The 57,671-nt window shown below is 65.9% G+C and carries 49 protein-coding genes and 1 pseudogene (1 of these 50 running past the window's edge); 25 read left to right on the top strand and 25 right to left on the bottom strand.

Features of this window, described 5'->3' with window-relative positions; all coding sequences use genetic code 11:
* The 3 genes from HLH48_RS14430 to HLH48_RS14420 form a co-directional block, all read left to right on the top strand.
* Positions 1-1,582 carry the 3' portion of a phosphoenolpyruvate carboxylase gene (locus tag HLH48_RS14430; protein WP_182998189.1) on the top strand. It extends 1,223 nt beyond the left edge of the window, so the window shows 1,582 of its 2,805 coding nt (coding positions 1,224-2,805); its start codon lies off the left edge, out of view; the stop codon is at positions 1,580-1,582.
* Positions 1,583-1,713: 131 nt separating this feature from the next.
* Complete coding sequence (locus tag HLH48_RS14425) at positions 1,714-2,448, top strand: MBL fold metallo-hydrolase (protein WP_246387348.1); 735 nt, start codon at positions 1,714-1,716, stop codon at positions 2,446-2,448.
* Positions 2,449-2,464: 16 nt separating this feature from the next.
* On the top strand, positions 2,465-4,117 hold the full coding sequence (locus tag HLH48_RS14420) for a S10 family peptidase (protein WP_182998188.1): 1,653 nt from the start codon (positions 2,465-2,467) through the stop codon (positions 4,115-4,117).
* A gap of 48 nt (positions 4,118-4,165) precedes the next feature.
* Here the strand turns inward: HLH48_RS14420 and HLH48_RS14415 are convergent, their stop codons facing one another.
* From HLH48_RS14415 to adhP, 6 genes are all read right to left on the bottom strand, one after another.
* Positions 4,166-4,663, bottom strand: coding sequence for an HD domain-containing protein (locus HLH48_RS14415; RefSeq protein WP_182998187.1), 498 nt, complete (start codon positions 4,661-4,663; stop codon positions 4,166-4,168).
* A 115-nt stretch (positions 4,664-4,778) separates the two neighbouring features.
* Positions 4,779-5,288: a RidA family protein gene (locus HLH48_RS14410; protein ID WP_182998186.1), complete on the bottom strand. Its 510-nt coding sequence runs from the start codon at positions 5,286-5,288 to the stop codon at positions 4,779-4,781.
* A 7-nt stretch (positions 5,289-5,295) separates the two neighbouring features.
* Complete coding sequence (locus tag HLH48_RS14405; protein ID WP_182998185.1) at positions 5,296-5,715, bottom strand: c-type cytochrome; 420 nt, start codon at positions 5,713-5,715, stop codon at positions 5,296-5,298.
* Entirely contained in the window at positions 5,715-7,316 is a 1,602-nt protein-coding gene (locus tag HLH48_RS14400; protein WP_182998184.1) for a flavin monoamine oxidase family protein, read from the bottom strand. The genes HLH48_RS14405 and HLH48_RS14400 overlap by 1 nt, the downstream gene beginning before the upstream one ends.
* A gap of 283 nt (positions 7,317-7,599) precedes the next feature.
* Positions 7,600-9,024, bottom strand: a complete 1,425-nt coding sequence (locus HLH48_RS14395; RefSeq protein ID WP_182998183.1) for a M20 family metallopeptidase — start codon at positions 9,022-9,024, stop codon at positions 7,600-7,602.
* Between the two features lie 70 nt (positions 9,025-9,094).
* A complete protein-coding gene (gene adhP / locus HLH48_RS14390; RefSeq protein WP_182998182.1) occupies positions 9,095-10,123 on the bottom strand; it encodes an alcohol dehydrogenase AdhP in 1,029 nt (342 codons plus the stop codon).
* Positions 10,124-10,394: 271 nt separating this feature from the next.
* Between adhP and HLH48_RS14385 the strand changes: the two genes are divergently transcribed.
* Genes HLH48_RS14385 through HLH48_RS14375 form a run of 3 tightly spaced genes read left to right on the top strand, consistent with a single transcriptional unit; the run spans position 10,395 to position 13,799 of the window.
* Positions 10,395-12,044 (top strand): phospholipase C, encoded by a 1,650-nt coding sequence (locus HLH48_RS14385; RefSeq protein ID WP_182998181.1) that lies wholly within the window; start codon positions 10,395-10,397, stop codon positions 12,042-12,044.
* 53 nt (positions 12,045-12,097) lie between these two features.
* Positions 12,098-13,504, top strand: a complete 1,407-nt coding sequence (locus HLH48_RS14380) for a cytochrome-c peroxidase (protein ID WP_264813151.1) — start codon at positions 12,098-12,100, stop codon at positions 13,502-13,504.
* Complete coding sequence (locus HLH48_RS14375) at positions 13,446-13,799, top strand: RidA family protein (RefSeq protein WP_182998180.1); 354 nt, start codon at positions 13,446-13,448, stop codon at positions 13,797-13,799. The genes HLH48_RS14380 and HLH48_RS14375 overlap by 59 nt, the downstream gene beginning before the upstream one ends.
* A 30-nt stretch (positions 13,800-13,829) precedes the next feature.
* On the opposite strand, the gene HLH48_RS14370 is transcribed toward HLH48_RS14375, so the two are convergent.
* The 5 genes from HLH48_RS14370 to HLH48_RS14350 all read right to left on the bottom strand — a co-directional run bounded on the left by HLH48_RS14370 (position 13,830) and on the right by HLH48_RS14350 (position 19,386).
* A complete protein-coding gene (locus HLH48_RS14370; protein WP_182998179.1) occupies positions 13,830-14,924 on the bottom strand; it encodes a branched-chain amino acid aminotransferase in 1,095 nt (364 codons plus the stop codon).
* Between the two features lie 119 nt (positions 14,925-15,043).
* Entirely contained in the window at positions 15,044-15,895 is an 852-nt protein-coding gene (gene bla / locus HLH48_RS14365; RefSeq protein ID WP_182998178.1) for a class A beta-lactamase, read from the bottom strand.
* 111 nt (positions 15,896-16,006) lie between these two features.
* Complete coding sequence (locus HLH48_RS14360; RefSeq protein ID WP_182998177.1) at positions 16,007-17,452, bottom strand: NAD-dependent succinate-semialdehyde dehydrogenase; 1,446 nt, start codon at positions 17,450-17,452, stop codon at positions 16,007-16,009.
* A 76-nt stretch (positions 17,453-17,528) separates the two neighbouring features.
* Positions 17,529-18,269 (bottom strand): SDR family NAD(P)-dependent oxidoreductase, encoded by a 741-nt coding sequence (locus tag HLH48_RS14355; RefSeq protein WP_264813152.1) that lies wholly within the window; start codon positions 18,267-18,269, stop codon positions 17,529-17,531.
* A gap of 97 nt (positions 18,270-18,366) precedes the next feature.
* Positions 18,367-19,386, bottom strand: a complete 1,020-nt coding sequence (locus HLH48_RS14350; protein ID WP_182998176.1) for an MYG1 family protein — start codon at positions 19,384-19,386, stop codon at positions 18,367-18,369.
* Between the two features lie 128 nt (positions 19,387-19,514).
* On the opposite strand from HLH48_RS14350, the gene HLH48_RS14345 reads away from it, so the two are divergent.
* Positions 19,515-20,993 carry a sulfotransferase family protein gene (locus HLH48_RS14345; RefSeq protein ID WP_182998175.1) on the top strand — a complete coding sequence of 493 codons (1,479 nt, stop codon included), beginning with the start codon at positions 19,515-19,517 and terminating at the stop codon, positions 20,991-20,993.
* Here HLH48_RS14345 and HLH48_RS14340 read toward each other — a convergent pair.
* The 3 genes from HLH48_RS14340 to HLH48_RS14330 form a co-directional block, all read right to left on the bottom strand.
* Positions 20,894-21,586, bottom strand: coding sequence for a phosphatase PAP2 family protein (locus HLH48_RS14340; protein ID WP_264813153.1), 693 nt, complete (start codon positions 21,584-21,586; stop codon positions 20,894-20,896). The two genes, HLH48_RS14345 and HLH48_RS14340, sit on opposite strands and share 100 nt — an antisense overlap.
* Positions 21,580-22,302, bottom strand: a complete 723-nt coding sequence (locus tag HLH48_RS14335) for an NUDIX domain-containing protein (RefSeq protein WP_182998174.1) — start codon at positions 22,300-22,302, stop codon at positions 21,580-21,582. Before HLH48_RS14335 ends, HLH48_RS14340 begins: the two co-directional genes overlap by 7 nt.
* 110 nt (positions 22,303-22,412) lie before the next feature.
* Positions 22,413-22,745, bottom strand: a complete 333-nt coding sequence (locus HLH48_RS14330) for a hypothetical protein (protein ID WP_182998173.1) — start codon at positions 22,743-22,745, stop codon at positions 22,413-22,415.
* A 200-nt stretch (positions 22,746-22,945) separates the two neighbouring features.
* Here HLH48_RS14330 and HLH48_RS14325 point away from each other — a divergent pair, with 200 nt between their 5' ends.
* Genes HLH48_RS14325 through HLH48_RS14315 form a run of 3 tightly spaced genes read left to right on the top strand, consistent with a single transcriptional unit; the run spans position 22,946 to position 27,282 of the window.
* On the top strand, positions 22,946-24,256 hold the full coding sequence (locus HLH48_RS14325) for an MFS transporter (RefSeq protein WP_182998172.1): 1,311 nt from the start codon (positions 22,946-22,948) through the stop codon (positions 24,254-24,256).
* A gap of 34 nt (positions 24,257-24,290) precedes the next feature.
* A complete protein-coding gene (gene ade / locus HLH48_RS14320) occupies positions 24,291-26,000 on the top strand; it encodes an adenine deaminase (protein ID WP_182998171.1) in 1,710 nt (569 codons plus the stop codon).
* 37 nt (positions 26,001-26,037) lie between these two features.
* On the top strand, positions 26,038-27,282 hold the full coding sequence (locus tag HLH48_RS14315; protein WP_182998170.1) for an MFS transporter: 1,245 nt from the start codon (positions 26,038-26,040) through the stop codon (positions 27,280-27,282).
* Here the strand turns inward: HLH48_RS14315 and attM are convergent.
* Positions 27,254-28,045 carry an AttM family quorum-quenching N-acyl homoserine lactonase gene (gene attM, locus HLH48_RS14310; RefSeq protein WP_182998169.1) on the bottom strand — a complete coding sequence of 264 codons (792 nt, stop codon included), beginning with the start codon at positions 28,043-28,045 and terminating at the stop codon, positions 27,254-27,256. The genes HLH48_RS14315 and attM overlap by 29 nt on opposite strands.
* A gap of 142 nt (positions 28,046-28,187) precedes the next feature.
* Between attM and HLH48_RS14305 the strand changes: the two genes are divergently transcribed.
* Entirely contained in the window at positions 28,188-29,096 is a 909-nt protein-coding gene (locus HLH48_RS14305) for a LysR family transcriptional regulator (protein WP_182998168.1), read from the top strand.
* 22 nt (positions 29,097-29,118) lie between these two features.
* Here HLH48_RS14305 and HLH48_RS14300 read toward each other — a convergent pair whose 3' ends face one another.
* The 6 genes from HLH48_RS14300 to HLH48_RS14275 all read right to left on the bottom strand — a co-directional run bounded on the left by HLH48_RS14300 (position 29,119) and on the right by HLH48_RS14275 (position 35,398).
* Positions 29,119-30,339, bottom strand: a complete 1,221-nt coding sequence (locus HLH48_RS14300) for an MFS transporter (protein WP_182998167.1) — start codon at positions 30,337-30,339, stop codon at positions 29,119-29,121.
* A 27-nt stretch (positions 30,340-30,366) separates the two neighbouring features.
* Positions 30,367-30,762: a GlcG/HbpS family heme-binding protein gene (locus HLH48_RS14295; protein ID WP_182998166.1), complete on the bottom strand. Its 396-nt coding sequence runs from the start codon at positions 30,760-30,762 to the stop codon at positions 30,367-30,369.
* Positions 30,763-30,915: 153 nt separating this feature from the next.
* Entirely contained in the window at positions 30,916-31,608 is a 693-nt protein-coding gene (locus tag HLH48_RS14290; protein ID WP_182998165.1) for an IclR family transcriptional regulator, read from the bottom strand.
* A gap of 27 nt (positions 31,609-31,635) precedes the next feature.
* Positions 31,636-33,228, bottom strand: a complete 1,593-nt coding sequence (locus tag HLH48_RS14285; protein WP_182998164.1) for an APC family permease — start codon at positions 33,226-33,228, stop codon at positions 31,636-31,638.
* Positions 33,229-33,388: 160 nt separating this feature from the next.
* Entirely contained in the window at positions 33,389-33,907 is a 519-nt protein-coding gene (locus HLH48_RS14280) for a GlcG/HbpS family heme-binding protein (protein WP_246387347.1), read from the bottom strand.
* A gap of 36 nt (positions 33,908-33,943) precedes the next feature.
* Entirely contained in the window at positions 33,944-35,398 is a 1,455-nt protein-coding gene (locus HLH48_RS14275; RefSeq protein ID WP_343065422.1) for a carbohydrate porin, read from the bottom strand.
* Between the two features lie 852 nt (positions 35,399-36,250).
* Between HLH48_RS14275 and HLH48_RS14270 the strand changes: the two genes are divergently transcribed.
* The 5 genes from HLH48_RS14270 to HLH48_RS14250 all read left to right on the top strand — a co-directional run bounded on the left by HLH48_RS14270 (position 36,251) and on the right by HLH48_RS14250 (position 41,217).
* The gene (locus HLH48_RS14270; RefSeq protein ID WP_182998162.1) at positions 36,251-36,775 is read left to right on the top strand and encodes a sugar dehydrogenase complex small subunit; all 525 of its coding nucleotides are present in this window, start codon (positions 36,251-36,253) and stop codon (positions 36,773-36,775) included.
* A gap of 12 nt (positions 36,776-36,787) precedes the next feature.
* Positions 36,788-38,236 carry a cytochrome c gene (locus HLH48_RS14265; RefSeq protein ID WP_182998161.1) on the top strand — a complete coding sequence of 483 codons (1,449 nt, stop codon included), beginning with the start codon at positions 36,788-36,790 and terminating at the stop codon, positions 38,234-38,236.
* A 28-nt stretch (positions 38,237-38,264) separates the two neighbouring features.
* Positions 38,265-39,899: a GMC family oxidoreductase gene (locus HLH48_RS14260; protein ID WP_182998160.1), complete on the top strand. Its 1,635-nt coding sequence runs from the start codon at positions 38,265-38,267 to the stop codon at positions 39,897-39,899.
* 164 nt (positions 39,900-40,063) lie between these two features.
* Complete coding sequence (locus tag HLH48_RS14255) at positions 40,064-41,011, top strand: SPFH domain-containing protein (protein ID WP_182998159.1); 948 nt, start codon at positions 40,064-40,066, stop codon at positions 41,009-41,011.
* Positions 41,008-41,217, top strand: a complete 210-nt coding sequence (locus HLH48_RS14250; RefSeq protein WP_182998158.1) for a toxin-antitoxin system HicB family antitoxin — start codon at positions 41,008-41,010, stop codon at positions 41,215-41,217. The genes HLH48_RS14255 and HLH48_RS14250 overlap by 4 nt, the downstream gene beginning before the upstream one ends.
* Positions 41,218-41,237: 20 nt before the next feature.
* Here HLH48_RS14250 and nagA read toward each other — a convergent pair whose 3' ends face one another.
* Together nagA and gluP are read right to left on the bottom strand one after the other, a co-directional pair.
* A complete protein-coding gene (gene nagA / locus HLH48_RS14245) occupies positions 41,238-42,356 on the bottom strand; it encodes an N-acetylglucosamine-6-phosphate deacetylase (RefSeq protein WP_182998157.1) in 1,119 nt (372 codons plus the stop codon).
* Between the two features lie 20 nt (positions 42,357-42,376).
* Positions 42,377-43,513 (bottom strand): glucose/galactose MFS transporter, encoded by a 1,137-nt coding sequence (gluP, locus tag HLH48_RS14240; protein ID WP_264813231.1) that lies wholly within the window; start codon positions 43,511-43,513, stop codon positions 42,377-42,379.
* On the opposite strand from gluP, the gene HLH48_RS14235 reads away from it, so the two are divergent.
* The 3 genes from HLH48_RS14235 (at position 43,470) to HLH48_RS14225 (ending at position 47,510) form a co-directional block, all read left to right on the top strand.
* Positions 43,470-45,383 (top strand): alpha-galactosidase, encoded by a 1,914-nt coding sequence (locus HLH48_RS14235; protein ID WP_246387346.1) that lies wholly within the window; start codon positions 43,470-43,472, stop codon positions 45,381-45,383. The two genes, gluP and HLH48_RS14235, sit on opposite strands and share 44 nt — an antisense overlap.
* Entirely contained in the window at positions 45,383-47,236 is a 1,854-nt protein-coding gene (locus HLH48_RS14230) for a beta-galactosidase (RefSeq protein WP_182998155.1), read from the top strand. Before HLH48_RS14235 ends, HLH48_RS14230 begins: the two co-directional genes overlap by 1 nt.
* A 79-nt stretch (positions 47,237-47,315) precedes the next feature.
* Positions 47,316-47,510 (top strand): hypothetical protein, encoded by a 195-nt coding sequence (locus HLH48_RS14225; RefSeq protein ID WP_182998154.1) that lies wholly within the window; start codon positions 47,316-47,318, stop codon positions 47,508-47,510.
* A 14-nt stretch (positions 47,511-47,524) separates the two neighbouring features.
* Here HLH48_RS14225 and HLH48_RS14220 read toward each other — a convergent pair whose 3' ends face one another.
* Together HLH48_RS14220 and HLH48_RS14215 are read right to left on the bottom strand one after the other, a co-directional pair.
* Positions 47,525-48,103 (bottom strand): DUF2459 domain-containing protein, encoded by a 579-nt coding sequence (locus HLH48_RS14220; RefSeq protein ID WP_264813232.1) that lies wholly within the window; start codon positions 48,101-48,103, stop codon positions 47,525-47,527.
* A 97-nt stretch (positions 48,104-48,200) separates the two neighbouring features.
* On the bottom strand, positions 48,201-48,770 hold the full coding sequence (locus HLH48_RS14215) for an NADPH-dependent FMN reductase (protein ID WP_182998152.1): 570 nt from the start codon (positions 48,768-48,770) through the stop codon (positions 48,201-48,203).
* Positions 48,771-48,989: 219 nt separating this feature from the next.
* Here HLH48_RS14215 and HLH48_RS14210 point away from each other — a divergent pair, with 219 nt between their 5' ends.
* The 6 genes and pseudogenes from HLH48_RS14210 (at position 48,990) to HLH48_RS14185 (ending at position 57,477) form a co-directional block, all read left to right on the top strand.
* Complete coding sequence (locus tag HLH48_RS14210; protein ID WP_182998151.1) at positions 48,990-51,068, top strand: AsmA family protein; 2,079 nt, start codon at positions 48,990-48,992, stop codon at positions 51,066-51,068.
* A 514-nt stretch (positions 51,069-51,582) separates the two neighbouring features.
* Positions 51,583-52,206 carry a hypothetical protein gene (locus tag HLH48_RS14205; RefSeq protein WP_182998150.1) on the top strand — a complete coding sequence of 208 codons (624 nt, stop codon included), beginning with the start codon at positions 51,583-51,585 and terminating at the stop codon, positions 52,204-52,206.
* 34 nt (positions 52,207-52,240) lie between these two features.
* On the top strand, positions 52,241-52,681 hold the full coding sequence (locus HLH48_RS14200) for a hypothetical protein (RefSeq protein ID WP_182998149.1): 441 nt from the start codon (positions 52,241-52,243) through the stop codon (positions 52,679-52,681).
* 207 nt (positions 52,682-52,888) lie between these two features.
* A pseudogene (locus HLH48_RS14195) lies at positions 52,889-53,385 on the top strand (IS5/IS1182 family transposase); the annotation flags it as partial.
* A 387-nt stretch (positions 53,386-53,772) separates the two neighbouring features.
* The gene (locus HLH48_RS14190; protein ID WP_182998148.1) at positions 53,773-54,213 is read left to right on the top strand and encodes a hypothetical protein; all 441 of its coding nucleotides are present in this window, start codon (positions 53,773-53,775) and stop codon (positions 54,211-54,213) included.
* Positions 54,214-54,228: 15 nt separating this feature from the next.
* Positions 54,229-57,477 carry a hypothetical protein gene (locus tag HLH48_RS14185; protein ID WP_182998147.1) on the top strand — a complete coding sequence of 1,083 codons (3,249 nt, stop codon included), beginning with the start codon at positions 54,229-54,231 and terminating at the stop codon, positions 57,475-57,477.
* Positions 57,478-57,671: the final 194 nt, after the last annotated feature.

The raw sequence follows: 57,671 nt of genomic DNA, 5'->3' as shown, positions 1-57,671 counted from the left end.
CCGCCTGATGATGACGGTGCGCCAGATCGTCCGCCACATCGACAGCGAAAGCCCGGTCCGCTTCCTGATCGCCGAGACCGAGAGCGGCTATACGCTGCTCGCCGCCCTCTGGCTGGCCCGCATTTTCGGCATCGCCGACAATGTCGAGATCTCGCCGCTGTTCGAAACGCAGGAGGCGCTGGAAAACGGCGCCCATATCGTCGAGGAAGCGCTGCGTTCCCCCCACTGGCGCGACTATCTGCGCCGCACCGGGCGGATGAGCCTGCAATTCGGCTATTCCGATTCCGGCCGCTATGTCGGCCAGCTCGCCGCCACCTACCTGATCGAGCGCCTGCGGCTGAAGATCTGCGACCTGCTGCGCCGGTGGGACCTGACGGATGTCGAGGTCATCCTGTTCGACACCCATGGCGAGAGCATCGGCCGCGGCGCCCACCCGTTCCGCCTGGCCGACCGGCTCGACTATCTGTCGCCGCCGCAGGCCCGCGCCATCTTCGCCGACGCAGGGCTGAACATCCGCGAGGAAACCGCCTTCCAGGGCGGCGACGGCTACCTGCTGTTCGGCACGCGCGCGCTGGCCGACGCCACCGTCAGCATCATCGCCGAACACGCCTTCGCCCACCCCCCCCGCGACCGCGACCCGGTCTATGACGAGCCCGATTTCTCCGCCGATTTCTTCTCGACCATCGGCGCGGGCATGGCCGCCCTGGTCGAGGACCCGGGCTATGCCGCCCTGCTGGGCGCCTTCGGCCCGTCGCTGATCGACAAGACCGGCTCGCGCCCCTCGGCCCGGCAGAGCGATTCCGGCGCCGCCACCACGCGCATCAGCCATCCCAGCCAGTTGCGCGCCATCCCCAACAACGCGATCCTGCAACAGCTCGGCTGGTGCGCCAACACCATCCAGGGCCTGGGCACCGCCGCCGCCCGCCATCCGGAAACGTTCGAGGAATTTCTCGGCCGCAGCCCGCGCTTTCGCCGCGCGCTCGATTTCGCGGCCCACGCCCTGGCCCATTCCGACGACATGGTCCTGCGCGCGGTCATCTACATGCTCGACCCCGACATGTGGCTCAACCGCGCGACGGCGGAAACCGACCCGGCGCGGCGCGACGCCTACCTGGCCCTGATGCAGGGGCTGGAGCGGCTGAATTTCTGGGCCAGCACCCAGGCCATGTTCCGCCGCATCCAGTCCGACCATCTGGCCCTGCGCCGCGCCTGGGCGCAGGCACCGGCCATGAGCACCGAGGAAAAGCTGCTGCACGCCATCCGCATCGCCATGATCGAGCAGATCTGGCTGCTCTCGACACGCATCCCCTATTTCTCGCCGCGCAACGCGTTCTCGCGCGAGGTCCTGACGACGCGCGTGCTGTGCCTGGAAATCCCCGACGCCCTGCGCGAAATGGATCACGTCTTCCCCTCGGTCACCAGCGGCGGGCTGGAGCTGGATTACCACGAGTCCCACAGCCCCCGCTCCGAGGGCGCCTATGTCCGCGAGCATGCCGAAATCTTCGCGCCCATGCTGCGCCTGTTCAATCTGCTGCGCGAAACCAGCGTCGCGGTGATGCACCATGTCGGAGCCTTCGGCTGAACACGCCCTCCGAAACCCGCCCACGCCCCGCCTGGCAGGTCCGCGAGGCACCGCCGCCCACCGGCCGCCCGCTCCCGGCGGCGGAGCACCTGCCGGGGCTGCGGCGTGTCGTCGCCCCCAATCCCGGCCCCATGACCGGGCACGGCACCAATAGCTGGCTGGTCGACCACCCCGGCGGCACGGCGGTCATCGACCCCGGCTCGGACAACCCCGCCCATCTCGGCGCTCTCCTCGCCGCCGCCGGCGGGCGGATCACCCACATCCTGCTGACCCACACCCACCCCGACCACGTGACCGGCGCCCGCCCCCTGGGCCGGATGGCCGGCGCGCCGGTCTGCGGCTTCCGCCACAGCGCGCTCGCGTCCTTCACGCCGGACATCGCGCTCGACGACGGCGCGGCGGTCGCCGGCCTCACGGCGCTGCACACGCCGGGCCACGCGACCGACCATCTGTGCTTCCTGGCAGAGGGCGGCGTCATCTTCACCGGCGACCACATCATGGGCTGGTCGACGACCATGGTCCCGCCCGCGCCCCACGGCTCGGTGCGCCAGTTCCTCGACGGGCTGGAGCGGATCGGCGCCCTGGCCCCGACCCTGCTGCTCCCGGCCCACGGCCCCCCGATCCCGCAACCCGCTTCCTGCATCCAGGGCCTGATCGCCCACCGCCGGTCGCGCGAGGCCACGATCCTGGCCGCCCTGCGCCCCACCCCCGCGACGACCGAGGAGATGATGCACCGCGTCTACCGCGCCATCCCGGCCGCGCTTCGCCGCCCGGCGGAACTGAATCTGCTGGCGCACCTCGAAAAATTGCGTGAAGACGGTCGCGCCATTCACGACCGCGACGGCTGGCGCGCCGACGCCCCCTGACAGACCGGAGGACCCGTTGACCACTCGCCTTTCCCTGCTGCTTTCCGCGTCGCTCATCTGCCTGGGCCTGTCGCCGGCCCGCGCCGCCGCCGAGCATGCCGACACGGCGCATCCCGACGCCGCTCACGCCACCCACCCGCTGCCGTCCATCGAACGCACCAGCACCGGCACGATCACGATCGACGGCAAATCCATCGCCTACCAGGCCGTCGCCGGTACCCTGCTGGTCCATCCCCATGGCTGGGACGATTCCGACGAGACGGTGCAGCACCAGACCCCGGGCAGCGAGGCCCACGCCATCGACGGCAACCCCGACGCCACGGCGGCGATGTTCTATGTCGCCTATTTCCGCAAGGACAGCCGGCCGGAAAGTCGCCCGATCACCTTCATCTATAACGGCGGACCGGGCTCCTCCACGGTGTGGCTGCACATGGGCGCCTTCGGCCCGCGCCGGGTGGTGACGAGCGACGACACCCACACCCCCGCCAGCCCCTACCGGCTGATCGACAATCCGCAGAGCCTGCTGGACGTCACCGACCTCGTCTTCATCGACGCGCCGGGCACCGGCTTCGGCCGCATCAACGGCAAGGACAAGGAAAAGCTGTTCTGGGGCGTGGACGCCGACGGCCAGGCCTTCACCAGCTTCGTCACCCGGTTCCTGGCGAAATATGGCCGCTACAATTCGCCGAAATACCTGTTCGGCGAAAGCTACGGCACCATGCGCTCGGCCGTCCTGGTCAACGATCTGCAAAATCAGGAAAACATCGATTTCAACGGCGTGATCCTGCTGTCGCAGATCCTCAGCTACGACAACAGCGTGGACGAACCGGCCCAGAACCCCGGCATGGACGAGCCGTTCGTGCTCGCCCTGCCCACCTATGCCGCAACGGCGTGGTATCATCACAAGCTGCCCCAGCAGCCGGCGGACCTGAAACCCTTCCTGGCCGAGGTCGAGCATTTCGCCAGCACCGACTACCTGTCGGCATTGCAGCAGGGCGCGGCGCTGCCCGAAGCCGACCGGGCACGGATCGTCGAGCGGCTGCACGCCTATACCGGCCTGCCCGCCGACTATATCCGCCGCGCCGACCTGCGCATCGACGGCGGCGAGTTCTCCAAGACCCTGCAATCCGACGACGGCATGACGACCGGGCGCCTCGACACCCGCTTCTCCGGCCCCACGCTGGACCCGCTGAGCCAGGAAGCCGGATACGACCCGCAATCGGCCGCCATCAGCTCGGCCTATGTGTCATTGTTCAACGACTATGTGCGCAAGACGCTGAATTACGGCGACGGCCTGACCTACCGTCCGGAAATCGACATCCAGCACTGGAATTTCCACCACGCGCAGGGCGGCCCCGACAGTCCGGAATCGGACGGCCCGGCCAATGTGATGCCCGACCTCGCCCAGGCCATGAAGACCAACCCGACGCTGAAAATCATGCTCAATGCCGGCTATTTCGACCTGGCGACCCCATATTACGAGGGGATCTACGAAATGCGCCACCTGCCGATCCCGGCCGCCTTGCAGAAGAACATCGAATTTCGCCAGTACCAGTCCGGCCACATGGTCTACGCCAACATCCCGGCACTGGCCCAGTTGCACGACAACATCGCCGACTTCATCCGCCGCACAGACAACCAGTCTGTAGCCGGAACGACCACACCGTAACGGGGCGAATGATATTGACGCCGGGCCGGCCCGCACGGCCTGGCGACATCAGTCCATGGCCATGGCGGCCATGATGTACAGGCCGGCGTCGCCCTTGCCGAGCCCGCGCAGGATTTCGCGCTTTCCATGCAGGTAGAGGCCGCGCCGCCTGGTTTCATGGCGCAGGATCTGCGTGGTATTGTCGATCAGGCTGGCGATGCAGATCGTCTGCGCCTCGTCCGACGCCCGCGCCAGTTGCGCATGATCCACCGGCCCCGGCAGATCGTCGGCCAGGCAGTGCGGCGACATCGTCACCATATCCACCAGCGACGCCACATCCGCCCCGAAGATCGTGCTGAGTTCACCCAGGGTCACCGGCGTATCCTCAAGCACGTCATGCAGCCATGCCGCCGCCACGACTTCCGGCCGCGCTCCGGTGCCGGCGACCAGTTCGGCAACGCGCATCGGATGCACGATAAACGGCTCGTTGGTGTAGCGCAGGCGCCGGCCGGTCGCGGCATGGATCGATGTCGCGAAAATCGCCGCGCGCTTCACCAGATCCGTCACCTGCCGGTCCTTCCCCTCGCCTATGCACCGTGCTTAATGCACGGACATAGCCTCGGGTTCCCCGCGCGGACCGGCCATGCGGGTTGCCGAGGGGCTTCCCCCTCGGCGAGGCATCTCAGTGGGTGCGGACCGCAACCACTTCGATTTCCACCAGCCAGCCGGGATTGGCTAGGTGGGCAACCTCGAACGCCGCGCGCGTCGGCAGCCTGGGCTGGGCCGGCGTGCCGTAGAACTCGGTGTAGGCCTTCATCATCCCCGCGAAATCGATCTTGCCCAGCTTGGGGTCGGCGACCATGTAGATATGCATGTTGACGACATCGCCCATGGTCAGCTTCAGCTTGGCCAGTTCGCCCTGGATGCGCGTCAGCGCGCCACGCACCTGGGTTTCCGTGTCGCCATAGGCCGCCAGCGTCTTCGGATCGGCGCTCTTGTCGATCGGCGGGGCGCCCAGGCCGCTCAGATAGATGGTCGAGGCCCCCGGCGGCACCTCGATCGCGGTGGCGATCGGAAAATGATCGGCCGGGTCGCTATGGCGGATCACGTCCTTCGCCCGCGCGGCCGACACCGCCCCGCCAGCCAGGGCGGCCGCCAGCACGGCAACGCCGCATGTCCTGAAAATCGTCATATGCCTGTCATTCCTCTTCGGAGCGGATGGTCGGATGCTGAGCCGCAACGTCCGACGGCTTCACCATGTCGGTATAATGATTGCCGAAATGGGTGCGGATATAATTCACCACGTCGGCGACCTGCTGGTCGGTCAGCATGCCGGAAAACCACGGCATGCCGCCGAAGCCGTTCAGCACGACATAGACGGGGTAGTCCGCGCTGGCCAGCTTGGCGTTCCCCGCCAGCGCCGGAAAGCGGGCACCCGCGCCCTCGGCGCCCTTGGCGTCGGGCATGTGGCAGCTCTGGCAGACATGCCGGTAGACATCGGCACCATCGCGCATCGGCTGCATCTTGCCCACCACGGCGCTGGCGCTGTCGGCCCGCGCCTGGGGCGCCAGAAACGCACCGGCCGCCAGGCCGGCCATAAGCAGATAGACGGACCGCATCAGGCAGCTCCCTGCGCGCGTTTGTGCAGACGGGTAATGGCGTCCAGCGACGACAGGATGGCGCCCTCCTGCCAGCAGCCGATATACGAGGCATGCTCGCCGGCCAGTACGATCCGGTTGTCGATCGCGCACAACGCCTTGTAATGGGTCTTGCGCGCCTGCTCGGACCACATGGAACAGCAGCCGAGGGTCCAGGGCATGCGGCTCCAGGCCATCGACACGCCGGTACGGAATTCGTCGCGATAATTGGCATGGATCGCCTGGCCCTGCGCCAGGCCGTGCTCGATCCGCTCGGCCGGGGTCATGCCGGCGAAATCATAGGCCGCCGGCCCGAACATGTAGCCGCCCAGCAGCACCGCCGGCCCGTCCGAGAAATAGCCGTGGCTGGGGTAGGAAATCTGGCTGATCGGCTGATCGGTAAAGCTGATGCCGCCATAGATCTGGTCGTCCTGCTCCCAGAACCGGCGCTTGAATTCCAGCCCGAGCTTGACCGAAGAGGCATAGGGCACCGCCGCGATCGCCGCCTTCAGCGGGCCGCCGACCTGCACGTCCAGTTGCGACAGCACCGGCAGCGGAATCGTGCAGACGCAGTAATCCGCCTCGGCCTGCTTCACCGCGCCGCCATGCGACATGTCGTTGTAGGTCACGGTCACATGCCGATCGTCCTGATGGATCGCCGTCACCTTGCAGTTCAGCGTGATCAGGTCGTGTACCTGGCGGTTGAAGCCCTTGCCGATCTGGTCCATGCCGCCGACCGGCTGGAACATCGTCGTCTGCATGTCCAGCCGCTCATGGAACGCCATCCACTGCCACAGGCCCGACCGCATGACATCGTCCCGCGCGAACAGGTCGGAGGGCACGGGCGCACCGTCCACCCCGCCGCCCTGCGGCTTGGCGAAGCCACGGCGCAGCGAGCTGATGCTCCCCTTGCGATAGGCCCCGTCGGCCGTCAGCCCGCCCCAGCCCCTCATCGCCGCCACGACATGGGCGCGCTCATCGGCCGAGACCGGATCGTCCAGCTTGTGCTGGTCGATCGCCTTGGCCAGCAGCTCCGCCGTAAAACCGGTGAAATCCGCGGCATAGTCGCGATAGCGCACGGGCTTGCCGCCGAACGCGTTGCCGGCATGCAGCCACGAATTGTGATTCAGCTCGACAAACGGCTCCAGTTGCACGCCGAAGGCCTTGCAGTAATGCAGCAGGCCCTGGTGATGATACGGGATCCGCCACGGGCCGGGATTGATGTAATTGCCCGGCGCGAACTGCACTTTCTGCACAGCGCCGCCCAGTTCGCTCAGCGTGTCCCCGCCGCGCAGCGAAATGTTGCGGCCGCCGGCGCGGTTCTGAAACTCCAGGATCTGGACCTGGTATCCGGCCTTGCGCAATTCATACGCCGCCAGCATCCCGGCCAGGCCGGCGCCCAGCACCAGCACCTTCGTGCCGGGCTTGCCGCCGGTCAGGGCGGGCGGCCCGGCGAAATCCGTGCCCGCGGCATGTCCCAGGCTGGTCATGGCCTGGTACAGGGCGGCACTCCCCCCCAGGATTCCGATTCGTGTCAGCATCTGGCGGCGTGTCGCCACCGGACGCCGAAAAGCGTTTGTCATCAAGTTCCCCCAGCAGACAGGACAGAAAGCGGCACCATCAAGGACGTTCCCGACCGGCCGGAGACGGAAACGCCATGCAAGTTATAAGGCGCTGCCATGCGCGGGCAATGACATGATCCCCTCGCGCAACGGTTTTTTTGTCCCCCGTGCCGGCCATGCGGCGGCAAACCATTCCTTTTGCGGATCTTTCCGGCCTCGGCAAAAATCCGACGGCGACCAGCCGTGACGTAAATAGCACACCGGGCGCGAAAATCGTTACGATATCCACAGACCGGCGGCCAGGTCAGGCCTCCCGCCGCACGATCGGCGGCATCAAATCGTCCGGCATCGGGCTGACATAGGGGCGCTCGGCCAGCCGCGCGGCATGGTCCTGCCGGGCCCGCGCCAGCAACTCGGGGTCGGACAGCACATCCACCGCCGTCGCCGCCATCACCTTGGCGACATGGACCATGCCGGTATGGGCCACGGAAGATTGCCCCTGCGCGGTCATCTGCCACGAATGCAGCGCGGTGCCGATGGCACAGGTCGCGCCCAGCGCCTGCACCGTCGGCACCGTCCAACTGACATCCCCCACATCGGTCGACCCGAGCAGGATCGGCCCGGCCGGCGACGGATAGGGCAGCACGACATCGCACAGCGGCATGTCGGTCGAGGGCGGCAGGCCCACCTGGCGGAAGGCCGCCGCGATATCGTCGGGGGTGAAGGTCTTCTGCATCTCCCGGGCGAAGGCCCGGTCGGCGGCGTCGAAGGGCGGCGGCCCCAGCCGCTCCAGGTTCGCCTGCATCGCCGCCTCCAGCGGCGGGTTCGGCAGCAGGTTGGCCATGCCGCTGACCACCGCGCACGCGACCCGGGTTTCGGTCATCATCGCGGCGCCGTCCGCCACCCGGCGCACGCGCGCGGCCAGGGCCAGCATGTCCTCCAGCTCCGCGGCGCGGACCGTATAGCGGATGACCACCCGCGACTGCACCACGTTCGGCGCCTCGCCCCCCGCATCCTGATAGGCGTAATGAATGCGCGAACTCGGCAGCATATGCTCGCGCAGATAGTTCACCCCGACATTCATCAGTTCCGCCGCATCCAGCGCCGAACGGCCCAGATGCGGCGCGGCGGCGGCATGGGCCGACCGCCCGGTGAAGGTGAAATCCAGGCGCATGTTGGCCAGCGCCGCCGGTGGAAAGACGGTGGAGAACGCATACGGATGCCACGAAATCGCGACATCGACATCGTCGAACGCGCCGGCCCGCACCATGAAGCCCTTGCCGGCGCCGCCTTCCTCCGCCGGGCAGCCATAATAGCGCACCCGCCCCTTCATCCCGCTCTCGGCCAGCCAGTCCTTCAGCGCCGCCGCCGCCAGCAGCGACGCCGAGCCCAGCAGGTTGTGCCCGCAGGCATGGCCGTTGCCCGGGCCCGGCAACGGCTGGTGAACCATCGCCCCGGCCTGCTGGCTCAGCCCCGGCAGCGCGTCATATTCGCCCAGGAAGGCGATGACGGGCCCGCCCTCCCCGGCCTCGCCCATGATCGCGGTCGGCAGCCCCGCCACCTCGCGGGTGATGCGAAAGCCCGCCTGCTCCAGCGCCGCGTCATGCAGCGCGACCGAGCGGAACTCGCCGAAATTCAGTTCCGGCACCGCCCACACCGCGTCGCTCAGCGCGATCAGCGGCGCCTTGCGGGCCTCGACGCACTCCCAGATCCGCGCGCTGTTCCGCATAGCCCGTCCTCACCACCACCCATGATGGCGGGATCATAGACCATAACGCCGCCCGGCGGCCACGCTCCCCTCAGCCCCGCAGGTCGAGCACCTTGCGCCCCTGCACGTTGCCCGCCTCCAGGTCGGCGAAGATCTGGTTGATATTCTCCAGCCGGTCGGGCTCGATCACCGTCTTGACCTTGCCGTCGGCGAAGAAGGACACCGCCTCGATCATGTCCAGCCGCGTGCCGACGATCGACCCGCGCACCGTGGTCCCGGCCATCACCATGTCGAAGATGGAAATCGGGAATTCCCCCGGCGGCAGCCCGTTCAGCACGATCGTGCCGCCCCGCCGGGCGAAGCCCATCGCCTGCGCGAAGGCGGTGCGCGACACCGCCGTCACCAGCACGCCATGCGCGCCGCCCACCTGCGACTGGATGTAGGGCGCGGGATCGACCGCCCGCGCATTCACCGTCAGCGCGGCCCCCAGCACCCTGGCAGTCGCCAGCTTGTCGTCGTCGATATCGATGGCGATCACGTTCAGGCCCATGGCCACGCCATATTGCACCGCCATCTGGCCCAGCCCGCCGACGCCCGACACCGCCACCCACTGCCCCGGGCGGGTGTCGGTCATCTTCAACCCCTTGTAGACGGTCAGCCCCGCGCACAGCACCGGCGCGACCTGCAACGGGTCGACGCTCTTCGGCAGATGCGCCACGTAATCGGGGTCGGCCACCACATACTCGGCGAAACAGCCATTGACGCTATAGCCCGTATCCTCCTGCGCGGGGCACAGCGTCTCCCACCCGCCCAGGCAATGTTCGCAATGGCCGCAGGCCGAATACAGCCAGGGCACGCCGACCACGTCGCCTTCCTTCACCCATTTGACGGCACTCCCCACCGACACGACGTGCCCGACGCCCTCGTGCCCGGGCACGAAGGGCGGCTTCGGCTTGACGGGCCAGTCCCCCCGGGCGGCATGCAGGTCGGTATGGCACACGCCGCACGCATCCAGCCGCACCAGGATCTGGTCGGGACGGATCGCGGGAATATCCAGTTCCTCGATCGTCAGCGGCTTGCCGAATTCGCGGACGACGGCCGCCTTCATCTTCGCGCTCATGGTCGTTCCTCGCCTTGCATGGGGTGGCGCGCGCGGCGCCCTGGTCATCACGCTAACCCGTCCGCGACCGGCGAACCGTGATCTACGTCAAGACCGCCGCTTTCGCCGCCATCATCAAGAATTCACACTCTTCCCCTTCCGTTCCATTCTGGCCAACCGCCGGACGACACCTTATAGAACGTGGGCCGATCGCCGGGGGGTGATCGTCCCGCGCGCCCCGCTCGCCCACTCCTCCGGCTCGAAACCGACATCAGCAGGATACGCGCCCGGCATGATCTTCCCGACCCCAGTCCGCCTCGCCAGCACCCTGGCGGCCCTGCTCGCCGCCACGCCCGCCATCGCCGCCCCCCGGCAGGACCAGCCGGCACCCGCCACCGCCACGCCGATCAGGCACCTGATCGTGCTGTATGACGAGAACGTCTCGTTCGACCATTATTTCGCCACCTATCCGCAGGCCGCCAACCCGCCCGGCGAACCGGCCTTCACGGCCCGGCCCGGCACGCCGCCGGCCAACACGCTGGCCGCCGCCGGACTGCTGGCCAGCAACCCCAATGCCGGCCCTGCCAACGGCCGCGACGCCAGCCTGCCCTTCCGCCTCGACCGCACCCAGGCCGCCACCGCCGACCAGAACCACGCCTACACCGCCGAGCAACTGGCCTATCACGGCGGCAAGGCCGACCTGTTCCCCCTCCATACCGGCCGCGCCAGCCCCGGCGGCGTGGGCGCCTTCGGCACGCGGGGCCAGGTGATGGGCTATTTCGACGGCAACACCGTCACCGCGCTGTGGCAATACGCCCAGCATTTCGCGATGAGCGACGCCACCTACACCGACACCTACGGCCCCTCCACCCCCGGCGCGCTGGAGGTCGTCGCGGGCCAGACCAACGGCATGCAGATCGTCAGGACGACGCAGAAGCCGGCGACCAGGCACGCCGCCACCCCCTATATCGCCGACGGCCAGGGCGGCTGGACGATGATCAACGACATCGACCCGGCCTATGACGTCTGCTCGGTGCCCGACAACCAGGTCACCATGCGCGGCCGCAATATCGGCGACCTGCTGAACCAGGCCGGCATCACCTGGGGCGGCTTCATGGGCGGCTTCGCGCTCGACATCCGCAACCCCAACGGCACGACCGGCTGCGCCCGGTCCACGCCCTCGCCCGTGGTCGGCCAGACGATTCCCGACTACATGCCCCACCATAACTGGTTCCAGTATTTCCCCAGCACCGCCAACCCGACCCACGCCCGCCCCTCCTCGGTCGCCGCCATCGGCCACAGCGTCGCGGCGGACGGCACGACGCGCGACCCCGCCAATCATGAATATGATCTGCGCGACTTCGCCGCCGCCCTGCACGCCGGCAACCTGCCGGCGGTCTCGTTCATCAAGCTCCCGGCCTACCGCGACGGTCATGCCGGCTATTCCGACCCGCTGGACGAACAGCAGGGCATGGTCGAAATCCTGAACATGGTCCAGCAACGGCCGGAATGGCGCGACACCGCCATCATCATCGCCTGGGACGATTCCGACGGCTGGTACGACCACGCCTTCATCCCCCCCACCCGCTCCTCGAACGACCCCGAGGTCGACCAGCTCGACGGTCCGGGCCGCTGCGGCAGCGCCTCCCGGCCGCTGGGCATCGATGGCCGCCCCGTCAACGGCCGCTGCGGTCCCGGCACCCGCATCCCCCTTCTGGTCATCTCGCCCTGGGCGAAGACCAATTACATCAGCCACGTCCTGCTGACCCAAAGCTCGGTCACCCGCTTCATCGAGGATAACTGGCTGCACGGCACCCGCCTCGGCGGCGGCGCCTTCGACGCCGAGGCCGCCGACCTGCGCGACCTGTTCGATTTCACCCATCCGCCCCGGACCGGCCGCCTGCTGCTGGATCCACAGACCGGCGAGCCGATCGCGCGCTGACGACACGCCCATGCAGGACGCCGCCCCCTCAAAACTTCTCTCGATATGAAAAAGTGATTTTCAAACTTACCGTCGTCCTGAGCCTCCTCGCCGTCCCGGCCTTCGCGGCCACGCCACCGGCGTGCGCTCCGGCGGCCGACGGCGGCAACCCCTGCCCGGTCAACCTGCGCCGCCCATCCACCGCCCCGCTCTCGGCGATGGCGCAACTCGGGCGCACCCTGTTCCACGATCCCGCCCTGTCCGGATCGGGGCGGCAATCCTGCGCCTCCTGCCACGACCCCGCCCATCATTACGCCCCGGCGGGCGCCTCCGCCGTGGCACTGGGCGGCACAGACCTCACCCGCGACGGCCTGCGCGCGGTGCCCACCCTGACCTATCTGGAAACCCGTCCACCCTTCAGCATCGGCCCCGACACGGCGGAAAACGAAACCGCCCCCACGCCCTCCACCGTCGCCGTCGGTCCGCACGGCGCCAAGACGGCCCGGAACAATGCCGCGTCCGCCGCCAACCTGGTCCCGCAGGGCGGCCTGTTCTGGGACGGTCGGGCCGACACGCTGCAACAGCAGGTCGCCGGCCCGCTGTTCAACCCCGACGAAATGGCCTCCAGCCGCGCCATCGTCCTCGCCCGCCTCGCCCGGGGCCCCTACGCGCCCATGCTGCGCCGCCTGGGCGGCCAGGCCGTCGGCCATTCGGACGATCTGCTGCTGGCCGAAGCCCTGTTCGCCATCGCGCGCTACCAGATCGAAGACCCGTCCTTCCATCCCTATGCCAGTCCGTACGACGACTGGCTGGAAGGCCGCCTCCGCATGACACCCGCCCAGCGCCGGGGCTACCTGCTGTTCAACGACCCGGCCAAGGGCAATTGCGCCGCCTGCCACCCCGACCGCCCGGGGCCGGACGGCACGCCCCCCCTCCTGACCGACCACCAGTTCGAGGCCCTGGGCGTGCCGCGCAACCGCGCGCTGGCCGCCAACCGCGACCCGGGATTTCACGATCTGGGATTATGCGGCCCGGTCCGCACCGACATGGCGGCCCGCACGGACATGTGCGGCCTGTTCATCACGCCCGGCCTGCGCAACGTCGCCACCCGACACGCCTTTTTCCACAATGGCGCCTATCATACGCTGGACGGGGTGCTGGATTTCTACGCCCTGCGCGATGTCGCGCCCGCGCGCATCTACCCCAAGGACGCCGGCGGCCGGGTCCTCCGCTATGACGACCTGCCGCCGCCCTACCGCGCCAATCTCGACGTCACAGACGCCCCCTTCGACCGCCACCCGGGCGACCCGCCGGCCCTGACCCCGCGCGAGCGGCGGGACATCATCGCCTTCCTGCGGATGCTGACCGATCATGTGGTATCCCACGGACCATCCCATCGACCCGAGAACGGAGAGACCGACCATGAGTCCGATCACCCGCCTGCAGCCCGAAACCCGCCTGTCCGGCGCGACCATCCATAACGGGCTGGTCTACCTGGCCGGCCAGGTCGCCGAAGATTCGTCGCTGGATACGGCAGGCCAGACGGCCGACATCCTGCACCAGGTGGACGCCCTGCTGGCCGAAGCCGGCACGGACAAGAGCCGCCTGCTGTCGGTCCAGATCTTCCTGGCCGACATGAACGAACTGGCGGACATGAACCGCGCCTGGGACGAATGGCTGGACCATGGCAACAAGCCGGCCCGCGCCACCGTCGAGGCCGCGCTGGCCGACCCCGCCTGGCGGGTGGAACTGACCGCGATCGCCGCGCTGCCGTAACCCTTGCCGGCGCCTTGACCCTGGCCGGCGTCAGTCGATGCGCTGCACCCAGCCATGGGGGTCGGGCCGCTGGCCGCGCTGGATCCCGATCAGCGCCTCGCGCAGATCTCCGGTCACCGGGTCGGCGCCATTGCCCGCGCCGATCACGATCTCGCCCCGATGCCCGCGGAAACGGCCGATCGGGGTCACCACCGCCGCCGTGCCGCAGGCAAACGCCTCGACCAGCCGCCCGCTGGCCGCGTCCGCATAGCACTGATCGATGCCATAGCGCTCCTCGCGCACCGTCAGCCCCCTGTCGCGCGCCAGCGTCAGCAGCGTGTCGCGGGTGATGCCGGGCAGGATCGTCCCGCCCAGCGGCGGCGTCACCAGCGTGCCGTCATCCATCACGAAGAAGACGTTCATGCCGCCCATTTCCTCGATCCACCGATGCTCGGCGGCATCCAGGAACAGCACCTGGTCGCAATTCTGGCGCTTCGCCTCGCGCTGGGCCAGCAGGCTGGCGGCATAATTGCCCCCGCACTTGGCCGCCCCCGTGCCGCCGGGCGCGGCGCGGGTATACTCCTCCGACACCCAGACCGACACCGCGCCACCGCTGAAATACGCCCCGACCGGCGATGCGATGACGATGAACAGATATTCCGACGACGGCTTCACGCCCAGAAACGCCTCGCTGGCGATCATGAACGGGCGCAGATAAAGGCTGGCGCTCTCGCCGGACGGGATCCAGTCGCGATCGGCCCGCACCAGTTCCCGCACCGCGTCCAGGAACAGCGCCTCGGGCACCTCGGCCATCGCCATGCGCTCGGCCGACTGGCGGAAGCGGCGGGCATTGGCATCGGGGCGGAACATCACCACGCCGCCATCGGCGGCGCGATAGGCCTTCATGCCCTCGAAGATCTCCTGCGCGTAATGCAGCACCGCCGCGGCCGGATCGAGCGCGATCGGCGCCCGCGCCTCGATCGTCGGGTTATGCCAGCCCTGCCCTTCCTTGTAGCGGACGACCGCCATGTGGTCGGTAAAGACGCGCCCGAACCCCGGATTGGCCAGCAATTCCGTACGCTGCGCCACCGATACCGGCGCGGGGTGCGGAAGATGCGTGAAACGGAATTGATCGGCGCTGTCCATGATCCTGCTCTCTCACCACAAAGGCGGCCCGCGCCCCACGGCGCGCTCCGATCGGTCAGAGTCCCCAGATCACGCGGCGCGTCAAGCCCGCCTCCCCACGGATCTCTTCCGCGCGGCGCCTAGGCCAGTACCGCCGCGACATGCCGCCCGATTCCCGCGAAAAGCGCGGCCCGCTGCGCCTCGGTCGGAAACCCGCCCCGCGTGTAGGCGACCACGACGATCGGCCCGCCCGCCTCGGGCCAGCCGATCGCGATGTCGCCCGCGGCATCCTTGCCGTTATTGCCCGTCTTGTCCCCCACGATCCAGCCATGGGGCAGGCCCGCCCGCAGCCGGTGCCTGCCGGTCTGGCAGTTGACCAGCCAGGTCTTCAAGGTCTTGCGCGCTCCCGCCGACAACACGTCCCCCAGGGCAAGCGTCCGGATGGTTTCCGCCATCGCCACCGGGGTCGTCGTGTTCCGCACACCCCCCGGCGGCGTGCGGTTCAGTTCGGGCTCGCTGTCGTCCAGCCGCGTCACGTTATCCCCGATCTCACGCCAGAAATGCGTCAGCATCCCCGGGCCGCCGATCCGCGCCAGCAGCTTGTTGGCGCAGACATTGTCGCTCCGTTCGACGGCGCCCGCGCACATCTGGCGCAGGGACAGGGCGCCCTTGCCCAGGTTCGCCCTCGCGACCGGCGCATACATGTCGCCGATATCCGCGGCCGTGAACCTGACGACCTCGCCGAGATCCGCCCGCCCCCGGTCGCACAGTGCCAGCACATAGGCGGCCAGCGACGCCTTGAAGGTGCTGCACATCACAAACCGGTCGGCATGCCGCCAGGCAAAGGTCCTTCCGCTGGACAGGTTCTCGGCGAACACGCCCACATGCCCGCCCGTCGCGCGCTCATAGAGCGCGATCGGATCAGGCGTTTGCGCGAAACCCGGAGACGCCAGCAGAAACGGAGCGGAGTGCAAAAAGTCGCGGCGGCGCATGCGATTCATTCCTGCCAGAGCCCAGGTCACCCTATCGCGGCGCACAGCCCGGCGCCGCACGCTGACGGTCCCGGCCACGCGGCGAGACCAGCCGCCCCGAACATGCCTGCTTCAGGCATTGTAGTCGCGGATGGTGACGAAGCGGGTATCCAGATACGCTTCCAGCGCCTCGCTGCCCCCTTCCGAGCCGTAGCCGGAATCGCCGATCCCGCCAAACGGCACCTCCGGCAGCGCCAGTCCCAGATGGTTCACCGTCAGCATCCCGGCCCGCACCTCGTCGCGCAGGCGCGCCGCCGTGGGGGCCGAGCCGGTGAAGGCATAGGCCGCCAGGCCGTATGGCAGGCGATTGGCCTCGGCCACCGCCTCGTCCAGCGTATCGAACGGGTTCATCAGCGCCACCGGGCCGAACGGCTCCTCGTTCATGATCCGCATGTCGGTGGTCAGGCCGGTCAGCACCGTCGGCGCGAAGAAATAGCCGGCATTGCCGATCCGCTGGCCGCCGGTCACGATCGTCGCCCCCCTGGCGGTCGCGTCGCCGATCAGCGCTTCCATCGCATCCACGCGCCGGACATTGGCCATCGGTCCCATCTTCGTGTCGGGCAGCAGCCCGTCGCCGACGCGGATCTCCCGGGCCACGGCCGCGAACCGCTCCACGAACCGGCCGAATGCCGGCCGTTCCACCAGGAAACGGGTCGGCGAAACGCAGACCTGCCCGGCATTGCGGAATTTCGCCGCCGCCAGCGTCGCCGCCGCGTGGTCGATATCGGCATCGGCGCTGATGATGGCCGGCCCATGGCCGCCCAGCTCCATCGTCGCGCGCTTCATGTGCGACCCGGCCAGCGCCGCCAGCATCTTGCCCACCACGGTCGAGCCGGTAAACGTCACCTTGCGGATCGCGGGATGCGCGATCAGCGTCTCCGAGATCTCCGACGGCGTGCCGTAGACCAGCCCGATCACCCCCGCCGGCACGCCGGCATCGGCAAAGGCGCGGATCAGCGCGGCGGGCGAGGCCGGAGTCTCCTCGGCGGCCTTGACGATGATCGAACAGCCGGTCGCCAGCGCCGCCCCGACCTTGCGCACCACCTGGTTGACCGGGAAATTCCACGGCGAGAACGCGGCCACCGGCCCGACCGGGCTGCGGATCACCGCCTGGCTCACCCCCACCGCCCGCGACGGGATCAGCCGTCCATAGGCCCGGCGCCCTTCCTCGGCCAGCCAGTCGATCGTATCCGCCGCCCCCAGCAGCTCCGTCCGCGCCTCGGCCAGCGGCTTGCCCTGTTCCAGGGTCAGGACCGGCGCGATCGCATCGACCCGTCCGCGCAGCAGCGTCGCCGCCTCCCGCATGATCCGATAGCGATCGAAGACCGACATGCGGCTCCACAGCGCGAAGCCCCGCTCGGCGGCCGCCACGGCGGCGGCCAGGTCCGGCTGGCCGGCATGGGCCACGCGGCCGATGACCTGCTCGGTCGCGGGATTGACCACATCGATGAACCGCCCCTCCCGCGCCGCGGTCCACTGACCGTCGATGAACAGCAGGGTGTCGGGATAGGACGACATGTCAGGCAGCCTCCGGCCTCGGGACGAACGGAGCGGCAGCTTGCCGCATCCGTCCATCCCGGTCAAAGCACCCGCGTCAGACGTGCTGGCCGCCATTGATATGGATTTCGGCCCCGTTGATATAGGACGAGGCCGACGAACACAGGAAATGGATCGTCTCCGCCACTTCGCGCGGCGCCCCCAGCCGTTTCATCGGCACGTCCGACGCCACCAGCCGGTCGGTCCCGGGCGAAAGGATGGCGGTCGAGATCTCGCCCGGCGCGATCGCGTTCACCCGCACGTTCCGCTGCCCGAGTTCGTGCGCCATTTCCCGGGTCAGCGCCGCCAGCCCGGCCTTGGACACCGCATAGGCCGCCCCGGCGAAGGGATGGACGCGCGAGCCCACGATCGAGGTGACATTGACGACCGAGCCCCCGGCCGCCTCCAGTTCCGGTGCCAGCGCCCGCACCAGCAGCGCGATCGAGACCAGGTTGACGTTCAGCACGCTGGTCCACACGTCCAGGTCGCTGTCCAGCACGCCCAGCCGCGCGCCATCCGCTCCCTTGGGCGAAATGCCGGCGTTGTTGACCAGGGCGTGCAGCCGGCCCTCCGGCAGGCGCGCCCGCACGTCGTCGGCCAGCCGCCCGATGCCCGCCAGGTCGCTCAGGTCGGCGGTGATATGGCTCATCCGCGCGGCGGGCCAGGCGCAGGCCGGGTCGAACGCCTGCCGCGAAACGGTCAGGATTCGCCAGCCCCGTTCCTGGAACAGCTTGACCGTGGCATGACCGATCCCCCGGCTGGCGCCCGTCAGGAGCATGGTCGGCTGATGTTCCGCCACCGCGATGGTCCTCCCGCTTGTCGCCGGACGATCATGGGCCGTCTCCCGCCCCCCGGGCAAGGGGGGCCGCACGCGCGCCCCGAGCGGACCGGGTCGTTCAGGGCACTCGGGGCGCGCCGATCGCCAGCGCCCGGCGCGCCATGGCCAGCGCCCCCTCCCGGCTGCCCGCCCCGCAGATGAAGCGCGCCGGATGGGCGAACACCGCGTCCCCGACCCCCGAGATTTCGGCCAGCGCCCGGCCCTCCAGCCCGCCCCAGCCTTCCGGCAGCGGCACGCGCTGGCCGAACTCGCCGCGTGCCGGCGGCACGGCCTTGACGTTCCATTGCCCGCCGCCGGCGGGCGAGACGACATAGACGACCGGCAGGTCGCGCTCGAAGATCACCTTCTCGGCCGGCATGCCCGTCTCCAGTACCAGGATGCGCTTGTCCTCCGCCCGCGCGAACGCGCCCAGCACGCGGTCGGCGGCCTTCAGGCTCGCCCGCGCCCGGTCGACGACGCCGGCCAGATAGCGGGCGACGATCCCCGCCGCGTCGGCGAATCCCGCCATCTCCCGCCTCGCGGCTTCCTCGCCGCCATGCAGTTCGGCCGTGTCCCACGCCGCGCCGCAGGTCGACACGATCTCGGCCAGCGACAGCCGGCCCATTTTCGCCACCCCGTTATCGTCCTGGTCGACGGGCAGGATCAGCGCCTTGTCCACCGCCTGCCAGATGGCGGCGGCCATCGCGTCGTCCACCGGCTCGGCCAGCATGTTGCCGATCGCGGCCCGGCCGTAATCCTTCCACAGCAGCCCCGCCGCGCTGTAGGGCGTGCCGTCCTCGCGCAGCGGCTTGTTCTTCATATGGTGGTCGTACCGTCCCGCCGCCGGGTCGTACACCCCGCCGACATCGAAGACGATATCCGCGGCCTGGATCCGTCCCGGCACGCGCGACCGCGTGAAGGTCAGCCGATCGCCCGGCCCCTCGCCCAGCACCCGCCCCCGCAGGTCGCCATGCGGTGCCAGCGCGTAATGCAGGATGACGTAGCCCAGCGTCTCGTCGGCATGAAAATTGCCCGAATGGGTCAGCGCCGCGACCGGCTCCGTCCCGGGACCGAGACCGATGGGTGTGTATTCCGTCATATTCGTAAGGACCGCCGACAGGTGGGGGATTGTCTCAAGCGCCCCTCATGCCGTACCGGCCGGCGCGACACAACACGCCTCCGGCGTCGATTGACACGCATTCCGGCCTCGACGACACTCGCGGCAGGATGCAGGACGCTGACAGGACCAGGATCGACCGGTATCGCGCGCTCCTGGCCGTCGAAACCCTCCGCGAAGCCCTGGCGCGCGATCCGGCCAGCGCCGGGACGGCACGCGACCTGGCCCGCACCCTGGTCGAACTCGGCCGCGTGGACGAGGCGATCGCCTGCTATCGCACGGTCCTGGACCACGACCCGAGCCTGCATGCCATTCATGCCGGACTGGGCACGCTGCTGCGCAACACCGGGCGCCATGCCGAGGCCCTGCATCATCTGGAACAGGCCCACGCGCTCCAGCCCGACGACGCGCCGGTCCATGCGGTGCTGGCCCTGGTGTTGCAGGAACTCGGGCACATCGACGCGGCGATCGCGCATCTGCGCCGGGCGATCGCCCTGGCGCCGGACGAGCCCAATTATTACCTGGGGCTCACCCGCCTGTCGGCCCTCCCGGCCGACGACCCCGCGCTGGCGGCCATGCAGGCGCTCGCCGGGCGTGCAGGCACGCTGGACGACCAGGGCAGAATGCGGCTCCATTTCGCACTGGGCAAGGCGCTGGCCGACAGCGGCCACCACCGCGCCTCCTTCGACCACCTGCTGAAAGCCAACGCGATCCGGCGCGCCCAGACGCCGTACGACGAACAGCGTATCGCCCGGGGCGCCCGGGCGATACGCGCGCGCTTCACGGCCGATGTCATCGCGGCGACCGCCGCGTCCGGCCATCCCTCGCCGCGCCCGGTCTTCATCGTCGGCATGCCGCGCTCCGGATCGACCCTGGTGGAGCAGATCCTGGCCAGCCATCCGCTCGTCTTCGGCGCCGGCGAAGTCGGCACCCTGTCCGACACGCTCCAGGACGCCGCCAAGCGGTTTCCGGACTGGCGGGTGGGCACGCCGCTGACCGGCCTGAGCGCAAGAGACCGGCATGCCATCGCCGAAGACTATCTCCACCGGCTGGACAGGCTGGTCACGGGCTGGACGGGCGACCGGCCGCCGGCGCGCATCTCCAACAAGACGCTGGATAATTTCTTCCATATCGGGCTCATCCGCCAGCTATGGCCCAACGCGCGCATCATCCATACGCTCCGCGACCCGATCGATACCTGCCTGTCCTGCTTCTCGATCCCCTTCGACAAGCTGGCGTTCACCTTCGACCTGGGCGAGCTAGGCCGCTATCATCGTCACTACCAGGACCAGATGACCCACTGGCGCCAGGTACTGCCGCCGGGCACGATCCTGGATGTCCGCTACGAGGATATCGTCGCGGACCTGGAGACCGGCGCGCGGCGCATCATCGCCTATTGCGACCTGCCATGGGACGAAGCCTGCCTGCGCTTCCACGAATCCCGCCGCCTGGTCAGGACATCCAGCGTGGCCCAGGTCCGCCGGCCGATCTACCGCAGCGCGGTCGGACGCTGGCGCCCCGATGACGAAACGCTGCGGCCGCTGCTGGACGGGCTCGGCATGGCAAGCGCGGCCGGCGACACGGCATGACCGTAAACGGGCGCCCCCGGCGCCGCGCGGCATAAAAGCGGCCCCAGATCGAACCGCGAAACATGCTGGATCGCGATTTCGACCGTCGAGCGATGGCCGTGACACACGGCGATCAGCCCGATGACCACGACCGACAGGACGCGGACCGTCCGCCCGGACATGGCGGCGCCCGGCCCGGCCAGGCGACGGAACAGACAGACCATCGCCACGCCCAGAACCCCACCGACCACGACCTCGACCAGCGTATGGGCGCCCAGCGCCAGGCGCGACCAGGCCAGCACGCAGGCGATCGCCCCCGCCCCCCCGATCACGACCGGCAGCCGCAATCCCGCCATCGCCAGCAGGCAGCCATAGACCATCGTCCCGGCCATCGTGTGCCCGCTGGGGCTGTACAGCACCCGATCGGGCGTCGGGCCGCACGCCTCCAGCGCCAGTTTCAGGACCAGGGTCAGCACGGACCCGCTCGCCATCACCACCGCCCAGGCCAGCGCCACGCGCCAGCGCCGCAGCGCCAGCAGGGCCAGCAGCACCAGCGCCTCGACCGGCAGAAGAACGTCCTGGTCGGCCAGGTCGGTCAGGAAGACGGTCAGCACCCTGTCGCCACACCCGTCTCCGCGCCGCCCGCCCGCGCCCGATAAAGATGATAGGACAGCAGCGTCTTCGCATCGGTCCGGCCGATCCGCGGCAGGTCGTCCAGCGCCACCACGCGCAGCCGGATCGATTCATGCTCTTCGGCGTTCCCGGCGCGCCGGCCGTCCAGCGCCCGCACCGCCGCCTCGCCGATCTCCAGGTCCACGGAATACAGCGTGACCGCCTCGTCGCACCCGCCCGGCGAGGGCCAGACGGTCGCAAGCGCCACCAGCCGGTCCGCCGGCACCACCAGGTCGGTGCCGACTTCCTCCCCCAGCTCGCGCAGGGCGGTGCTGACCAGTTCGCCGCCATCGACCATGCCCGCCGGCAACGCCAGCAGGTCGGGACAGGCGACCGGCAGGCGCGGCTCGCAGGTCAGGATGGTCCGCTCGGCATGGCCGGGGCAGTGCAGCACCACCAGGACCGACACCGCATCCCCGCGCAGCAGCGCGGCCCCCGGCACCTTCCGCCCCTCATGCCAGGCATCGGCCTCGACCAGGACGAAACCCACCCGCCGGCCGAAAAACACCACATCCCGCACCGCCACGCCGCGCAGGTCGAAACGCCCGGCCGCCTGCTCCAGCCAGCGGCGGACATGCGGGGCCGCGAGCACGTCGGCCCGCAGCACCTCGGGCACGCTCGCGGCGAAGGTGATGGGAACGCGGTCGACCGCCTCCATGGACTCTGCTGCCCTCCCCGGAACGGGTCGCGATATGACCCCGGCCTGTCCGAAGGATTGTCCTCATTTCCGTGGATAAATCCAGTGGGCATGTCGGGGAGGCAGCCGCCCTATTCGCATCCCGCCCGATGCGCGACCTCCCGCCAGAGATGGACATAACGCTGCGTATCGAACCGGGGCTTGATGAACATGCGCCGCACCGCGCCGATGCCGGCGGCGGTGAAATAGGCTCGCGGCGGCCCCTCCTCGGTCGAAACCCGCAGCAGGCCGCGCGCGACGAGGTCGCGGATCGAAGCCGGAATGCGCGGCTCGCCGATCTGCGGCCCGCTTTTCCATGTCGGCAGGATAATGCCATCCGACAACGAGGGATTACTGCCCGAATACGTCCCGAAGGACCAGCGGATGAACCGTTCCTCGGAACGGGTCAGGCCTGTATCGACCATTATGGAATACTCGCGTTCTTGTTTTTTTTATGCGCTCGCACCGGCCGCCTGCTGGAAGCCGTTCCCCAGTTTCGAATTCTATAGGGCCAAAACGCAAGACATTCTTTGCGAATCGTGCGCCGGGCCGTCCCTTGACAAGACATATGGAACGCGGGCCGTGTCACCCGGATCGATCACCTCCAGCGAACCAAGCCCCCATCATGCCCGCATCCCCTCCCCCGCCCCACGCCAGCCTGACATGGAAGGACCTGCGCACGCTCTGCCTCGCCGCGCTGGGCGGCGCGCTGGAATTTTATGATTTCGTCATTTTCGCCTATTTCGCGAAGATCATCGCCCAGCATTTCTTCCCCGCCAGCCAGCCCGACTGGCTGCGCCAGACCGAAACCTTCGGCCTGTTCGGCGCCGGCTACCTGGCCCGGCCGCTGGGCGGCATCATCATGGCGCATTTCGGCGATCTCCACGGCCGCAAGAAGATGTTCGCCTTCAGCGTGCTGCTGATGGCGGCACCGACGCTGCTGATGGGCCTGCTGCCCGGCTTCGGCACGCTGGGGGTGGGCGCGCCGCTGGCTCTGCTGCTGCTGCGCATGGCCCAGGGGGCGGCCATCGGCGGCGAGGCCCCGGGCGGCTGGGTCTTCGTCGCGGAACATGCCAGCGCGCGCCATACCGGCCTGGCCTGCGGCCTGCTGACCGGCGGGCTCACGGCCGGCATGCTCATCGGCTCGCTGGTCGCACTGGGGCTCAACGCGGCCCTGTCCCCCGCCGCGATCGCCGACTGGGGATGGCGGCTGCCGTTCCTGCTGGGCGGCGTGTTCGGGCTGGTCGCCATGCGCCTGCGCCGCTGGCTGCACGAAACCCCGGTCTTCGCCGAAATGCAGGCCCACGACGCGCTGGCGCGCCAGGCCCCGCTGCTGGCCGTGCTGCGCGCCGGCCGCCGCGCGATCGTGCTGTCGGTCATCGGCACCTGGACGCTGACCGCCGCGATCGTGGTGCTGCTGCTGATGATGCCGGCCCTGCTGCAAAGCCTGCACGGTTTTTCCGCCGCCGACACCATGCGCGCCAGCCTGGTCGCCACGCTCGCCATCACCCTCGCCGCGGTGGCCATCGGGGCGGCGACCGACCGCTGGGGCCTGCGTGGCGTCATCCCGCCGGTCGTCGCGCTGCTGATCGCGGGCGCGTGGGGCCTGTACGCGGTCGCCCCCGCCCATCCGTCCTGGTTCCTGGCCCTGGCGGCCCTGGCGGGGGTCGGCGCGGGCTATGTCAGCCTGGTGCCGATCGCGATGGTGCGGGCCTTCCCGCCCGCGATCCGCTTCTCCGGCCTGTCCTTCTCGTACAACCTGTCCTACGCGGTCTTCGGCGGCCTGACCCCGGCCTGCGTCTCGGCCCTGGTGGGGCACGACCCGCGCGCGCCCGCGCTGTATGTGATCGGCACCGCCCTGGCCGGCGGCGCCGCGCTGTGGGCGATGCCCGACGTCACCGCCCTGCCCGCCGCCCGGCAAAGGACACGGATTTGATGGACGGTCGCGCCCGGCCATGTTTAAGAACGACATGGCACACATCCCTCCCGATCTGATCGCCCGCCGCATTCGCCAGGGCACCGGCGCGGAACCCGCCGATCTCGTCATCCGCGACGTCCGACTGTTCGATCTGGTCACCGGCGCGCTGATCGAAACCGACATCGCCCTCTGCGGCGACACCATCGTCGGCACGCTGGACCGCTACGACGGCTCCGAGGCCATCGACGGGCGCGGCCGCATCGTCGTCCCCGGCTTCATCGACACCCACCTGCATGTCGAATCCTCGCTGGTCACCCCGTTCGAATTCGAACGCTGCGTGCTGCCGCACGGCGTCACCACCGCGATCTGCGACCCGCATGAGATGGCGAACGTTCTGGGCGTCCCCGCCCTGCGCTATTTCCTCGACGCCGCCAGCCGCATGGTGATGGACCTGCGGGTCAACCTGTCCAGTTGCGTGCCGTCCTCGCCGGTCGAAACCTCGGGCGCGGTGCTGATGGCCGACGACCTGGCCCCCCTGATGAACCACCCCAAGGTCATCGGCCTGGCGGAATTCATGAACATGCCGGGCGTGCTGTCCGGCGACCCGGGCTGCATGGACAAGCTGGCCGCCTTCGCCGGCCGGCACATCGACGGCCACGCGCCGCTGATGCGCGGCAAGGCCCTGAACGGCTACCTCTCGGGCGGCATCTCCACCGATCACGAGGCCACCCGCGCCGACGAGGCGCTGGAAAAGATCCGCAAGGGCATGACCGTCCTGATCCGCGAAGGCTCGGTCTGCAAGGACCTGGCGGCCCTCGCCCCGCTGCTGACGGTCGAAACCTCGCCCTTCCTCGCCTTCTGCACCGACGACCGCAACCCGCTGGAAATCGCGCATGAGGGCCATATCGACTTCCTGATCCGCAGCGCCATCGCGCGCGGCGTGCCGCCGCTGGCCGCCTACCGCGCCGCCAGCCTCACGGCGGCGCGCGCCTTCGGCCTGACCGATCGCGGCATGCTGGCGCCGGGCAAGCGCGCCGATATCGTCTTCCTCGACGATCTGGAAGGCTGCGCGGTGTCCGACGTGCTGGCCGGCGGCCGCCCCATCGGGCCGGCGCTGGCGGCGCGAAAGCCGATCCCCGCCCCCGGCCGCGACAGCGTCATCCTCAACCGCCCGGTCACGGCGACGGATTTCGCGATTCCCGGCAGCGGCGCCCGCCGCCCGGTCATGGGCATCGTCCCCGGCCAGATCATCACCACCTTCCTGACCGAGGACCTGGCCGAGGCCGACGGCCGCGTCCTGGCCGACGCCGACCGCGACCTCGCCAAGGTCGCCGTCGTCGCGCGGCACGGGCTGAACGGCAATATCGGCCGGGGCTTCGTACGCGGCTTCGGGCTGCGCGGCGGGGCCCTGGCCTCGTCGGTCGGGCACGACGCGCACAATATCTGCGTCGTCGGCACCGATGATTCGGACATGGCCGTCGCGGTCAACCGGCTCGCCGAAATCGGCGGCGGCTTCGTGGTCGTCGCGCAGGGCACCGTGCGCGCCGAACTGCGCCTGCCGATCGCCGGCCTGATGAGCGACGCACCCTTCGAGACCGTACGCGCGCAACTGGAAATCCTGCGCGCCGCAACGCGGGACATGGGCGTGACGCTGGAGGAACCGTTCCTGCAACTGGCCTTCCTCCCCCTGCCGGTGGTCCCGCACCTGAAGATCACCGATCACGGGCTGGTCGATGTCGGCCGGATGGCCGTCATCGGATGACCGTGATCGGCTGACCGACCCGCGACCGGACACCCTCATGCCCCCCGCACCGGCGGATGCCGTCCCGTTCATCACCCGTGGCAGCCCGGCCTACCGCCGCGCCGGGCTGGCGCTGTTCCTCGCGGGCTTCGCGGCCTTCTCGCTGCTCTATTGCGTGCAGCCGCTGCTGCCGGTCTTCTCCAGCCGGTTCGGCATCGGCGCGGCCGGCAGTTCGCTGTCGCTCTCCCTCGCCACCAGCGCCCTCGCCGTCGCCATCCTGATCGCCGCCGCCCTGTCCGAGCGTCTCGGCCGGCGCGACATCATGGCCCTGTCCATGGTCCTTTCGGCCCTGCTGAATATCGCCGCCGCCTGGGCGCCGGTCTGGCCGGCCCTGCTGGCGGCCCGCATGGCCGAGGGCTTCGTGCTGGGCGGCGTCCCCGCCGTGGCGATGACCTACCTGGCCGAGGAGATCCACCCCGGCGAACTGGGCCTGGCCATGGGCCTCTATGTCGCCGGCACCGCGTTCGGCGGCATGATCGGCCGGGTCGGCACGGGCATCCTCACCGACATGCTCTCCTGGCGCGCCGCCATGACCATCATCGGCGCCGCCGGCCTGCTCGCCGCCCTCGGCTTCCTGGCCCTGCTGCCGCCGTCGCGCCATTTCACCCGCCGGCCGGGACTGAGCGCGCGCCACCATCTCCTGTCCTGGGCGCGCCATCTGCGGGGCCCGGCATTGCCGGCGCTCTATGCCATCGGCTTCACGGTGATGGGCGCGTTCGTCACCCTCTTCAACTATGCCGGCTACCGGCTGATGGCCCCGCCCTACATGATGGACCAGACCGGCCTCGGCATGCTCTTTTCGGTCTATGTGTTCGGCATCGCGGCCTCGTCGGCCGCGGGCGCGCTGTCCGACCGCATGGGGCGCGGGCGCGTCCTGTCAGCCGGCATCCTGATCATGGCGGCGGGCATCGCGCTGACCCTGCCGCGCGCGATGCCGTGCATCGTCCTCGGCATCGTGCTGCTGACCATCGGCTTCTTCACCGCCCACGCGGTGGCCAGCGGCTGGGTGGGCCACCTGGCCCGCGTCGACCGGGGCCACGCGACGTCGCTCTACCTGCTGGCCTATTATCTCGGCTCCAGCATCGCCGGCTCGATCGGCGGCTGGTGGTGGGCGGACCTGGGATGGAACGGGGTCGCCCTCTTCTGCCTGCTGCTGCTGGCCGCCGCCCTGGCCGCCGCCGCACGGCTCCGCAGAAGCATGACCGTCCCTCGTCTCAATCATAAAAATCCGGCGCAAGTCTGAACCGCGACCACATCACCGGGTCATGACCCGGCACGAGCATTGCCCCCACCCGCTCGACGAGCGCATGCAATTTGCGCACCGAGCGCACGGTATCCACGGCCGAGGCCAGAAATCCGGGCAGCGCCCTCTCATGCCAATGATCCATCGTATAGACCGCGTCCGCCGCCAGCAGGATGGGGCGACTGTTGGGCAAGCTCACGAGAATGGATTGATGGCCCGGCGTGTGACCCGGCGTAAAGACGATCCGAAGAACGCCGTCGCCGAACAGGTCATAATGATCGGTCGCATCGCCCTCCAGGAATTGCCAGCATAATCCGGGGCGGTCGAAATCCTTCCGCGCATAAGCCCCGGCGGCGAACCAGTCGGGCGCGAACGCATATTCGTGTTCACGCCGCTGGACGACGTGCCGCGCGCATGGGAAGCGCCCGATCGCGCCGGTATGGTCGGAATGAAGATGGGAAAGCACGACGAAGCGGACATCCTCGGGCATCAGGCCGAGCGCCGCCAACTGTGCGACACATGCCTGGCTTTCCGTCATCACGGGCCGGTAGGACTCCACCGAAGCCCCCCAGTAGCCGCGCGGATCGCCCAGCCCCTCCGCCGCCAGGCCGCCGTCTATGACGACGTTCCCCCGGGGGTGAAGGAGCAGGAACCAGGGGACTGGTATTTCGCAATCAGCTCCGTCGCCCTGGTTCATCTTGATGTCATGCACCTTGCAATGCTGGGTGCCGGACTGAAGCATGTAAAGCCTGATGGTGCTCATGGGCCAGCGATCCGAATGATTGAAATCGGTCTCCGCCCTTCCCTCGGGCGAAGCCTCGGGGCCTATTGTGCGAAACGCCCGACCCGATCGGTAGACCGTCGGATCCGTTTTCATTTATCGGCAAACCCGATATATACCGGTCATGGATTATCTGGCGGCAATGCGGGTCTACATGCGGGTGGTCGAGCGCGGCAGCATGTCCGCGGCGGCTCGCGATCTCGGCATAGGGCAGCCAGCCGTCAGCGAACGGATCGAGCGTCTGGAAACCCATCTGGGCACGCGCCTGCTGCGACGGAATACGCGAACGATTTCCGTCTCGGATGTCGGCGCCGTGTTTTACGAACGATGCAAACGCGCCGTCGAAGCCGCCGACGATGCCCTGGCCGGCGCGCGGGACGACACGCCGTTGCGCGGCACCGTGAGGATCGCGGCACCCCACGGAGTGGGAGAGGTCGTGTTGCCGCCCATCCTCCTCGATCTCCGCGATCGCCATCCCGAACTCAAGATAGACCTGATCCTCAACGACCGGATCGTCGATCCCACGACCGAGGGGGTGGATATCTCGCTCCGGCTCGGCGACCCCGGAGAAGGTCACTTCGTGGCGCGCAGGCTGGGCCATGTTTCCCGCGTCCTGGTCGCGTCACCCGCGTATCTTGAACGCCATGGCACGCCGATGACGCCGGACGACCTGATCCGCCATCCCTTCGCACGGGTGTCCGGCCTGTTCAATACCGGCCGTCTTCCCCTGCAAGCGGCCGACGGGCGACCGACGCCGGCGCCGATCGACATCGTCATGACCATGAGCAACTGGCGACCGTTGCACGCCGTCCTGCGCGGAGGCGGGGCGATCGGCGTCTTGCAGGAGCCCGTCTGCGCCATGGATCTGGCGTCCGGACGTCTCAGGCGCATCCTGCCGGACTGCGGGCTGCCCGGCTTCGATCTCAGTCTGCTCTACCCGGCGACGCGACCGATCCCGCCGCGGATCCGGACGCTGGCGGCCCTGCTCGAACGCACGTTGCCGAGCGCCCTCCCTCCCCGGGCGGCCCTTTGAAAGCCCGGCCGCAACCACTCTCTCAGGCGGACCGGGCGCCGCGCCGCCCCAACGCCAGCAGCGCCACGAGATAGACCAGCACGCCACCGGTCGACAGCAGCGCTCCCCCCATGCCGAGCGCGCCATAGCCGAACTGATGCGCCAGCAAAACGCTGCCCAGCACGGCGCCCAGCGCATTCGCGATATTGAAGGCGGAATGATTGAGCGACGCGGCCAGCGTCTGCGCGGTGCCGGCATAATCCATCAGCCGCGTCTGCAACGCCGGCCCCAGCGCGTTGAAGAAGGTCGGCACGAGAAAGACATCGACCATCAGCCCGATGCGGCTATGCAGCACGTACGGCAGCACCAGCATGGTGGCCATGCTGCCGCCGAGCGCGAAGAACACCGCCGCATTCAGGGTGCGATCGACAATCCAGGCCCCGACATTGGCGCCCGCCAGCATCCCCGCGCCCCAGACCACCATATAGACCATGACCATCCATTCCGGAACATGGGTCACATTGTCCAGGATGCTGGTCAGGAACGTATAAAGCGTGAACATGCCGCCGAAACCGATGGCCGCCGTCAGCAGGGTCAGCAGCACCTGCGCATTGGCCAGCCCCTGCAATTCGCCCAGCGGCGTCACGGCACGATCGGGCCGGTCCGCCGGAATATAGCGCCACACGCCCAGCAGGGTCACGACGCCACCCGCCGCGATCACGGCATAGGCGGCCCGCCAGCCGAGATGATCGGCGGCGAAGGTCGAAAACGGCGCCCCGATCAAGGTGGCGATCGCAATGCCCGACAGCACCCGGCCGACCGCCCACCCCCGCCGCGACCGATCGACCATCGACGCCCCGACGAGCGCCGAAATCCCGAACAACGCGCCATGCGGCAGGCCGGCGATAAAGCGGGCCCCATCGACCAGGCCCGGCGTCGGCATCAGGATACCCAGGACATTCCCGAAGCAGAAAAAGGCGAACAGCGCCAGCAGAAGCTCGCGGCGCGAAAGCCGCGCCCCCAGAATGGTGAAGAACGGCGCACCGACCACCACCCCCAGCGCATAGGCCGTGATGGCATAACCGGCCCGGGCCTCCGAAACATGCAGTGACGACGCGAACGCGGGCAACATCCCCATGATCGCGAATTCGCCGGTACCGACGACGAATGTACCGAATGTCAGCGTCAGGAAGGCCAGCGCCGCGCCGTGCGGCGGCGGAACCCGGGCAATGCCGTGCCCGTCCGGAATCATCTCTGTCGTCATCGGCTCGGTCCAGGACTCCACGGTATTTTACGAAAGAGCAGCCAGGCCGACGAGGCCGATCGCGATATCGTCTTCGGTACTGGCGCCGGAAACGCCGATCCCGCCGACCACGACCCCATTCCTGTCCCGCACAGCCAGCCCGCCGCCAAAGCTGGTCAGCCCGCCATTGGTCAGTTCCAGGGAATAGGCCCCGCCGCCGGGGCAGGCGACCCGGGCGAAATCCGCGCTGTCCATATGAAACAGGGCAGCAGTCCTGGCCTTCTTGATGCAGACGTCGATGCAACCCAGCGCAAGCCCATCCATGCGCAGGAAGGCAACGGGGTAGCCGGCCGCGTCCACGACCGACACGCACACGATGACGCCCAGACGTTCCGCCTCCACGCGGGCTGCGGAAAGCATGAGGGTAGCAGATGCAAGCTTCATGGAAAGGACTTTCAAAAATGTCGAAAACGCATGCTCACACTGTCATCGGGACAGGCACGCAGGGAATGGCCGCGTCCTGCAATTCCGGATTTATTCAACATCGTTGAACTTCCTGCCTCGATTGGGCCGTGGACACACCCGCGACGCGGGTTTTCAGGCCGCCAGCGTCATCAGCGTCCAGCTCAGGTCGATCAGCCGGCGCCGGGGGAGCCTGTCGGCCGGCCCGGTCACGCTGATCCCGGCCTGCATCAGGCCGCCGTCCCGCCACGGCACGGCCACGCAGTTCCATCCGGGACGGCAGGCCTCAAGGTCGAGCGCATATCCCTTGGCCCGCACCTGCTCGATGCGGGAGACAAATGCCGCGCTCAACGGCCGGTGCCGCGCGAAGGCCATCCTCTTCTCGACACCCGGAAAAAACGCGAGAAACACCAGTCCCAACGCCGATCCTTCCAGCTTCTCCCGCTGCCCGAATCCGACACCGTGCAGGCTCCAGGCCGGCGCTTCGATCATGTCGAGATACGTCACCTCGTCGCCGCTCGGCACGGCCAGCAACACCGTGGCATCGCACGCCCGCGCGACCGCTTCCAGTACCGGCCGCACCCGATCGCGCAGCATGGCATCATTCCCCGCCATACGCGCGATGTTCAGGATCCGGCTTCCCAGACGATAGCGCATATCCCCGGGCACGCGCTGCACATAGCCCAGCCGGTCAAGCGTTTTCAGAATATTGTGGACGGTCGTCTTGCCGATTCCCATCCGTTCGTGAATCGTGCGCAGATGCGCGCGGCCGCCTTCCTGGGCAATGATTTCCAGGATCGCGGCAGCCCGCTCGACCGACTGGATCATGGCCGCCCCCGCCTGGCCGGCGCGGTCTCAGTGCCCGATAGCCGGCAGCCCGTCATCCGCTTCATCCATCAGCGACAGGTCCGGCACGGGCACGGCGCTGCGTACCGCCCACAGGCAGAACAGCAGCGACACCACGGCCACCACGATCAGGTCCCAGCCATAGGCAATCCAACCATGCCCGCCGAATTGCGTGCTGCCCGCCCAGGACAGCGCGGCGATCACCGGCAGATAGACCATGAACCAGATACCGTGCCGCGCCGCCGCCCGGTGCTGCGCCCAGCTATCCTGCCGGCGGCACCACAGGTAAAGCGGCAGCAACAGCAGCATCAGCAGGATGATATCCCCGCTGAGCGGCCAGCGCGCCCAGTACAGCAGCAGAGACGAAAACATGAAGGCCAGCGCCCCGGTCACGCGCATCACCGGTATCCGCACCGGGCGCGGCCGGTCCGCGAGCGTGCGCCGCAGCGCCAGCGCCGAGATCGGTAGCATCAGGTACGAAATCACCGTACACACCGAAATCACCGCCGCCAGAATGCCCCAGCCGCGAAAGCAGAACAGAAACACATAGGCCGCGCCGAGATTGAACCACAGCGCCGGGCGCGGCACGCCATATTCCGGATGGATCGCCCCCAGCAGGTCGGGCAGCGTGCCGTTGCGCTGCATGCCCAGCGTCATGCGCGTGCTCGATGCCAGATGCGTCGCCCCCGCCCCGCTGGGCGCGAGGAAGGCATCGAGATACAGCAGCATCGCCACCCAGTTGAGGTTGAAGGCCATGGCCAGTTGCGCGAAGGGCGAGGAAAAGGACAATCCCGCCCATCCCCCGGCCCCCGGCCGCACCGCCCCCAGATAGGCGCATTGCAGCAGCAGATAGATCACGGTCGCCGTCGCCACCGACCCGATCACGGCGAACGGGATGCTGCGGCCCGGATCGCGCGCCTCGCCCGCCAGGTTCAGCGGGCTCTGGAAACCGTTGAAGGCAAAGACGATGCCCGAGGTCGCCACCGCCGTCAGCACGCCCGAAAGGCCATAGGGCATGAAGCCCCCCGTCGCCGCGCCGGTCAGGTTGCCGGCATGGAAGCTGGCGGCCATCAGCAGCACCGCCGTCATCGCCGGCACGATCAGCTTGAAGACGGTGATGGCGGCATTGAACCGCGCGAAGAAGCGCACGCCCCAGAAATTGAGCAGGAAATACACCACCACCAGCACGGCGGCCGCCGCCAGCCCGTCCGGCGCCAGCACCCCGTCATGATACATCCCCCGCGCCCAGGGGAACGGCCAGGAACTCATATATTGCACCGAGGCTTCCGCCTCGACCGGCACGACGCTGACGATCGACAGCCAGTTCGCCCCGGCGGCCATGAAGCCGACCAGCGGTCCGTGCGTCAGGTTGGCATAGCGGACCATGCCGCCCGCGACCGGAAACATGCCGCCCAGTTCGGTCGCCGTCGCGGCGATGACCAGCGCAATGAACGCACCGAGCATCCACGCCAGGATGGCGGCCGGCCCGGCGGTCGATGCCGCCCGAGCGGCCCCGAACAGCCACCCAGACCCGATCATGGCGCTCAGCCCGGTAAACATCAGTTGCCAGGGGCCAAGGGCACGATTCAGACGGGACGACACGTCGGGCAGACTCCGGAATGATGAGATGGGCGGGCGGACCACCCGCGATCCGGCCAACCAACATCGTTCCGCGTCCCGATGCAACAGGCGCCGTTCGACCCGCGCGCATCGCACGCCCCGCCGCGACCATGCCGGTCACGGCGGGGCAACGGCGGGACCGTCACCTGGCGGACGGCGCGGCCGAGGTCACGGCCTCCTTGGCCAGGTTGGCATCCGTCTCGCCCTCGCCGCCGCTCAGGCCCAGCGCACCGACCAGCCGGCCGCCGACCGTGATCGGATAGCCGCCGCCGGCCGGCAGCGTGTCGGGTAGCGTGCCGATCATGTAGTTGCCGGCATTCAGCGCATGCTCCATGTCCGCCGACGGGCGCGCATACGCCACCGAGGTCTTCGCCTTCAGGATCGCCAGCTTGACGCTTCCCAGTTGCGTGTCGTCCATCTTCTCGAACGCGACCAGATTGGCCCCCTCATCGACGATCGCGATGGCGACATGGGCGTGCTTGGCCTCGGCGGCCTGCTTCGCACGCTCGATGAAGGCGAGCGCGGTCTTCAGGTCCATGCCGTGCTCATGCGCCAGCGCCGCATGCGGAAGTACCGTCCCGGCCATCAGCAGGCAGGACGCGGCCACCGCGCCGCGCATCGCGGCGATGGGAGAGCAGGACAGGCCGGAGAATATGGTCATGATGTCGTCACCTCTACCTGGATCGCCACGGGACGATCAGAAATTGGTCGTGAACTGCCCGCCAAGGATCGCAATATCCTTGAACGTCGTCGTGGCGCCCGGATGCTGCATGTACTGGAAGTCGGCCATCAGGTTGGTCGCCGGCGCCAGATTGATGCTGTAGAAGGCCTCATAGGCATTTTCCCAGTTCTGGATACCATAGACCGGTCCCCACTGGTTGGACATGAACGGAAGCCCCAGGGCCTGCGACGATTCCTGTTGCAGGCTGACGGTACGGCTCATGTCGTAATGCTGGAACATGATGCCCATCGCATCGTTGGGACGATGCCACGGCGTGCCGCTTTCCACGAAACCGACCCACTCGCGATCACGCATCGCGACCAGGTTGCCCTGTGCATAGCCCGCGCCGCCCTCGATGATCAACCCGTTGGTCAGGCCCGCCCCGTTGCGGACCAGCATCTGGTTGAACATGAACCACGCGACGCTCATGCCCGCTTCATAACGGCGCGGCTGGCCGGTCGCCTGGAAGGAATTGCCGTGGATATCCTCGAACAGGTTCGGATAGCGCGAATTGTCGTACCAGTAGCCGATCTTGTAGTTGCCGCGCAGCTTGTCCCGGCCGAACTCCGGCATCCACCCGATTTCGACCTGCGACGTCACCTTGTTCATGCCATCCTGGGCGATCGCCCACCCCGAGATCCCGCCGTTATAGGCATGCGGGCTGACCAGGAACACGCCTCCTTCGATATAGGTCTGCTGGGTCGGGCGGATCTTCAGCACACCGCCGACATTGCCCGAGGGCCAGTCACGGCCGCCCGGATTGTATTTGCCCGGCGCCCAGTTGCTGCACACCGAGACGTTCATGAAAAAGCAAGCCGTATAATCGAACGAGAAGAAACTGCCGGTCGGAATGTCGCCGACCGAAACGATGACGCGCTTGTTGAAAAAGCTCTTGTCCGCATACATCTCGACCAGATGCGCGACGACATTGCCGCGCGCGCCATAGATCTGCTCCGGATTCGTGACCGAATCGCCGGAATTGAGGCTGAAGCTGCGGCCATGTCCGTTCACCACCAGCATGTGGGTCCACACCCCCTCCAGGCCGGCCAGGCGATGCCAGTCGATATCCAGTTCTCCGGCAACCTGTCCCGCCAGCACGTTCGACCGGGTCTTGCCGCCGGTGACGTTGCCGACATATTCCTCGTTCAGGGCCAGGTTCAGGAAGATCCCGTGCTTGAGCAGCCAGGGCTGGACACCATACCAGTCACCGAACAGATGCGGCGCCCCCGCGAGGGTCGGGATGATGGGCCCGACGGTAAATCCGCCCACATCGTCCAGCGGATACGCGGTCGGCTGATAGGCGGCCCGCGGCGACACGGCACCGGCCTCGACGGCCTCGCCCTTGCTGGTCGACGACTGGGCCAGGCCGTCACCGATCTGAAGACAGGATAGCAGAACGAAAAACGCAAAAAACCGTCTGGCACTTTTCACAAAGTGACGCGACCGGTGACATTCACTATGTCCGATCATCGGAGTCCTACTCGGGGAAATGGCGAAACTTTTTCTCAGGGAAACGCTTCGTCTCGTTATGGGCAACGGAGGGGCATCGGGTGATCTTTCTTTTTTGAAAAACCCATTTCTCCATAAAGCGACAAAATACAGCCTGACCCGATTGCGGCCTTGTGGCGGCCGTGCCTGATCCTGGCGGACCCGTCATGTCCAGACGGACACCTATGTCCAAACCAGCCTGACGTAAAGTTTTTTTAACAAAACTCGGCGCTCAAGCTATGTTCGTGAATACAAATTAGAAAACGTTTTCCCATTAAAAAATAATTTAGTTTTCGGACAAAATCGCGAAAAAAAATCTTCTATCGCTGATTTTATGATAGACTACAAAATTAAAATAATAATTTATCCTAAAATTTATAAATATATACTAATTTTTAGATTATCAACGGAAATGTTTATAACACTATTCTATAAACCACAAAATATTTGCAAATATACAACAAAAAATATAGCAAAGTATAAATATATCAACTTGCGACGACCGGGTCGCAACACCTTTCTCTTCTTCTTTAATCATTAAATTCCGGAAACTTGGCGCGCTATTCAAAATTCCTCTCACGATCAAAAAAACGTTATCACTTCTCGCTCTTTCGCGCACCGTATCAATCCATTGCGTTCTGAAATTCCGACGATTATGGATTGGCATCCGTCAACGGTGCTTCACATATCAAGGATATCGCGAAGATCATTCGTAGCTCTTGATATTATGCGATTCATGCCTTGAATTCATCTGGGAAAAACATGGGAAATTCCGATAATCGGCGGGGGAGGCCCATGCGCGGCCCTGTATCCCGCCGCCATATGCTGATGCTGTCCGCCGCATCGGCGGTTGGCACGCTCCTGCCCGCCATCCGGCCCGACGCGGCCGAGGCCGCTGCCGGCACGACCACCGGCGACGTCGCGGATTTCATCGGCTTTTCCCGTTTCGCGACCGGACACAGCGCGCTCGACCCGCTGGTCGGCCAGTCGCTTCTCGCCGCCCTGCGCGCGCAGAACGCGCAATTTCCGGCCCAACTCGCCGCACTGGTCAAGACGGTCGCCGACAGCAAGCCCGCCGATGTCGAGGCGCTTGAGGAATCCCTGCGCGACGGCCCGCTGCACGACACGCTGCTCCGCATCGTCCGGGCCTGGTATTCCGGCGTGATCGAGGACGGCACCAACGCCCAGGTCTATGCCTACGAAAATGCCCTGATGTACCAGCCCGCGCGCGATGTCGTGGTCATCCCGACCTACGCGCATAACGGACCGAACTACTGGGTCGCCGAGCCTGCTCCCGTCGAGCAGATGCCGCAATTCTGACCGGGGCGTATCATGAAGAAATCCGTATCGACACCCCGGAGGCTCCTCCGCAGCTTCTGGCTGGCCGCCCCCCTGGTCCTGGCGGGGCATGCGACCGCGCATGCCGATCCGTCCGCCCCGGCCCTGAGCCGCGGCCATTATCTCGCCATCGCGGCCGACTGCGCCGCCTGCCACACCAACGGCCATGACGGCGCGAAACTGGCCGGCGGCTACCCCATCGCCTCGCCGCTGGGCGTGATCTATTCGACCAACATCACGCCCTCCAAGACCTACGGCATCGGCACCTACACGCTCGATCAATTTTCGCGGGCGATCCGCCACGGCGTGCGCGCCGACGGCGCGCAGCTCTATCCGGCCATGCCCTATGGCTCGTACAGCCGGCTGACCGACGAAGACGTCGCGGCGCTGTATGATTACCTGATGCACGAGGTCGAGCCGGTCGACCGGCCCGCGCCGAAGACCAACCTGCCCTTCCCCTTCTCGATCCGGGCCTCGCTGTGGGGCTGGAAGCTGCTCAGCGGCGTCGAGGGCACGCCCTACGTGGCCGATCCGGCGCATGACGCGGCATGGAATCGCGGCAAATACCTGGTCGATACGCTGGCGCATTGCGGCGAATGCCACACGCCGCGCAACATGCTGATGGCGCCAAGCGCCTCGGCCTATCTCGCCGGCGGCGATCTCGGCTCCTGGCGCGCGCCCAACATCACCAGCGATGCGACGGCAGGGATCGGCGGCTGGTCCGCCCAGGACCTGCAAGACTATCTGCGGACGGGCCGCTCCACCCACGCGCGCGCCGCCGGCCCGATGGCCGAAGCGGTCGAACACAGCTTCCAGTATCTGACGCCGGCCGACCTGGCCGCGATGGCCGCCTATCTCAAGACGGTGCCGGCGATCGCCGAGCCCGGGCAGACCGCTGCGAACTTCTCCCACGGTGGCAAGGCCGCCCCGTTCGATTACGCCGCCGCCAACGCCCGCCGCAACAGCAGCACCCTCAAGGGCATCACCCAGGGCAACGTGCTGTATGAGAATGTCTGCGCGAGCTGCCACCAGACCGACGGCAGGGGCTCGGCCGACGGCTACTACCCCTCGCTGGTCGGCAACACGACCACGGGCCAGCGCAACCCCGACGACCTGGTCGCCAGCATCCTGTTCGGCGTCGACCGCACGGTCGACGGCCATCAGATCCTGATGCCGGGCTTCGGTCCGGACTCCCTGGTCCAGCCGCTGGACGACCAGCAGGTCGCGACCCTCGCCAATTACGTGCTGGGCCATTTCGGCAACGCCCAGGCCGCCGTCACCGCCGAATCCGTCGCCACCATCCGCGCCGGCGGCCCCAAGCCGGCCATCGCGCAGCTTTCCGAACCCCGCGTTCTCGCGGTCCTCGCCATTGCCGGCCTGGTCATTCTGGGCGTGCTCGCCCTGGCGCTCCGTTTTGTCCTCAAGTCCAGACGCGCCGCGTAAGCCGCCGGAAAACAGGAGAGATTCACTCATGGCTCAAGAAACGCTGACGGCGGACGTCGTCATCGCCGGTGCCGGCATCTGCGGCGCCATGCTGGCGCACAAGCTCGCGCGCAACGGCGTGTCGGTCATCCTGCTCGATGCCGGCCCCTATCGCGACCGCGACCAGATCGTCGAGAACTGGCGGAACATGCCGCCGAACAACAAGTCGCAATATGACTACGCGACCCCCTACCCGTCCGTGCCCTGGGCGCCGCACACCAATTATTTCCCCGACAACAACTATCTGATCGTCAAGGGCCCCGATGCCAGCGCCTATCGCCAGGGCATCATCAAGGGCGTGGGCGGCACCACCTGGCACTGGGCGGCGTCGAGCTGGCGCTACCTGCCGAACGATTTCCGCCTGAAATCGACCTATGGCGTCGGCCGCGACTACGCCCTCAGCTATGACGAGCTGGAAGCCTATTATTACGAGGCCGAGTGCGAAATGGGCGTCAAGGGCCCCAACGGGCAGGAGATCGTCCCCTCCGCGCCGCGCAAGAACCCCTGGCCGATGGATTCCATGCCGTACGGCCCGGGCGACCGGCTGTTCACCAGCATCGTCAAGCCGCTGGGCTATGACAACACGCCGGTGCCCCAGGCGCGCAACAGCCGTCCCTTCGACGGCCGTCCCCAGTGCTGCGGCAACAATAACTGCATGCCGATCTGCCCGATCGGCGCCATGTATCACGGCGTCTATTCGGCGATGAAGGCCGAGCGGCACGGCGCGCGGATCATCCCCAACGCCGTCGTCTATTCGATCGAGACCGACGCGAAGAACACCATCGTGGCGATGAACTACTACGATCCCGACAAGGGCTCGCATCGCGTCGTCGCCAAGACCTTCGTCATCGCGGCCAACGGCATCGAGACGCCCAAGCTGCTGCTGCTCGCCGCCAACGACCGCAACCCGAACGGCATCGCCAACTCGTCCGACCAGGTCGGCCGCAACATGATGGACCATCCGGGCATCGGCATGAGCTTCCAGTCGGCCGAACCCGTCTGGGCCGGCGGCGGCTCGGTGCAGATGAGTTCGATCACCAATTTCCGCGACGGTCCGTTCCGCTCCGAATACGCGGCGATCCAGATCGGCTACAACAACACCGCCCAGAACTCCCGCGCCGGGATGAAGGCCCTGTCCATGGGCCTGGTCGGCCGGAAGCTGGACGAGGAAATCCGCCGCCGCACGGCGCACGGCGTCGATATCTACGCCAACCACGAGGTCCTGCCGAACCCGGAGAACCGCCTGGTCCTGTCCAAGGACCATCGCGACGCGCTGGGCATTCCGCACCCGGAAGTCACCTACGATGTCGGCGAATATGTCCACAAATCCGCCGCCCTGTCGCGCCAGCATCTGACCCGGATCGCCCAGGCGATGGGCGGCACGGAAATCGAGATGTCGTCGTTCTTCACGCCGAACAACCACATCACCGGCGGCACGATCATGGGCCACGACCCCAATGATTCGGTCGTCGACAGTTGGCTGCGCACGCACGACCACCCCAACCTGTTCCTGGCGACGGGTGCCGCGATGGCGGCGTCCGGCACGGTCAACTCCACCCTGACCATGGCTGCGCTGTCGCTGCGCGCCGGCGACGCGATCCTCGCCGACCTGAAGCACGGCTGAGTTTCCGCAAACGTCCCGAACAGCGCTCCAACATGCGGCCGCCGGACACATCGTCCGGCGGCCGCATCGTTTTGAAGACCCCCCCGACCATCTTCCCGCAGAATGCGCCTTGCTTATTTTTGATATCATAAATATATGATATAAAAAAACAGGGAGCATCCGACATGGGTTCAAACATCGGCACGGCAGAAACCACGGCCCGTTCCCTCTCCGGTTTCACCGGGGTCGGCCTCATCCTGCTGCTGGTCCTGGCGGGCCTGCTCGGCCTCCTCTCCACCGGGTATGTCCCCTCCGCCGGCGCCGACGTGCTCCTTCTTGCCGGCGCGGGTCTCTGCGGCCTCGGCGTCCTGCTGCTGCTGCGGGGGCTCGCCACCCTGCAACCCAACGAATCCCTGGTCCTGACATTCCTGGGGAAATATTCAGGAACGGTGAACCAGGACGGATTCTGGCTGGTCAACCCCCTGGCGGCACGCAAGCGGGTCACGCGGCGCCTGGTCACGCAGGAAATCGGCCCGCTGAAGGTCAACGACGCGGCGGGCAACCCGGTCGAGATCGGCATGGTGCTGACCTGGCGCGTGGCCGAGGCCTCGCGGGCGGTGTTCGACGTGGAAAACTACCCGTCCTATGTCACGGCCCAGGGCGAAACCGCCCTGCGCAGCCTGGCCAGCCGCCACCCCTATGACGACGAGGAATATCGCGAGTCCCTGGCCACCCGCCAGGCCGGGGCCGCGCGGCAGGCCGAGGGCGGCGTGCTGTCCCTGCGCGACGGCGGCGACCGGCTGACCGCCACCCTGAGCGCCGACCTGCGCGAGCGGATGGCGCTGGCCGGCCTGGTGGTGCAGGAGGCCCGGCTGTCCCACCTGGCCTACGCGCCCGAGATCGCCGCGACCATGCTGCGCAAACAGGCGGCCAGCGCCGTCATCGCCGCCCGGCGGACGATCACCTCCGGCGCGGTGGCGATCGTGGAACAGGCCCTGAACGAACTGGAAGACCGTCTCGGCGGCGTGCTCGACGCCGAGCGCAAGGCCGCCATGGTGTCCAACCTGCTGGTGGTGCTGGTGGGCGACCGCGACGTCACGCCGGTGGTCAATACGGGCACGCTCTATTCGTGACCGCCGAAGGCCGCAGGGGCCGGCCGCGCGGACCGGACAAGGCGGCATTCGCCCTCCGCCTCGACCCCGCCCTGCTGGCGGCCATCCGCCGCAGTGCGGATGCCGACCTGCGCAGCGTGAACGCCCAGATCGAAATCCTGCTGCGCGAGGCCCTCGCCCGGCGCGGTCGGCGCCTGGCCGAAAGCCCCCCGGAAAGCGATCCCTGACAGCGCCTCCTGGCGGCCCCTCAAATCACCTGCTGTCCCGCCACCCACACCTGCCGGACCCGCAATTTCTCATCCATCACGACGAAATCGGCCCGCCGCCCCACGGCCACGACACCCCGATCATGCAGGCCCAGATACCGGGCCGGCGCACCGCTCACCAGGTCGGCGGCCCGCGGCAGCGACACGCCCCCGCTCTCCACCGCGTTGCGCAGGGCGACATCCAGGGTCAGCACGCTCCCCGCCAGCGATCCACCGGGCAGCCGCACCACGCCGTCGCGGATCATCACGTCCTGCCCGCCCAACTGGCTCGGCCCGTCCGGCAGGCCGGTGCCGCGCATCGCGTCGGTCACCAGCAGCAGCCGTCCATCCATCAGCCGCGCCGCCATGCGGAAGATGGCGGGATGCACATGATGCGTGTCCAGGATCATCTCGGCATAGGCCGCGTCGCTGCACATCAGCGCCGTGGCCGGGCCGGGCCGGCGCCCCTCGACCGGCGCCATGGCGTTGAACAGATGCGTCGCCCCCACCGTGCCGCCGGCGGCGCAGATGGTGCAGATCGCCTGCTCGGTCCGCTCGTAATCGGCCGTCATATGGCCCAGGCTCACCCGCACGCCCGCGCGGGCGAAGGCCTCCATGGCGCTCTCGGCATGGTCCAGCTCGGGCGCCAGGGTCACCACGCGCACCACGCCGGTCTCCAGCACCTCGCGCACCAGTTCGGGCCGGGGCGGCACGGCGAAGGGCGGCTGCGCGCCCAGCTTGTGCGGGCTGACGAACGGCCCTTCCAGATGCGCGCCATGAATGTCGGGCCCGTGCGGCACGCCCGTCCGGCGCACCTCGGCAACCGCCTCCAGCGCATCCATCACGTCCCGCCAGGGCCGGGTGATGGTGGTCGGCAGGATCGTGGTGGTGCCGTGCGACAGATGAAAGCGCGACAGCCGCCCGATCGCCGCCACCCCGTCCATCGTATCCGCCCCGTCGCCGCCATGGACATGGCAGTCGATGAAGCCCGGCAGGATATAATGGCGCGGCGCGTCCGGGCTCGCCGCGATCTCGCGGATCCGTCCGTCGAACCCGATCCGCCCCGGCATGATCCGCCCGGGCAGCACGATCCGCCCCTCCAGCATTGGCAACGAACGCATCCTTCCTCCGCTATCGACGATCACTCGCGTCCGACATGCCGGCCATAGAGCAGAATGGCAAGATAGGACGGCAGCATCAGCATTGCGAACACAGGCTGGAAGCCCATCACCGGCTTCAACCGGACATAAAGCTGCGGCATGACCGCGCCACCGCTGAACGCCATGACCAGCAACGCCGAGGCCAGCGGCGTGGCGGCACCCGCCCCCCGGATGGCGATCGGAAACAATGCCGGCATGATCATCGCATTGCTCAATCCCAGCAACGCCACGCACAGTACCGACAGGGTGCCGTGCGTGGCCCAGGCCAGCACGGTCAGCCCGCACCCCGCCAGGCAGGACAATTCCATGCAGCGCTCCTGCGACAGCAGGCGCGGCACCGCCAGCAGCCCGGCGAGGTAGCCCAGCATCATCGCCGCCAGCGTCAGCGCGGTGAGGAAACGGGTCTGCTCCAGCGGCAATCCCATCCCCCTCGCATAGGTGCCGATCGCATCCCCCGCCATGACCTCGACGCCGACATACAGGAACATCGCCCCGATCCCCGCCAGCAGGCGCGGGCGCAGGATACGCGCCCGCCAGGCGTCGTCCGGCCGGCGCGACAACGGCACGTCCAGTTCCGGAAGCGGCGAGAGCGCGATCAGGGCCGCCATCGCCACCAGGATCGCCGCCATGCCCATATAGGGCCAGTAGATCGCCCGCATGAACCCGGCCAGGATCGCCTCGCGCACCGCCGGGTCGCGCGCCGCCCGCGCGCGCTCCGCCACGCCGCCGATATCGCGCATGACCAGCAGGGCAAGCGCCAGCGGCGCCAGGATACCCGCGCATTTGTTGCAGATCCCCATGATGGCGATGCGCTGGGCGGCCCGCTCCGGCGGCCCCAGCAGGCTGACATAGGGGTTCACCGTCACCTGCAACAGCGTCAGTCCGGCGCCCAGCACCAGCAGCCCCGCCAGCGCGCCGGCATACCAGCGCCCGGCGACGCACTCTCCGAACAGCGCCGTCCCCGCCGCCATGACCAGCAGGGCCGACGCCAGCCCGCGCTTCAGCCCGATCCGCCGCGCGACCGCCGAAGACGGCAGCGCGAACAGGAAGTAGGACAGGTAGAAGACAAAAGGAATGAAAAATGCCCCGACATCGTCAAGGGAAAACGCAACCTGCACGAACGAGATCAGCGGGCCGTTCAGCCAGGGCCCTCCGGGGGCCGCCACCCTCGCCGATCCCCGCTTTTCCGATCTCGTCCATGACAGGACGCTCACGCTGCGCGGCCTGTTCACGCTCACCCTCGCCGACGGCACGGCGATCTCGAGCGCCGACCTCACGATGACCAGCCCCCCGCGCGCCGAGGCGATCGCGCCCGATGCCGCCAGCGCGCGCGCGGCCGACCGCCTGCCCGGCCAGGCCGTCACCGCGCACCTCGCCGACCCGAAAGGCCGCTTCACGATCGCCTGGCGGCTGGAACAGCGCGACGGATCGCCCTATCTTCGCGAAACCATCGCGCTGACGCCCCGGGGCCGCCCCCTCTCGTTGAAAAGCGTCTCCCTGTTCGACGCCAACGTGGAAACCGGCGAGGTCGCCGGCGACGTGCAGGGCTCGCCGGCCGTCATCGACGACAGCTATTTCGGCATCGAAAATCCGCTGGCCAGCAGCCTCGTGTTCAACGGCCGGTCGCATCTGGCGCTGGCGCAGGCGCTCCCGATCCAGCCCGGCCACGCGCTGAGCGTCTCCGCCGTCGCGGGCGTCGTCCGCCATGGCCAGTTGCGCCGCGATTTCCAGATCTATGTCGAGCGCGAGCGCAGCCATCCCTACCGCCCGTTCCTCAACTACAATTCCTGGTACGATATCGGCTATTTCACACCCTACACCCGGCAGGACGCCGAGGACCGCATTCGCGCCATCGGCGAGGAACTGGTGCGCAAACGCGGCGTGGTTCTCGATTCCTACCTCTTCGACGACGGCTGGGACGACCGGAGCGGCTTCTGGCGGTTCAGCAAGGACTTTCCCTCGGGCTTCAAGCCGCTCTGCGCGCTGGCCTCGTCCTATGGCGCCGCTCCCGGCGTCTGGCTTTCCCCCTGGGGCGGCTACGGCACGCCGCAGCGGATACGCCTCGCCAACGGGCGCAAGGCGGGCCTGGAAATCCGCGGCGACGGGTTCGATCTTTCGGGTCCGCGATATTACGCCGTCTTCCACGACGCGGTCATGCGCATGCTGAAGGACGACTGCATCAACCAGTTCAAGTTCGACGGCACCGGCAATGCCGACCAGGTCGCGCCCGGCAGCGTCTTCAACAGCGATTTCGACGCCGCCATCCACCTGATCGCCGACATCTATGCCGCGCGCCCCAACACGTTCATCAACCTGACGACGGGCACCTTCCCGTCGCCCTTCTGGCTGCGCACCGCCGATTCCATCTGGCGCGGCGGCGAGGACGACATGCTGCGCGGCGTGGGCACCAAACGCCAGCGCTGGATCACGTACCGCGATTCCGACACTTACCACAACATCGTCGTCAAGGCGCCGCTCTTCCCCCTCAACGCGCTGATGCTGCACGGCATCATCTACGCCCGGAAGAACCAGCGCCTCAACGCCGATCCCGGCCACGATTTTCCCGACGAGGTCCACAGCTTCTTCGCCACCGGCACCGACGAGCAGGAACTCTATGTCACACCCGACCTGCTCAAGCCCGCCGATTGGGACGTGATCGCCGACACGGCGAAATGGGCGCGGGCCAACGCCGAAATCCTGAAGGACAGCCACTGGGTCGGCGGCGACCCCGGCCGGCTCGAACCCTATGGCTGGGCCGCATGGACGCCGAAAAAGGCCTTCCTGACCCTGCGCAACCCCGACCAGGTACCGCGCGGCATCCTGATCGAACCCGGCAAGGCGCTCGAACTGCCCGAGGACGCGCCGACGCGCTACACGGTGCATGCGCTGTGGGCCAGGTCCCCCGCCCCCCGGATCCTGGACGCCGCGACGCCCGTGGTCATCCGGTTGGCGCCGTTCGAGGTCATGACGCTGGAACTGACCCCCTGATGCGGCGCACGGGGCGCCGCGCCCTCCTGTCGGGGTCGATGGCCATCGGCCTGTTCACCGCCGGCGGCCGGTTGCTCGCCGCCGGCCGCGAACCGCTGCCGGAACCGATCCCGGACGGCCGCCCCCACGCCTTCACGCTGCACCGCGACGGCTTCCGCCTGGACGGCGCCCCCTTCCAGGTCCGCTCGGGCGAGATGCACCCGATCCGCATCCCGCGCGCCGAATGGCCGGCGCGGATCGCGATGGCGAAGGCGATGGGGCTGAACACCATCGCCATCTACCTGATGTGGAACACGCTCGAAGCCGCGCCCGGACAGTTCGACCTCACCACGGACCGGCGCGATTTCCGCGCCTTCCTGACCCTGTGCCGGCAGGCCGGGCTCTGGGTCTTCCTGCGCCCCGGCCCCTATGTCTGCGGCGAGTGGGATTTCGGCGGCCTGCCCGCATGGCTGCTCTATGACGGCGCGATCCGCGTCCGTAGCATGGACCCCGCCTTCCTCGCCGCCGCCGAGCGCTATATCGCCACCATCGCCCAGGCGGTGCGCCCCTTCCTGGCCGATCGCGGCGGCCCGATCCTGATGACGCAGATCGAAAACGAATACGCGTCCTTCGGCGCCGATCCCGCCTATATGGCCTGGACCCGCGACGCCTGGCGCCGGCACGGCCTCTCCGGCGCCTGCACGACCGCCGACGGGCTGGCCCAACTGCGCGAGAGGCGCACCATCCTGCCCGCCTGCGCCATGGGGCTGGACGGCGATTACGCGCTCGACCAGGCGCGCGACCTCGCGCCGGACGCACCGCTCTGGATCAGCGAGGCCTATCCCGGCTGGCTGACCCATTGGGGCGACAGGCGCATGGCGACGGTCGACTTCGCGCCGGATTTCAGAAAAATCCTGTTACAAAAAGCATCGTTCAATCTCTACGTCGTCCATGGCGGGACGAATTTCGGCTTCGGCGCGGGCGCGAACGCCCGTCGCGACGGCAGCCGCTTCCAGCCGGTCGTCACCAGCTACGACTACGACGCGCCGATCGACGAGGCCGGACGCGCCACCCCGAAATATCACGCCCTGCGCGCCATGATCGCCGACGCCACCGGCCGCCCATCCCCGCCGGTTCCCGCCGATCCGCCGATCCTGGGCTTCGCCCCGGTCATGGCCCGCGCCGCCGGATCGCTCTGGAGCGCCCTGGGCGATCCCATCCACGCGCCCGATCCGGTCTCGATGGAACGCGGCCTGCGCCAGCCCGCCGGCATGGCGCTCTATCGCTGCGTCATCCCGGCCGGGCGCGGCGGCGCGCTGCGTCTGCCGCCGGTCCATGACGATGCGCGCCTGATCCTCGACGGCACGGATCTCTGCACGCTGTCCCGCCTGTTCCCGGCACCGTCTCCCCCGGTCATCGCGCCCGCCCCGCGCCCCAGGCGCCTAGACATCCTGGTGGACAGTTTCGGCCATGTCGGCTTCGGGCCCGCCATGGGCGACCGCAAGGGCCTGGATGGCCCCGTCACGCTGGGGGGCCTCCCCCTGGTCGGCTGGACGATCTTCGGCCTGCCGCTCGATGCCGACCAGCGCGCGCGGGCCACCCGGCACCCGCCGGAACCCGGCCTTCCCGTGGACCTGTACCGCGCGCGCTTCGACATGCCCGGCCCGGGCGGCACCTATCTCGACCTGTCGGAATGGCGGAAAGGCCATGTCTGGGCCAACGGGCACGCACTGGGCCGCTTCTGGTCGATCGGCCCGCAGCACCGCCTCTTCTGCCCGGCCGAATTCCTGCGCCCGACAGGCAACGACCTCCTGATCCTCGACTGTCACGTCAAGGCCCCGGCTCGGATCGCCGGCAGGCGACTGTCGGGGTAAAATGACGGCCGGCCGGCAACCGAAGCGAAAGCCGCGCGCTTGAGTCGGTTGCCCGTATTTCTCCCGCAAGGCGTCCTTCATGACCGACATCTCGTCAAAGCGCTCCCCGCTCCGCCTTCCCGCCGCCCTGTGCCTGATCCTTCTCCCGCTGGCCGCATGCAGTTCCGCCAGCGGCGAAGGCGACGACCACCCGCCCCGCGACCGCAAGGTCATCGTCGTGCCGCGCGGCACCGATGTGGTCTGCCCCGACGGCAGCCATCCCCCCTGCCCGTAAACCCGTAAGGACGATCACCGCCCCGCCGGGCGGCACGCCAACGGGGCGGCGCGCGCCATGACCTGGCCGGCGAACACCACGCCGGCATCGGAAACCGGCAGTCCCGCCCGCCCCAGCGCCTGCGCCACCCACCCGTTGCAGGTATGGAACAGCGTGTAGCGGCTGCGCGCGGCATAGAACAGGCTCTCCGGCCGATGCCCGACCGCGACCAGGCGCGGCCGCCCGTCGCGCCCGGTCTCCAGGTCGCGCCCGATAAAATCCGACAGCCGATCGGTTTCCGCGCGGCGCATCGGCAGCACCACCACCGCACCGGGGCCGTACGCCCGGTCGGGCGTCGTCGTCATGGCAAAGACCTGCACCACCGCCGGCCCGGGAAACGGCCCGATCAGATATTCCTCAATGCTGCTGGCCGGCGCGGTAAAGAACGTCTTCTTGCCGTAGCCGAACAGGACGGTCCGCGCGCCGGGAAAGATCTCGCGAAACACCGCCAGTCTTCCCGACAACGCCGCCACCGGCAGGCCGATCTCGGTATGCCACCCCCGATCGACCAGATAGACCGCATTCCCCGCCACCAGCCGGCACGCCGACGACACGCGGGCTCCGGCGCATCCAGCCAGCAACATGCCCAGCGCCGGCAGAAATAAAAAAGCGCCCGACCGAATCAAGGTTTTTCGGTTCTTTTTTCCATCCCTACGCCCTCGGCCTCCGCGCCAGGGCGGCCAGCGCCCGCAACTGCCTGGCCACGACGTCCCGCGTACCGCTGTCGATCAGTTCCATCGCCTCCACATCGATTTTCTCCCCGGCCAGCCCGATCATCACCTCGGGCCGGTTCAGCACCATGGCATCGAGGAAAACCAGGCTCTGCCGCAGATGATATTGCGCTCGCGCCCCGCCGATCACGCCGGGCGACGCCGTCACGATCGCCAGCGGCTTCCCCGCCAGCGGCTGCGGCGCGACGCGTGACAGCCAGTCGATGGCGTTCTTCAACACACCGGGCATCGAGTAATTATATTCGGGCGTCACGATAATCACCCCGTCCGCCGCCCGGATCTGCTCCGCCATCAGCAGGACGGGCGCGGGAAATCCCCGCGCTTGCACATCGGCGTCATAGAGCGGAAACGCCCCGACCGGCCCCAGGGCGCCGACGGTCACCCCCTCGGGCGCCAGCGCGGGCAACGTCCTCGCCACCGCGCCATTGAAGGATTTCCCGCGCAGGCTGCCCAGCAGCGTCACGAAACGAAGAGGAACCGGATCCGTCATGATACGCCTCCGACCATGGCGCATCCCGCGCGCCCTGTCCCGCCATGTTTCACACCCGGCGCGCCCCGCGCAATCGCGATGCGCCCCCGCCCCGTGCCCCTGGCGGGGAACCGCGACGGCGCTCGACCGTAAAAGATTGAACCTGATCGCTTTATCGCCGGCCGCACATTTTCGGTACAGTCCCCCACGGCACGCCCCACGGATTGACGGAGCCCCTTCTTGACCGAACGACCCGTCCCCCACCCGCTTCGCCGGACGCTGGCCATTCTGGCCGGCCTGCTCGCCCTGGCACTCATCCTGCTGGCCGCGCTGTGGAACTGGGACTGGTTCCTCCCCCTGATCGAGCGCCGGGCCGCGGCGGCCCTCCATCGCCCGGTAACGATCGCCCACCTGCATGTCCGCCCGGGCTGGACGACCACGATCACGCTGGACGACGTCCATATCGGGCAACCGGCCGGCTTCACCTCGGAAAAGCAGGATTTCGCCGGCGCCCGGTCCATCACCGTCGCGGTCAAGCCATGGCCCTTCCTCGTCGGGCGCGGGCTGACGCTGCCGCTGGTCGCCTTCGACGCACCGCACGGCGATATCGTGGCCCTGCCGGACGGCCGCGACAATTACAGCGTCACGACGGACGGCAGGCCAGCCGACACCGCCCCACCCGCCCTGCCGAATATCGGAGAACTGCGGATCACCGACGGCGATATCCGCGTCGCCCTGGCGCGCCTGCGCAGCGATTTCCGCCTGGCCCTGCACACTACCCCGCCGGCGGAGGGCAAGCCGGGCACGATCGTGGCGGAGGCCACGGGCCGCTACGCCGCGCAGCCGATCACCGGCCATTTCGTCGGCGGCGCGCTGCTGACGCTGGCGGATGCGCGAAACCCCTATCCCGTCGATCTGCGCGTGGCCAACGGCCCCACATCCGTGACCCTGCGCGGCACGGTGGACGATCCGCTGCATCTCGCCGGCGCGCATCTCGGCCTGACCCTCGCCGGCCCCGACATGTCGCGGCTCTACCCGCTGACCGGTATCCCCATTCCGCACACGCCGCGCTATTCGGTTTCCGGAAAACTCGATTATACGGAAGCCAGAATCCGCTTCACCGGCTTCGAGGGCCATCTCGGCGGCTCCGATCTCAATGGCGACATCACCATCGACCCGCACCAGACGGTCCCCTTCGTCGAGGCCGCCCTGCATTCCCACCTCGTGGACCTGGCCGATCTCGCCGGCTTCGTCGGCGGCGAGCCCGGCCATGCGAAGACCGCGAACACGGCGGACAGCAACGTCCTGCCCGACCAGCGCATCGACGTGCCGAAGCTCAACGCCGTCAACGCCCATATCGCCTATCATGGCGACCATATCGAAAACAAACGCATCCCGCTGGATAATATCGAAGTCGACGCCACGGTCCGGAACGGCGCGATCGACGTCCGCAAGCTCGACTTCGCCGTCGGCACCGGCACGCTCGCCTCCACCGCCACCCTCACCCCCGCCGCCAACGACGATTTCAGCACCCGCTTCAAGCTCGACGTCGCGCGCGTCCCGCTGGCGCGCCTGATGCGGGGCGCTGCGGGGCTGGAGGGCCAGGGCACCATCGGCGGCCACGTCACCCTGTCATCCACCGGCCATTCGGTCGCCAACCTGGTCGCGCGCGGCACGGGCGGCATCACGCTCGTGCTCGACCAGGGCGGCCATCTCTCCGCCATCCTGCCCGACCTGCTGGGCCTGCAACTGGGCAACGCGCTGCTGTCGGCGCTGGGCCTGCCCAACCGGACGCCCCTGCACTGCTTCATCGCCGACATGCCGCTCAGGGACGGGATCCTGTCCACGCGCTCGTTCCTGATCCAGACGGGCGACACCCGCACGACCGGCGACGGCACGGTCGATTTCCGCGACAACACGCTGAATTACGCCCTCACGACCCGCGCCATCCATTTCACCATCGCCTCGTTCCCCGGCGCGGTCCATATCACCGGCCCCCTGCGCGCCCCCACGATCCTGCCCGGCGCCGAAATCGCCGGCCGCCTCGCCGCGACCGGCGCCCTCGCCGCCGTCTTCCCTCCCGCCGCCATCATCCCCACCATCCAGTTCGGCGTCGGCAAGGGATCGGCCTGCGAACAGGCGGTGCAACAAGCCTACACCCACCCCGCCGCCGGCATCGCCCCCGGCGCCACCACCGGCCTCCGCCCCTCCGCTGCCGCGAAAACAGGCCGGGCCCACGCAGCCCATCCCGCCGCACGGAAATCAGCGGCCCAGGTGCGCGCTGCATGGGAGAAAAAGCAGCAACAGAACGGCCACTGACATCATGCCCGCGTGCTTTCCCATGCCACACGTCTCCGATACGCGCGCTTGTGACATGGCAAAGATGACCATGCGCAGTCCGGGTCAGGTTCTCCAGGGAAGCGCGCACCGCAACCTGCCCCCCGGCATCGTTTCCGTCAGGTCGACACAGGTGCATGCACCGGCAGCAACGTCCCGCCCGGTCGTATAACAAGCCCGTTCTCAACGGCACGTACGGGGAAGATTTCCTCTCCGACATGGAAGCCCTTGCGCGATTTCTCCCATGATCAATCCATTTTCCAGAAACAGTCGCCCCAGATACAGCACCCGCCTTCGGCTCTGAATGTCTGCTCAATCAACGCCATCACGGCGATTATTTATTTTTGTATAATATCTATTGAAAATAGTATCTGTCTGTCTTCAAAGTCACTCTGACCGGAATCGTCAGAATGATAGCATCTCTTTGACTTGTGCATCCAAACTCTTCCATGCCAGCATAGTGTGCGTTTAAATCTTTGGCAGGGAACGGTACGCAATGGCCTGGAAACAAGAAATCATATCGCTGCCGTCTTCATACAAAGGTGGCACCATCCGTCACCCCCTCCTTACCAATGACGACGGGATCTCTATCCTCTTCGATAAATCGATCTGGGGGGGCTTCAATGTTTTCAAATACAAAACATCAAAATTTTCAATAGACCTCTCAATATTGAAGAAAAAAATAAAAATGAACAATATTGATTGTATCTCTCTCGATCTTTTCCTTCTGTCCGATCTCGCGAATTTTATTCGCAAGAATATCGGCAAGCCTAATCCCTATACTATTTCACCAGACGAAGTCGACCAGATCAAGCGGAACCTGGCCGAAGCCCTTCCTCAATGGAAAAACCTCTTCCATCCAGATGACGGACCGCTTGCCGGCATCAAGCTTTCGACGGAACGGCTGAATTGGTATCTGGCCGAGGAACGCGCCAGTGATCCCCGTCAATCGGCATACTGGCTCAACAGCACGGAACTCGGCTTCAACATCGAAAAAGCCATCACCGAAAATATTGCCGATGACGCGCCCTTTCGCATATCCGAGGAAAATCAATTGTGGGACGCAGCGGCAAAGCGCTTTGCTGAACAAGCATCCGGCGATGTTAACATGATCTTGTAAAGCCGCCTCCCAACCACCAGAAAGCGATCAAATCATGAAATGGACGCTCACATCCGGAATGCTCTACGGTACCCCAGGCGGTAAAAATCCCCTGGAAAAGCCGGAGCGCCGCCCGGCAATAGCATCAGATGATGGTGTTATCATTATGTGGACAGCTACCGTTCCGATAGCAAATATCATAACACTTGTTTATAGAAAAGACGAATTGGAAGTATGCATTTATGCCATAAGAGAATTTGATCCCGAGAACGAAAAAAATATTTTTGTTTCGGCACCTCTTCGTCCTGGTCTTGCCACATATATGAAAATAATAGGAAATATAGAAGATGGAAAAAAGGAGTATTACACCCCAACCAAGGAGGAAATCGACTCCATCGGCATTCACTTACATGAAGCATTGCCGCTTTGGCGAAAGGACCCACCGGAATCTGGCTTCATTACCACAAAATATGAAATAACAGAAGTTTCCTGTTAAAAGGATTAATATTTTATATACACCGTCAATGAATTAATAACAGATATATCCAACGACGAATTATATTATTACACATCTGAAAAAATTCGCTCTATTTTATTCTGCCACTCATTCAAAATCCAGCATATCTAATGCATGATTAAACATAAATTTTCTAATTTTAGCATGTTATGGTTCAATGTCATACGAGAACCTGATGAGATCAAGATGGCTTGGATTAAAATCATCCCCCGCGCGCAATATCCTCGGAACGTTCGAGAATAGGCAAATGACCTGCACGATGCAGAATCGGCGCTGATTGCGTCGCGTCATGGACGGCGATCCTCCATATCGTCACGGCCAGCGACCAATGGCGGTAATTGCCCCGACACTTTCCCGCCTTCACGACTGTGCAAGGTTATTTCTACCGATGGATACATGAAGGACAGTAAGCGGCCATGAACCATATTCTTGTGATCCTGCCCTGTGAACAGAATGGATGAGATGCTACGCCTTCTCTGGGCGTTATCGATAGCCAATCGGTCGAAACCGCTGAAAGTGACGGCCCGCGCGGTTATGACACGAACAAGAGGATTACCGGACCATGAGGCAGATCGCAGACCAACATGCTGAATCATGTCGTAGCGATCGTCGTCCATCCCGTCGATGTTCAGGATCGCGACGGTAAGCGGCTGATAGCGAGCAGGATACGCTCTTTGTTTCCCCGGCCCGAACGCTGAATCGTCGAAGGCCGCTTTGCCTGATGCGGACTTTGCCCTCCTCATCCCAAGTATGACTGATGATCACTGGTATTTTCGGAGTTCCGCGAAAAATTAATCAAATCACCTTCTGATTCACGCCATCAGGAATATCGAACAGATAAGGAAAATATTAACGAGTTTCCTACTGATATTGCTTCTAAGCTATTCCGTATAAAGCACTTTTGAAATGCACATCAATAATTCGTATCCTCTATGCCCACTCGACAGAAAACACCAACCGAATCAAAAGGAACTTGATCGCATTCCTCTTCCAATGGACAAATCTCTTCCGATTCAGTGAATATCGTTACGAAAAATGACATCCTCCAACCACCAGAAAGCGATTAGATCATGAAATGGACGCTCACATCCGGAATGCTCTACGGTACCCCAGGCAGAAAATACCCCCTGAAAAAGCCGCAACGTTGCCAGGCAATTGCATCAGATGATGGTGTTATCATTATGTGGACAGTTACCGTCCCGATAGCAAATATCAGAACACTTGTTTATAGAAAAGGCGCCTTAGAAGTATGCATTTACGCCACCCAAGATCTTGACCCCGAGAATAAGAAAAATATGTTCGTTTCGGCGCCTCTTCGTCCTGGCTTTGCCACATACATGAAAATAATTGGAAATATAGAAGATGGAAACAAGGAGGATTATACCCCGACCAAGGAGGAAATCGATTCCATCAGAGTTCACCTACACGAAGCATTACCGCTTTGGCGAAAGGACCGACCAGACCCAGGATTTATTCCTACAAACTACGAAATAACAGAAGTTTCCTGCTAAAAGGATTAATATTTTATGTACAGCTTCAATGATTTAATAACAGATATATCCAGCAAGAAATGGTCCGCTTCTGAACCGAGCAAGAGCGTTATATTTTATTCAGGTACGCCTCCAAAATCCAGCGCATCTTATCAAGAATATAAAAAGGAGAATGGAGATCTCGCCGTATATGGGAACTGGAAAAATGCCGAAAACCTGAACAAAGAAAACACATCAACAACGTATTGGATTAACGACACTGACGTTGGACAGAAAATAGATTCTTTCATTAGAGATGGTTCTTTTCTAGAATGGGCGGAAGATAATACAGATGTAGAAAATTCTCTAATAGACCAAGCATGGACAGAAGCCTCAAAAATTTATGCTGCACAAGCAGGCGGCGATCTCGTCGCTTTCGTCAATGGCGCAATTGTTGGAAGTGTTGACAATTACAAGGGTGCAGTATTCGCTCAAATAGAACTCCCCCGCCTCCTTCTCAATGAAAATGTCACATCTATCAATGGCATATCACGTGCCGATCTCCTCGACTTATATGGAAGTGTCAGCCTCAACCCCGGAGATAATCTGGCGGGTGCTCAGAGGGTTTTGGACGTTCTTGGGCCTGCATCGGAAAAATATCTCGCATCGCCCCCTACCACGGGTGATGGTGGCTCTTCCGGTTCTCCTCCTCCCGACAACCTGCCCACTGGAAATGGAGAAGCGGGATCATCAAGAATTGTTGGAGATAATGAAACAACCAATGTTTCAGGAAACAATCAAGATGTTGAAGTAACAGGGAGCGGAGCAAACGTAAACGTTTCAGGAAACAATACAACTATCGAACTTTATTCTTCTGGAAGTATCCTTTCTGCATCCAATGCGACGATCACTTTTTTCGATGCTCGCGCCAACATCTACGGCAACAGCAACACTATCCGCCTCAATGCCGGCTCGGCTATCGGCGTTTTCGGCACCAACAACGCCATCACCGCCACCGGCAACGCCACCCATGTCTACCTGAACGCCCCAGGCACCGCCAACAGCCTCAACACCGTCACCGCCAGCAATCTCGCCAACGCAACCGCAACCGACGGCGAGGCCGCCGGCCTCTATCTCGATGGTGGCGCCCGCGCCAATCTCTACGGCAACGGCAACACCATCAGTCTCAACACCGGCTCGGCAATCGGCGTCTTCGGCACCAACAACGCCATCACCGCCACCGGCAATGCCACCCGCATCTACCTGGACGCGCCAGGCACCGCCAACAGCCTCAACACCGTCACCGCCAGCAATCTCGCCAACGCAACCGCAACCGACGGCGAGGCCGCCGGTCTCTATCTCGACGGCGGTGCCCGCGCCAATCTCTATGGCAACAGCAACACCATCAGCCTCAATGCCGGCTCGGCTATCGGTGTCTTCGGCACCAACAACGCCATCACCGCCACCGGAAACGCCCATGTCTACCTGAACGCCCCAGGCACCGCCAACAGCCTCAACACCGTCACCGCCAGCAATCTCGCCAACGCAACCGCAACCGACGGCGAGGCCGCCGGCCTCTATCTCGACGGCGGTGCCCGCGCCAATCTCTATGGCAACAGCAACACCATCAGCCTCAACACCGGCTCGGCAATCGGCGTCTTCGGCACCAACAACGCCATCACCGCCACCGGAAACGCCACCCATGTTTACCTGAACGCGCCAGGCACCGCCAACAGCCTCAACACCGTCACCGCCAGCAATCTCGCCAACGCAACCGCAACCGACGGCGAGGCCGCCGGCCTCTATCTCGATGGCGGCGCCCGCGCCAATCTCTATGGCAATGGCAACACCATCGGTCTCAATGCCGGCTCGGCAATCGGCGTCTTCGGCACCAACAACGCCATCACCGCCACCGGTAACGCCACCCGCATCTACCTGGACGCCCCTGGCGCCCCCAACAGCCTCAACACCGTCACCGCCAGCAATCTCGCCAACGCAACCGCAACCGACGGCGAGGCCGCCGGCCTCTATCTCGATGGTGGAGCATGGGCCAACGTTTACGGTAACAATAACTCTATTGGTTTAGCTTCCGGATCGACAATCAACGTCTTCGGGTCGAATAATAACATTGAAGGAAACGGGTCAAGCAACACATATTATGATACATCCGGTGAAAACAAATATAATATAACATCAGGATCAACAAATAATTACATACAATCAAAAAACTCAAATATAACTATTGGGGAAAATTCATCCCTCCTGCTATCAGGAAACGGGAATGTAGCCACCACAACATCAGACTCATCAAGCTTATATCTTGCATCATATTCTTCAGTTATATACAATAATAACATATACATATCAGACGGAAATTATATTTACTACGACGGCACAACATCGAATCCTTTCGTTGCAAATTCATATCTGAACGGCTCCATAAACTATGGAATGTTTAACCAGGAATTTTATACTTCTCTATTCGATTACGACCAAGGCTACGGATATACAGATCCGGATGTCGATGAAGATTGGTATGAAAGCGACGATCCCATCGTGATCAACACGCACGGCACCGATATTCAAACCACATCTATAGATGCATCACATTTTTCCTTTGACTATTCCCAGTCTGGCTACAGTAATCCGACTGGGTGGATCGATAATGGCGAATCATTACTTGTCTATCTCGACAAGAGCAATGGGGCCAACTTGACTGGAAAGGATCTCGTTTCGACTTTCTCTACACTTGAGAAATATGACACCAACCACGATGGAAAAATCAGCAATAGCGATCCAATCTGGAACTCGCTTGGCATATGGACTTATAATGGCACATCTCAAACCGCGCTGTCGTCCGATGTCATTCCTCTCTCTGCGACTGACATAACCTCGTTCGACCTCACGGGAGCAGGAACGGAAAGCACATTTCAAAATGGAAATATTATCGGTGCCGATCACATCGTGACTCTCAAGGATCGTACTCAAGGCACTGCCGCCGAAGTCACATTGAAATTTCTCGCTCCGGAGAGTGGCACAGATATAAGCGCATATACCTTTCAGACAAGCGCATTGCACGACGATGCCATATCGGCACACGTTCTATCATCCATGGATAATCATCGTTTCCTCAGAGATTTTTCCTCCGCCGCTGTCCCTGACTCTACAATCCGTACCAGCTACGTTTTCGATCATAGTGTAGAAAATCTAAACCATTATGCTGAGTCGATCATGGCGGCGCTGGATAAGGGTGCATATCAAGGCCCCCTCATGACACAGGACTCCTTCATGGGTCTCTCTTCCTGAAAACAATGATAAAAGACGATTCTGGTGACCGGCCGCTCGTCCCGCGCGCGTAACTGCTCACGGGGTTGGCAGCGAAGGGCTTACGGAGGGTGCTGAAATTTGATTCACCCTACGAATGGCACCGCCCCTTTTTCATGAACTGACCGATGCGGAGAAGAACGACCTTCTGCTTGCGCAGCATGAGATGATCGAGC

Source organism: Gluconacetobacter sacchari, from assembly GCF_014174255.1.
In the GTDB taxonomy this organism is placed as follows: Bacteria; Pseudomonadota; Alphaproteobacteria; order Acetobacterales; family Acetobacteraceae; genus Gluconacetobacter; species Gluconacetobacter sacchari.
This window is presented reverse-complemented; position numbering and strand designations above follow the sequence as displayed.

Coding starts and splice junctions, on each gene's coding strand:
- HLH48_RS14425 (WP_246387348.1), top strand. CDS start 1,714: ATGACCGGGCACGGCACCAATAGCTGGCTGGTCGACCACCCCGGCGGC.
- HLH48_RS14410 (WP_182998186.1), bottom strand. CDS start 5,288: ATGACGATTTTCAGGACATGCGGCGTTGCCGTGCTGGCGGCCGCCCTG.
- HLH48_RS14405 (WP_182998185.1), bottom strand. CDS start 5,715: ATGCGGTCCGTCTATCTGCTTATGGCCGGCCTGGCGGCCGGTGCGTTT.
- HLH48_RS14400 (WP_182998184.1), bottom strand. CDS start 7,316: ATGACAAACGCTTTTCGGCGTCCGGTGGCGACACGCCGCCAGATGCTG.
- HLH48_RS14395 (WP_182998183.1), bottom strand. CDS start 9,024: ATGCGGAACAGCGCGCGGATCTGGGAGTGCGTCGAGGCCCGCAAGGCG.
- adhP (WP_182998182.1), bottom strand. CDS start 10,123: ATGAGCGCGAAGATGAAGGCGGCCGTCGTCCGCGAATTCGGCAAGCCG.
- HLH48_RS14385 (WP_182998181.1), top strand. CDS start 10,395: ATGATCTTCCCGACCCCAGTCCGCCTCGCCAGCACCCTGGCGGCCCTG.
- HLH48_RS14375 (WP_182998180.1), top strand. CDS start 13,446: ATGAGTCCGATCACCCGCCTGCAGCCCGAAACCCGCCTGTCCGGCGCG.
- HLH48_RS14370 (WP_182998179.1), bottom strand. CDS start 14,924: ATGGACAGCGCCGATCAATTCCGTTTCACGCATCTTCCGCACCCCGCG.
- bla (WP_182998178.1), bottom strand. CDS start 15,895: ATGCGCCGCCGCGACTTTTTGCACTCCGCTCCGTTTCTGCTGGCGTCT.
- HLH48_RS14360 (WP_182998177.1), bottom strand. CDS start 17,452: ATGTCGTCCTATCCCGACACCCTGCTGTTCATCGACGGTCAGTGGACC.
- HLH48_RS14350 (WP_182998176.1), bottom strand. CDS start 19,386: ATGACGGAATACACACCCATCGGTCTCGGTCCCGGGACGGAGCCGGTC.
- HLH48_RS14345 (WP_182998175.1), top strand. CDS start 19,515: ATGCAGGACGCTGACAGGACCAGGATCGACCGGTATCGCGCGCTCCTG.
- HLH48_RS14335 (WP_182998174.1), bottom strand. CDS start 22,302: ATGGAGGCGGTCGACCGCGTTCCCATCACCTTCGCCGCGAGCGTGCCC.
- HLH48_RS14330 (WP_182998173.1), bottom strand. CDS start 22,745: ATGGTCGATACAGGCCTGACCCGTTCCGAGGAACGGTTCATCCGCTGG.
- HLH48_RS14325 (WP_182998172.1), top strand. CDS start 22,946: ATGCCCGCATCCCCTCCCCCGCCCCACGCCAGCCTGACATGGAAGGAC.
- ade (WP_182998171.1), top strand. CDS start 24,291: ATGGCACACATCCCTCCCGATCTGATCGCCCGCCGCATTCGCCAGGGC.
- HLH48_RS14315 (WP_182998170.1), top strand. CDS start 26,038: ATGCCCCCCGCACCGGCGGATGCCGTCCCGTTCATCACCCGTGGCAGC.
- attM (WP_182998169.1), bottom strand. CDS start 28,045: ATGAGCACCATCAGGCTTTACATGCTTCAGTCCGGCACCCAGCATTGC.
- HLH48_RS14305 (WP_182998168.1), top strand. CDS start 28,188: ATGGATTATCTGGCGGCAATGCGGGTCTACATGCGGGTGGTCGAGCGC.
- HLH48_RS14300 (WP_182998167.1), bottom strand. CDS start 30,339: ATGACGACAGAGATGATTCCGGACGGGCACGGCATTGCCCGGGTTCCG.
- HLH48_RS14295 (WP_182998166.1), bottom strand. CDS start 30,762: ATGAAGCTTGCATCTGCTACCCTCATGCTTTCCGCAGCCCGCGTGGAG.
- HLH48_RS14290 (WP_182998165.1), bottom strand. CDS start 31,608: ATGATCCAGTCGGTCGAGCGGGCTGCCGCGATCCTGGAAATCATTGCC.
- HLH48_RS14280 (WP_246387347.1), bottom strand. CDS start 33,907: ATGACCATATTCTCCGGCCTGTCCTGCTCTCCCATCGCCGCGATGCGC.
- HLH48_RS14270 (WP_182998162.1), top strand. CDS start 36,251: ATGCGCGGCCCTGTATCCCGCCGCCATATGCTGATGCTGTCCGCCGCA.
- HLH48_RS14265 (WP_182998161.1), top strand. CDS start 36,788: ATGAAGAAATCCGTATCGACACCCCGGAGGCTCCTCCGCAGCTTCTGG.
- HLH48_RS14260 (WP_182998160.1), top strand. CDS start 38,265: ATGGCTCAAGAAACGCTGACGGCGGACGTCGTCATCGCCGGTGCCGGC.
- HLH48_RS14255 (WP_182998159.1), top strand. CDS start 40,064: ATGGGTTCAAACATCGGCACGGCAGAAACCACGGCCCGTTCCCTCTCC.
- nagA (WP_182998157.1), bottom strand. CDS start 42,356: ATGCGTTCGTTGCCAATGCTGGAGGGGCGGATCGTGCTGCCCGGGCGG.
- HLH48_RS14235 (WP_246387346.1), top strand. CDS start 43,470: ATGAAAAATGCCCCGACATCGTCAAGGGAAAACGCAACCTGCACGAAC.
- HLH48_RS14230 (WP_182998155.1), top strand. CDS start 45,383: ATGCGGCGCACGGGGCGCCGCGCCCTCCTGTCGGGGTCGATGGCCATC.
- HLH48_RS14225 (WP_182998154.1), top strand. CDS start 47,316: ATGACCGACATCTCGTCAAAGCGCTCCCCGCTCCGCCTTCCCGCCGCC.
- HLH48_RS14215 (WP_182998152.1), bottom strand. CDS start 48,770: ATGACGGATCCGGTTCCTCTTCGTTTCGTGACGCTGCTGGGCAGCCTG.
- HLH48_RS14205 (WP_182998150.1), top strand. CDS start 51,583: ATGGCCTGGAAACAAGAAATCATATCGCTGCCGTCTTCATACAAAGGT.
- HLH48_RS14200 (WP_182998149.1), top strand. CDS start 52,241: ATGAAATGGACGCTCACATCCGGAATGCTCTACGGTACCCCAGGCGGT.
- HLH48_RS14190 (WP_182998148.1), top strand. CDS start 53,773: ATGAAATGGACGCTCACATCCGGAATGCTCTACGGTACCCCAGGCAGA.
- HLH48_RS14185 (WP_182998147.1), top strand. CDS start 54,229: ATGTACAGCTTCAATGATTTAATAACAGATATATCCAGCAAGAAATGG.